The sequence below is a fragment of the Campylobacter sp. LMG 7929 genome (genome assembly GCF_024723595.1).
In the GTDB taxonomy this organism is placed as follows: Bacteria; Campylobacterota; Campylobacteria; order Campylobacterales; family Campylobacteraceae; genus Campylobacter_D.
On the sequence record NZ_JANQCY010000009.1, the window covers coordinates 1 to 57,671 of the forward strand.

Below are 57,671 nucleotides of genomic sequence, written 5' to 3' on the forward strand. Positions count from 1 at the left end.
GTACCTGATTTTTCAAAATTAAGTGTTAATTCTATATTAGATGCACTAGGGCTTGCATTTTTTAGTATGTCTTTGGGTGTTTGTGTGATTTTAACTTACGCAGCAAGCTTACCTGATAAAACAAATTTTATAAGCAGTGCTTTAAATATTATCATCATTAATACTATCATTGGTTTAATGATGGGGCTTATTGTATTTACTTTTATATTTGAATTTGGGGCTGATCCTACCCAACAAGGTCCAGGGCTTATATTTATATCATTAACAACACTTTTTGCAAAATTAGGATTTTTGGGAAATATTTTAGCTATAGCCTTTTTTATAGCTTTATTTTTTGCAGGAATTACTTCAGCTATTTCCATGATAGAACCTTTTACTTTTTATCTCATAAATCGTTATCAAATTTCAAGAAAAAAAGCTTTGGTTTTTGTAGGTGTGATTGTTTATTTTCTTGGAAGTTTATCTATACTTTCTTTTTATCATGTAAGTGCACCAAGTTTAAATTTCTTTGGAAAAAGTTTTTTTGATATTTTAGACTTTTTCATACAGAATTTATTAATGCCAATTTCTGCTTTAATTACAGCATTTTTTGTGGGTTTTGTGCTTAAAAAAGAAGCTTTGCAAATTTTATTTCATCCCTTTATGCGTGGGATATATTTTGAAATTTGGTATATCTTTTTAAGATATATTTCTCCATTAGCAGTGATTTTAATCATGGCTAGACAGCTTTTTTTCTAAGGCATTAAAATGAATGATAAATTTTCTAAAATAGGCTTTGTATTAGCCGTTGCAGGTGGGGCTATAGGACTTGGAAATGCTTGGAAATTTCCAACCTTAGTAGGACAAAATGGAGGCTTTGCCTTTGTGCTTTTGTATTTGCTTTTGACTATTAGCGTGGGATTTTGTGTATTTTTGGCTGAAATTGCTATGGGAAGATTAAGTCAAAGTGATCCTGTGAATGCTTATAAAAGCTTGGCGACTAAATATGCTCAAAAATGGAAATTTGCTGGATTTTTTATGCTTGGTGGAATTTTTGTATTATCTTTTTATCTTGTTATTATGGGTTGGGTTTTAAAATACATGATAACTTCGATTTATTATTTGCCTAGCAATACCCAAGAGGCAGGAGCTTTGTTTGGAAATTTAATACAAAATAGTATTTTAGAAAGTAGTTTGTATTTTTTAATTGCTTTTTTTCTTACCTTGTTTGTTGTCTCAAGAGGAGTTAAAAGTGGTATAGAAAAACTTAATGTTTGGATCATGCCAAGTTTATTTATCATGCTTGTTTTAATGCTAGCGTATTGTTTTTTTCAAGATGGTTTTAAAGAAGCTTTTGTTTATTTGTTTTATCCTGATTTTACTAAACTTAATCTAAATTCGGTTTTAACAGCTTTAGGCCTTGCTTTTTTTACCTTATGTTTAGGTATAGGTTGTATTACTACTTACGCAGCTTCATTAAAAGATGATACAAATTTAATCACAAGTTCAGCCATAATTGTGCTTTTAAATATCAGTATAGGCTTAATGATGGGGCTTATTGTATTTACTTTTATATTTAAATTTAATGCCAATCCCGCAGAAGGTGCTGGACTTGTATTTATATCTTTAACGACTTTATTTTCCAACTTAGGTGCTATCTTTGGGCATTTTTTAGCCTTTTATTTTTTCTTGGCTTTGTTTTTTGCAGGGATTACTTCAGCAGTTTCTATGATAGAACCTTTTACTTTTTATCTTGTGAATGAATATAAAATTTCAAGAAAAAAGGCTTTGGTTTTTATAGGTTTTGTGGTTTTTCTTTTAGGGATGAGTTGTATTTTATCTTTTAGTGTTAGTTATGGGGCTAGTTTTAGTTTTTTTGGTTTTAGTTTTTTTGATATTTTGGATAAATTAACTTCTAATTTTATGCTCCCACTTGGAGCTATTGCTAGTGCTATTTTTGTAGGATTTTTTGTAGATAAAATGAAAATGTATAATTTGTTTTCTAAATTTATGAGTAAAAGTATTTTTGAAATATGGTATTTTTTACTCAGATTTGTTGCGCCTGTTGCGATTATTATCATTATGTTAAACCAAATTTTATAAATTTATTTTTTAAGAAAGTAAGGTTATAATTGCAAAGATGCAAAAATAAGGAAAAATTATGGCTAAAAAATTAATTGATGTGATGGATACCACATTTAGAGATGGTTTTCAATCTGTTTATGGTGCTAGAGTTTTGATGAATGACTTTTTTCCTGCCTTAGAAGCAGCTAAAGAAGCAGATATTAAGCATTTTGAATTTGGCGGTGGAGCTAGGTTTCAAAGCTTATTTTTTTATTTAAATGAAAATGCCTTTGAAATGATGGATAAATTTAGAGCTATCGTTGGAAAAGAAGCAAATTTGCAAACCCTTGCAAGAGGGGTTAATACTGTAGCACTTGATACAGGTAGTAAAGAAATTATTGATTTACATGCAAAAATGTTTGCAAAACATGGCACAACCACCATAAGAAATTTTGATGCATTAAATGATGTAAATAATTTGAAATTTAGTGGAGAATGTATAGTTAAGCATGGTTTAAAACATGAAATTACTATTACTTTAATGGATTTGCCTCCAAAATGTAAAGGTGCGCATGATGTGCCTTTTTATGAAAGAATTTTAAAAGAAATCCTACAAGCGCAAATTCCTTTTGATAGCGTTTGCTTTAAAGATGCAAGCGGGACTTCTAACCCAAATAAAATTTATGAAGTTATTAAAATGGCTAGAAAAAACTTGCCTGAAAATATGCATATAAGGTTACATACGCATGAAACTGCAGGGGTGAGTATAGCATGCTATTTAGCGGCTTTAGAAGCAGGTGTTGATGGTATAGATTTGGCTGCTGCTCCTGTTAGTGGTGGTACAAGCCAACCTGATATTTTAACTATGCTTCATGCTTTAAAGGGAAGCAATTTTGATCTTGGTTTGGATGAAGAAAAAATTTTAAAATACGAAGAAGTATTAAAAGATTGTTTAAAAGATTATTTTCTACCACCTGAAGCAACAGCGGTAAATCCTTTAATACCTTTTTCACCTATGCCAGGTGGAGCATTAACTGCTAATACACAAATGATGAGAGATAATAATATTTTAGATAAATTTCCTCAAGTTATAAAAGCCATGCAAGAAGTGGTAGAAAAAGGTGGCTATGGTACTTCGGTTACTCCTGTATCGCAATTTTATTTTCAACAAGCTTTTAATAATGTAATGTTTGGACCTTGGAAAAAAATAGCAGATGGGTATGGTAAGATGGTTTTAGGATATTTTGGAAAAACTCCCGTTGTTCCAGATCCTGAAGTAATTAAACTTGCAAGCGAGCAATTAAAATTAGAACCAACTATAAAATTAGCTACAGATATCGCTGATGCAGATGAGAGTAAAAGTATAGCTTATATTAAAAACTTATTGGAAAAGGAAAATTTAGAAACAAGTGAAGAAAATATTTTTATCGTTGCAGCTTGTAAAGAAAAAGGTATAGTTTTCTTAAAAGGTGAAGCTAAGGTTAATGTTAGAAAAAATAGCAAATTAAAACCAAGTCTTATCAATGAAAATCAATTTACCGTTTCAGTTAATGGTAATAAATATCATGTGGAAGTAAGTGCAGGTTTTGATAGAGATGTTAATGTTAAAAGTGCTGTCAAAGTAAATTCAGACAAAACAGAAGTGAAAAAGACACAAGTAGATGATAGTGCTAATGCCATCGTTGCGAGTATGAATGCAAATGTATTTAAAATTTTAGTAAAAGAAAATGACAGTGTTAAAGCAGGTCAAGTTGTAGCTGTGCTTGAAGCTATGAAAATGGAGATTGAAGTTAGTGCAAGTAAAGATGGAAAAATTGCAGAACTTTTAGTAAATGCTGGTGAGAGTGTAAGTGAAGGCCAGGTTTTAATGACTTATAAATAAGGAGGCAAAAATGATAGGTTTAGAAAATTTAGGTTTAGAAAATATCGGGCAAGTTTTTCATAATCTTAGTTATGATGAGCTTTTAAAACATGAAAGAAATAACAATGAAGGTGTATGTACTAAAAATGGCACTTTTAGTGTGGATACGGGAATTTTTACCGGAAGAAGTCCTAAGGATAAATATTTTGTAAAACAAGATCCTTCACAAAAATATATTGCTTGGGGTAAGATTAACCAACCTATTAGCGAGGAATTATTTGAAAAACTTTTAGCAAAAGCTAAAAAGCAGCTTAGTAATAGTGATATTTATATCCAAGATGCATATTGTGGTGCTTCGTTAAAAAGTCGCAAAGCTGTGCGTTTTGTAACACAAATTGCTTGGCAAGCGCATTTTGTAAAAAATATGTTTATTCGTCCAAAAGAAGAAGAGCTTGGTGAGTTTAAACCCGATTTTGTGGTGTATAATGCTTGCAAATGTGTGAATGAAGACTATGAAAAAGATGGTTTAAATTCAGAAGTTTTTGTCATTTTTAACATAGAAAAAAATATAGCAGTAATTGGTGGGACTTGGTATGGCGGAGAGATGAAAAAAGGAATTTTTTCTATGATGAATTACTGGCTTCCGCTAGAAAATAAACTTCCTATGCATTGTAGTGCTAATGTTGGAGAAAAAGGTGATGTGGCGCTTTTCTTTGGACTTAGCGGTACAGGTAAAACTACTCTTTCAACCGATCCAAAAAGAAAATTAATAGGCGATGATGAGCATGGCTGGGATGATGAGGGTGTGTTTAATTTTGAAGGAGGTTGTTATGCAAAATGTATTAACCTTGACCCACAAAGTGAGCCAGAAATTTATGGAGCTATAAAGCAAAATGCACTTTTAGAAAATGTAGTTTTAAAAGATGATTTAAGCGTTGATTTTAATGATGGTTCTAAAACTGAAAATACTAGAGTTTCTTATCCGATAGAACATATTTTAAATCACGAGCCAAGTCTTAGTGCAGGTCATCCTAGTAATATTATTTTCCTTTCAGCAGATGCTTTTGGTGTTTTACCTCCGGTTAGTAAACTTAGTAAAGAACAAGCAATGTATTATTTTCTAAGTGGTTATACTGCAAAAGTAGCAGGAACTGAAAGAGGTATTACTGAGCCTGTTGCGACTTTTTCAGCTTGTTTTGGAGAAGTGTTTTTGCCATTACACCCAACTGTTTATGCAAAACTTTTGGGCGAAAAAATCAGCAAGCATAATGTGAATGTTTATCTAGTAAATACCGGTTGGAGCGGTGGAGCTTATGGTGTAGGCAAAAGAATGAGCATTAAAGCTACTAGAGCTTGCATTAATGCGATTTTAGATGGTAGTATACAAAATTGTGAGTTTGAAAATTATGATTTATTTAATCTTGCAGTTCCAAAAGAATTAGCAGGTGTAGAAAGCAAGCTATTAAATCCTATTAATACTTGGGAAGATAAAAAAGCTTATGAGGAAACCAAATTAAAGCTTGCAAAAATGTTTATAGAAAATTTTAAACGCTATGAAGATGTAAAAGAAGGAGCAGAATTTAAATTAGCTGGTCCTGCTATCTAAAAAGAGTTAAGCTCTTTTTAGAATAGTGATTCAGGATTGATTTGGGTTTCTTTATTTTTTGGAAGCTCAAATCCACCTAACATATGAAAATGTAAATGAAAGACTTCTTGCCCGCTATTTTTTCCACAATTTGTGATTAATCTATACCCACTTTTATCAAGCCCTAAAAGAATAGCTAGTTCTTGAATAAATTGTGTCATTTCACTCATTAATTCAGGTCTTAATTCTTGAAAGTTTTCAAAATGTTCTTTTGGAATGATTAAAATATGAATAGGTGCTTTAGGATTAATATCATGAAAGGCTAAAAATTTTTCACTTTCTAAAACTTTATTAGCAGGGATTTTTCCTTCTATGATTAGTTCAAATACGGTTTTTTCTCTCATTTAGTAGTCCTTTTTTTGTTATTTTTGCTAATTTTAAATAATTTTACATTAGAATGTTTAAAAAAAATTTAGTTGGAGCTAAAATTGCAAGATATGATAGAAAAAATTGCTTCTGCAAGTACTTTAGCAGAACTTGAAAATATAAAAGTAAGTGTTTTAGGAAAAAAAGGTATTTTGACTTTGGAATTTGCAAAGTTAAAAGATTTGCAAGGTGAAGAAAAAAAAGAATTTGCTAATGGTTTAAATAAAGCAAGAGATGAATTTAATGAAGCTTATCAAGTAAAATTAAAAGAATTGGAAGAAAAAGCTTTAAATGAAAAAATGAAACAAGATGTGCAAGATTTTAGTTTTTTTGATGAAACTTCAAATGCAGGTGCTTTGCACCCAATCATGCAAACTATGGATAAAATCATAGAATATTTTACAGCTTTAAATTTCAGCATAGAAAAAGGGCCTTTGATTGAGGATGATTTTCATAATTTTGAAGCATTAAATTTACCACAAAATCATCCTGCAAGAGATATGCAAGATACTTTTTATTTTGAAGATAAAACCTTGCTTAGATCTCAAACTTCTCCAGTTCAAATTAGAACTATGCTATCTCAAAAACCACCTATTAGAATGATAGCACCAGGTGCAGTTTTTAGAAGAGACTTTGATATTACCCATACACCTATGTTCCATCAAGTGGAAGGACTTGTGGTAGAAGAGGGTGATAAAGTCAATTTTGCAAATTTAAAAGATATGCTAGAACATTTTTTAAAACATATGTTTGGTGATGTAAAAGTGCGTTTTAGACCTAGCTTTTTTCCTTTTACAGAGCCATCTGCTGAAGTAGATATTTCTTGTGTATTTTGTAAAGGTTGTGGATGTAGGGTTTGTAAGCAAACAGGATGGCTTGAAGTTTTAGGATGCGGTGTTGTTGATCCTAATGTTTATAAATTTGTTGGTTATAAAAATGTAAGTGGCTATGCTTTTGGTTTGGGTGTGGAGCGTTTTGCTATGCTTTTACATAAAATTCCTGATTTGCGTTCTATGTTTGAAGGTGATTTAAGATTATTGGAGCAATTTAGATGATTATTAGTAGAAATTGGTTAAATGAATGGATTGATTTAAGTGAAATATCAACGCAAACTATAGTAAATACTTTAAATTCTATAGGATTAGAAGTTGATAGTTTCAAAAGTGTCAAAGCTCCCCAAAAAGTTGTAATAGGCAAGGTTTTAGAAAAAGTTAAACATGAAAATTCAGATAAATTGAATATTTGCAAAGTAGATGTTGGGAATGAAATTTTACAAATTGTTTGTGGGGCAAAAAATGTTGATAAAGATCAATTTGTAGCCGTATCTTTAGTGGGTGCAGTGCTTCCAAATGGACTTGAGATAAAACCTGCCAAACTTAGAGGGGTTGAATCTATGGGTATGATTTGCTCTTCTAGTGAGCTTGGTTTTGGAAAAAGCAATGAAGGCATTATGGTTTTAGATGAAAGCATGGGAGAATTAGTTCTAGGAAAAGCTTTAAATGATTATGAACTTTTTAATGATGAATTAATTGAAATTGAACTTACTCCAAATCGCGGAGATTGTTTGAGCTTATATGGTGTTGCTAGAGATTTAAGCGCAGCACTTGATTTAAATTTAAAAGAATTAAATCCTTTAAAAGAAAGTGAAAATAGCGTAGGTATAGGAAGAATATTAAGTGTTAAAAATCAAAGCGATGTTGAAGGCTTTTTTGCTTATAAAGCATTAGAGATTAAAGAAGAATTTAAGCTAAATATTACGATACAAATTCGCCTTGCTTTGATAGAAGCATATAAAAATAATAATATAGAAAATCTTTTAACATATGCAACTCATGCGAGTGGAGTGATTTTTTGTGCTTATGATTTTCATAAACTTTGTCAAGATTGTCAAATCGATGAAAAGATTGTTTTAGAAATTAAAACTCAAGAACATGGAGAATATGGAGTTTATTATAAAGATGAGTTGATTGCCTTAGCGGGTATAGAGCAAGAAGATAAATTTAAAATCAATGATGAGAGCAAAATCATCATTATAGAAGCAAGTTATACTCGTCCTCAAACTATAGCAAATGCAATAGCCTTTTATAAAAAGAAAAATGACACTATATATCGTTCTTTAAGAGGTAGTGAGCCTAAGCTTTCTTTGGGAATGGAGTATTTATTTAATGAGTGCTTGAAAATTAGCACGATGAGTGTTTTTTCTGGAAGTCAACAAGTTTTTAAAGAAAATGAAGCAAATATTATTGGTATTTTTGGTGCAGAGATTGATAAAATCATTGGTATGCCTATAGATAAAAATAATTTAGTAAAAATTCTTAAAAAACTAGGCTTTGAAATAAGTGTGGTAAATGATGAGCAATTTAATATCAAAATCCCACTTCATCGCAGTGATATAGCAAATATAGCTGATATTAGTGAAGAAATAGTAAGAATTATTGGCATTGATAATATCCCATCAAAAGCTTTAGAATTTAAAGAAAAAAATCGCCTAAATCAAGTATATTTTGATTATCAAGAGCTTAAAAATTTAAGATTAAAAGCAAGTAGTAATGGATATTTTGAAAGTGTGCATTATGTTTTAGATAATGAAGAAGAATTAAGTCAATTAGGATTTAAATGCATTAAAAATAAGCTTATTAATCCTATCACCAATGAACTTAATACCTTAAGAAGCACTTTGATAAATCACCTTTTAAATGCAGCAAGCTTTAATCTAAGAAATTCAAAAAAGAAAATCAAACTTTTTGAATGTGGTAGTGTTTTTGATGAGTTTTCAAATGAGCATGCTAAATTTGCGATGATCTTTAGTGGCTACAAAGAAGAAGCTAAAATCACAAATAAGGCCAAGCCTATTTTGGTAGATTTTTATACTTTTTTAGCAGAATTAAAGAGCATTATAGGTGAGTTTAGTTTGCAAAAATCAGAATATGCATTTTTAAGTCCATATGAGCAAGCAAATGTATATAAAAATGGCAAGCGTATAGGTTTTGTAGGTAGAGTGCATTTAAGTATAGAAAATAAAAGAGATCTGGTTAAAACTTATATTTGTGAGCTTGATTTAGAAGGCTTAAAACAAGACTTTAAAACCGCTAAAGCTTATTCTAAATTTCCATCTATGAGCAGGGACTTAAGTATAGTTATACCTAAGGGTTTTGAATATGAAAAAATCAAACACACTATTGCTAAATTAGATATTGAAAGATTAGAAAGTTTTAGAGTAGTAGATTTATATACAGATGAGAATTTAGGCGATTTTTATAGCTTGACTATTAATTTAGTATTTAGAGATTTTGAAAAAACCTTAGAAGATAATATTATTCTTGGATATATTGATAAAATCATCAAAGCTTTAGATGATGAACATGGTTTAAAACTTCGATGAAAATCAGTCCTATTGATTCTTTTACAGCAGAGCTTGAATATATAGCTTCTGATAAGTCTATATCTCATCGCTTTGCTATCTTTTCTTTGCTTACCCAAGGAACTTGTAAGATTAAAAATTATTTAAAAGCCCAAGATACTTTACATACTTTAGCAATCATTCAAGCTTTGGGAGCTGAGGTTGAAGAAAATGATGAATTAATTTGTATTAAAGCTCCAAAATATATAAAATCTCCAAATTGTGTTTTAGATTGTGGCAATTCAGGTACAGCTATGAGACTTTTAATAGGTCTTTTAAGCGCTATTGAAGATGAATTTTTTGTACTTAGCGGGGATTGTTATTTAAATGCTAGGCCGATGAGACGTGTAAGTGAGCCTTTGATGAGTTTAGGAGCTAAAATTTATGGAAGAGCTAATGCAAATTTAGCGCCTATTTGTATACAAGGGGCTAAGTTAGATGGTTTTGATTTTAGTAGTAATATTGCTTCAGCTCAGGTAAAATCAGCTTTAATCTTAGCAGCTTTATTTGCCAAAAAAGAAAGTTATTTTAAAGAAATTGAGCTTTCAAGAGATCATAGTGAGATTATACTTAATAAAATGGGGGCTTGCATTGAGTATTTAAATGAGGATAAAACTTTTATCAAAATCAATCCTTTAAAAGAAAAATTAAAAGCATTTGAAGTATGTGTACCAAATGATCCATCATCAGCCTTTTACTTTGCCTTAGCTGCTTGTATTTTACCTCATTCAAAAGTAGTTTTAAAAAATGTTTTGTTAAATAAAACACGTATTGAAGCCTTTAAAATTTTAGAAAAAATGGGTGCAAAGATCACCTATAATATTACCAATGAAGATTTTGAAAGTATTGGAGAAATTTGTGTTGAAAGTGCGCCTTTAAAGGCAGTAAGTGTGAGTGAAAATATCGCATGGCTGATTGATGAAATTCCAGCTTTGGCCATAGCTTTTGCTTGTGCAAAAGGAAAAAGCATTATAAAAAATGCTAAAGAATTACGCGTAAAAGAAAGTGATAGAATCAAATCAATTGTATTAAATTTGCAAAAATGTGGCATAAAAGTAAAAGAATTAGAAGATGGTTTTGAAGTAGAAGGTGGCGAAGTTAAAAGTGCTAAAATAGAAAGCTTTGGAGATCATAGAATTGCGATGAGTTTTTTAATTTTAGGTTTAAGATGTGGAATGGAAGTAGATGATAGTGAATGCATTAAAACTTCTTTCCCAAATTTTATTGAGATTTTAAAGCAAATAGGAGCTAAAATTGGAGATTGAACTAGCAAAAAGCTATGGATTTTGTTTTGGGGTAAAAAGAGCTATTAAAAAGGCTGAACAGATTAAAGATGCAGCTACCATAGGCTCTTTAATCCATAATAATGAAGAAATCACAAGACTTTGGAAAAATTATAATGTTAAAACATTAAATGATATTAATGAATTAAGCACAGAAAAAAAAGCCATCATCAGAACCCATGGTATTACAAAGCAAGATTTAGAAAAATTAAAGCAAAAAGATATAGAAATTTTTGATGCAACTTGTCCTTTTGTAACTAAACCTCAAAAAATTTGTGAGCAAATGAGCAATGAAGGTTATGAAGTTGTGATTTTTGGAGATGAAAATCATCCTGAAGTAAAAGGGGTTAGAAGTTATGTAAGCACTAAGGCATATGTAGTGCTTGATGAAAAAGAATTGTTTGATATTAAATTGCCTTCTAAAATTGCAGTGGTATCACAAACTACAAAAAAGATAGAAAAATTTATGGAAATTGTAAATTATTTAATGCTTAGGGTTAAGGAAGTGCGCGTTTTTAATACCATATGTGATGCAACTTTTAAAAACCAAGAAGCAATCAATGAGCTTGCAAAAAAAAGTGATGTAATGATAATAGTTGGAGGAAAAAATTCAGCTAATACTAAGCAACTTTTTTTAATAGCAAAAAATTACTGCGAGGATAGCTACTTAATCGAAAATGAAAAAGAAATTCAAAAAGAATGGTTTAGCGGAAAAGAAAAATGCGGTATTAGCGCAGGTGCTTCTACACCCGATTGGGTGATTGATTTGGTTTTGGAAAAAATCAAAGAATACACCAAAATTAACTAAGTTTAAAGAAAACAATACTATAATCAAGAATTAAAATTTAAAACAAAGGACCACGATGAGCGAGGTGAACAAAAAAGTTCAAAACAGACTAGAGGATATTATTATAGAAGAAGATTTTGAGCAAATGCTCGAGGAATCTTTCAAGTCTGATGAGGAGGCAACTACACAGGGTATAATTGTCGCGATTAAAGGCGATGAAGTATTTGTAAATGTAGGGCAAAAATCAGAAGGTATTTTGGCAATAGAAGAAATTCAAAACGACAAAGGCGAATTTATCTTCAAAGAAGGCGATACATTAGAAGTTGCTATAGTGGGTTCTCGCGGTGGCAGATCTTTACTTTCTCATAAAAAAGCTTTAAGAAAGCAAAAAGTTAAAGAATTTATTGATAATTATAAAGATGATGAAAGTATGTTTGATGTAAAAATCATTGGCAAAAATAGAGGTGGTTTTGTAGCTGTGGATGAAAATGGAGTAGAATTTTTCTTGCCAAAATCACAAAGTAGCTTTAAAGATTCAAATAACATCATCAATAAAACTTTCAAAGTTAAAATCATCAAAATTGATAAAGAAGCTCAAAGTATAGTAGTTTCTAGAAAAAAAATAGTAGATGAAGAAAGAAAAAAACGCAAAGAGATTATCTCAAATGTGTTAAATCAAGAAGAAATCATAGAAGGTATTGTTAAAAAAATCACTACCTATGGTATGTTTGTTGATGTAGGCGGTGTTGATGGTTTGGTTCACTATAGTGAAATTTCTTATAAAGGACCGGTAAATCCTAGTTCATTATATAATGAGGGTGATAAGGTTCCTGTAAAAGTGATTAAATATGATAAAGATAAAAAACATCTTTCTTTATCTATCAAACTTGCTATGCCTGATCCTTGGGATGAAATTAAAGATGGTTTAGAGGTTGGTGACACTATTAAGGTTACGGTTTCAAATATAGAGCCATATGGTGCTTTTGTTGATTTGGGAAATGATATAGAAGGATTTTTACATATAAGTGAAATTTCTTGGGATAAAAATGCTAAAAATCCAAAAGATTATATTAGCGAAGGCCAAGAGCTTGATGTGGAAGTAATTGAGATTAATACTAAAGAAAGAAGACTTAGAGTTTCTTTAAAAAATTTATTAGCAAAACCTTTTGATGAGTTTTTAAAATCACATAAGGTAGGTGATGTGGTAAAAGGTAGTGTTACTTCTGTAACTAATTTTGGTACCTTTGTAAAAATTGCAAACTTAGAAGGTTTGCTGCATAATGAAGATGCTTCATGGAATAGAAACGATAAATGCAAAGATATGTATAAAGTTGGTGATGTTGTAGAAGTTAAAATCATCAAGCTTGACAAAGAAAATCAAAAAATTTCTTTAAGTACTAAAGAATTGCAAAAAAGTCCTGTGCAGGTTTATGCACAAAAACACCAAGTAAATGATATTATCTCAGGAAAAATTAGAGATATTAAGGATTTTGGAGTTTTTGTAGAGCTTGAAGAGGGTGTTGATGCGCTAATTCACAAAGAAGATTTGGGTAATATTGATTTTTCAAGTTTAAAAGTAGGCGATACAATAGAAGCTTTAATTGTTTTCATTGATGAAAAGAAAAATAGAATTCGTTTAAGCGTAAAAAGTCTTGCAAGAATGAAAGAAAGAGAAGCGTTAAACGAAATCAATGATAATGATAAAGTAACTTTAGGTGATATTATCAAAGATCAACTTTCATAATAACAAATGAAAAAATATACCCTTTATGGTATTTTAGGCTTTTTAAGCCTAGTTTTGATTGTTGCTTTTGTTTTTATGGTGAGATATGTAAGTGTTGGAAATTTGCCTATCTCACAAAATGTTAAATATTCTTTTGATGAGATAAAAAAAGAATTACCACAAACTTGGCAAGATAAACTTTCAAATCTTAAAGTTAATGATTTTTCTCCAGCAGCGAATGAATTTTATATGAGTTTTAATATGGATGATTCTGTAGTAAAACCAAAACAAAAATTTTATATGCTCGATGTAAACAAAAACGATGTTTATTCTATGTTTTGTTTAAAGCAAACTTTGCATTCTTTTTTTATCAAATACACTTTAACACAAAGCAAAGATGAAGTGGCAATTTATTTAGATACAAATAATGAAAAAGTTTTAAACGCACTGATCGACAAATTAAAAATTTACAACATAAATGCAAAATTAAAGGAGGTTTGGTTATGAAAAAAATTATTGTATGTGATGCAATATTAGACAAAGGTGCGGAGCTTTTAAGAAAAGCTGATGATGTAGAACTTATTGAAGCAGCGCATTTACCTAAAGATGAGCTTTTAACAAAATTAAGTGATGTAGATGTGGCTATTACTAGAAGTTCAACAGATGTGGATTTGAAATTTATCAATGCATGTTCTAATTTAAAAGCCTTAGTTAGAGCAGGCGTTGGAGTTGATAATGTTGATATAGATGAATGCTCTAAAAAAGGCATTATAGTTATGAATGTGCCAACGGCTAATACCATAGCAGCAGTTGAACTTACTATGAATCATCTATTATGCTCTGCAAGATCTTTTGTAAATGCTCATAATTTTTTAAAAATACAAAGAAGATGGGAAAGAGAAAAATGGTATGGTATTGAACTTATGAACAAAACTTTAGGGGTTATAGGTTTTGGTAATATAGGTTCAAGAGTAGCTGTACGCGCAAAAGCTTTTGGTATGAAAGTTATAGCTTATGATCCTTATGTGGTAGCTTCTAAAATGACTGATTTGGGTATTGAGTGCGTGAATTCTTTAGATACAATTTTAACTCAAAGTGATTTTATTACTATGCATACACCAAAAACAAAAGAAACAACAGATATGATTTCTTTTGAAGAAATTTCTAAAATGAAAGATGGCGTAAGATTGATAAATTGTGCTAGAGGTGGTCTTTATAATGAAGATGCTTTGTGTGAAGGATTAAAAAGTGGTAAAATAGCTTGGCTTGGTATCGATGTGTTTAATAAAGAACCTGCAACTAATCATCCATTTTTAGATTTTGAAAATGTTTCTGTTACTTCTCATCTTGGTGCAAATACCTTAGAAAGTCAAGAAAATATAGCTATCCAAGCATGTGAGCAAGCTTTAAATGCCGCAAGAGGAATTTCTTATCCTAATGCTTTAAATTTACCAATTAAAACTGAAGATTTGCCAAGTTTTGTAGCACCTTATATTGAGCTTATTTCTAAAATGGGCTTTTTGGCTGCTCAGCTTGATAAAACTCCTATTAAAGCTATTAAACTTGAAAGTGAAGGACAAATTAGTGAGTATAATGAGTCTTTGCTAACTTTTGCAACAGTGAGTGTTTTAAGAGGAATTTTAGGTGAAAATATTAATTATATTAATGCACATTTTGTAGCTAAAGACAAGGGTGTGGAACTTTCTTCTTGTATTTTACCAAGTAGTGGTTATAGTAACAAAATCACCATAAAGGTAATTACAGATAATTCTAACCTTTCTATTTCAGGAACTATTTTTGGTGAAAACGAACAAAGGATAGTAGAGTTAAATGGTTTTGATGTAGATTTTAAACCAAAAGGGAAAATGATAATTTTAAATAACAATGATATACCAGGAGTTATTGCTAATGTTAGCGGAATTTTAGCTAAAAATAATGTCAATATAGCTGATTTTAGACTTGGTAGAAATGGTTTTGGAAAAGCTTTAGCTGTGATTTTGCTTGATGCAAAAATTTCAAAAGCTTTACTTGGGGAATTAAGGGCAGTTGATGCTTGTATTTTTGCAGAATATGCAGAAATTTAAGGCTTTTTATAAGCCTTAATTGTTACAATTATTTTTTAATTTTAAAATTAAGGAAAATATATGGCTTCTTATGGAATGGGAGATTTAAAAAAAGGTTTAAAAATAGAAATTGATGGTATTCCTTTTAAAATCGTAGAATATCAACATGTAAAACCAGGAAAAGGTCCTGCTTTTGTTCGTATTAAAATTAAATCTTTTATCGATGGTAAGGTTTTGGAAAAAACTTTCCATGCAGGAGATAAATGCGAATCTCCAAATTTAGAAGAAAAGCAAATGCAATATCTATATGATGATGGTGAAAATTGTCAATTTATGGATACTCAAACTTATGAGCAAGTTGCAATTAGCGATGAAGATGTGGGTGAAGCTAAAAAATGGATGCTTGATGGAACTATGGTGGATGTTTTATTCCATAATGGAAAAGCAATAGGTGTGGAGGTGCCTCAAGTAATGGAGCTTAAAATTATCGAAACAGCACCAAATTTTAAAGGTGATACTCAAGGTTCAAACAAAAAGCCAGCTACTTTAGAAACAGGTGCAGTAGTGCAAATTCCTTTCCATGTATTAGAAGGGGAAGTAATTCGCGTTGATACTGTGCGTGGAGAATATATAGAAAGAGCAAATAAATAATCCCTTTATTTAAGGGATTATAAAGTTCTTAATTTATTAATCTCATCTCTAAGCATTGCCGCTTTTTCAAATTCAAGATTTTTAGCTGCTTCTAACATTTGTTTTCTTAATTCTTTTACTATTTTAGCGCGTTCTTTTGCAGGCATTTTTTCAAGTTCTTTGCCTTTACGATAAATTTCTCCTTGCTCAAGTTCATGTTTTAAACTTTCTTCTATATTTCTTTTTACTGAGGTTGGTGTGATGTTGTGTTTTTTATTATAAGCTTCTTGTAAAGCCCTTCTTTCATTAGTAGTATCTATAGCTTCTTGCATAGATTTTGTGATTTTTTTGGCAAAAAGTAAAACTTTTCCATTGACATTTCTAGCAGCACGCCCCATCGTTTGAATGAGTGCAGTGGTACTTCTTAAAAAGCCTTCTTTATCTGCATCCATAATGGCTATAAGAGAAACTTCAGGCAAGTCAAGTCCTTCTCTTAAAAGATTAATTCCGATTAAAATATCAAAAGCACCACTTCTTAAACCACGGATGATTTCATTACGCTCTATTGCATCAATTTCTGAGTGCATGTATTTTACTTTTAAGCCAAGTTCTAAGTAGTATTTACTAAGCTCTTCAGCCATTTTTTTAGTTAAAACGGTTATTAAAACTCTTTCATTGCGTTCTATAACTTTTTTGGCTTCATCGTATAAAATTTCTACTTGATTTTCACTATCTTTGATTTCTATTTTAGGATCTAAAAGCCCTGTTGGACGCATGATTTGATAAAAAATATTTTCTTTGCTTAATTCTAACTCTAAAGGTGCAGGTGTAGCTGAAACAAATAAAAATTTACAATTTTTATTAATAAATTCATCAAACATCAAAGGTCTATTATCTAAGGCGCTTGGCAAACGAAAACCATAATCAACCAAAGTTTGTTTTCTACTTCTATCCCCTGCAAACATCCCGCGAAATTGTGGTAAAGATACATGAGATTCATCTACAATGACTAAAAAGTCTTGGTTTTTAATAGCAAAATAATCAAAAAGTGTATAAGGTGTATCACCACTTTTAAGCCCTGTTAAATGCAAAGCATAATTTTCAACTCCTTTACACATTCCAGTGCTTTGAAGCATTTCAAGGTCAAATTCTACTCTTTGTTTTAACCTTTGTGCTTCTACGAGTTTATTTTCATTTTCAAAATAAGCAAGGCGTTTATTTAATTCAGCTTTTATACCTTTTATAGCCTCTTTAAGCCTAACTTCACCTACGCTAAATTGACTGGTTGGGTAAAGTATGAATTTTTTTAAATCTTTACCTTTTTTATTTTCTAAGACATTATAATGATACATCACCTCAAGCTCATCGCCAAAAAACTCAAGCCTAATAGCTTCATCTTCATAATAAGCTGGATATATATCTACTATATCTCCATTTACTCTAAAATCAGCTCTATCAAAGAAATTATCATTGCGTTTATAACCCATGTCTACAAGTTTTTTTAAAAGTTCTTTTTGTGAAATTTGCATATTTAGTTCTAAAATTAAAACCATACCTACATACTCACTTGGATTTCCCAAACCATAATTTGCCGAAACACTAGCTATGCAAATAACATCATCATAACTTAAAAGCGAAGCGCTTGCGCTCAATCTTAATCTTTCTAAATCTTCATTAGTGGAACTATCTTTTTCTATAAAAACATCCGTTCTTGGTATATAAGCTTCTGGTTGATAATAATCATAATAGCTTATAAAATACTCCACATGATTATTTGCAAAAAAACCTTTAAATTCGCTATAAAGTTGCGCACATAAGCTTTTATTGTGACTCATGATAAGAGTAGGCATGTTTAAGTTTTTAATGATATTTGCCATAGTGAAAGTTTTTCCACTGCCTGTAACACCTAGCAAGGTTTGGTATTTATTGCCCGCTTTAATGCTTTTTACTATACCATCAATGGCTTGTTTTTGATCAGGACTTGGCTTAAAATCACTAGTAAGTTCAAACATAAATTTTCCTAACTTGTATTTTTGCTAATTTTACACAAAATTTTTTGTAAAAATTTAAATTTTAAAACAAAAAGCTATGCAAAATTAAATTTTTTTTTGTTACAATTATGTGTTTAAAATACTCTAAATATAAAATCAATAAAGGCAAGAAAATATGTATGATGAAAGAATAATCAACACAATGACAGATAAAGTAAATGAGCTTTTGGCTAAATATAATGAAGTATGTGAAATCAATGAAAATTTAAGAAATGAATTAGTAAGTGTAAAAGCACAAAATGAAGCTAAAAACAATCAAATCGCACGTTTAGAAGAAGAGCTTAAAAATAAAAATATTGAAAGCGAAGATGTGATCAAAAAAATAGAGGCAGTTCTTGGCAAACAATAACCAAAGAAAAGTTACAATTAATGTCTATGCAAAAGACTTTGTTGTAACATGCAGTAATGAATTTGCAAATCATCTTGAAGATGAAATTGCTTTAATTTCTGGAGGTACAGGCAAGATAGAGCTTGCAAATTTCATTAATGCTTTTGTAAAACTTAGCTACGAAAACTATATCTTAAAAAAAGAACTCAATAAACTTATCAATACTATCGATGAAGAAATAAAATAAATGCAAACAAAAAAAGCTTTTACATTGATAGAGCTTGTTTTTTGTATGATGATTATTGCTATTCTTAGCGTAATTGCTTATCCGTATTTTTCTTTTGGAAAAAACGATGCTAAACTCATTCAAGTAAAAAGTGAGGTAGAACTTATCAATGCTTCTTTGTCTTTACTTAGAAATCAGTTTTTATTTAAAGAAAGTAAGGATTTTCCAGCAATTTTAGATGAAGCTTTAATAAATAGTGAAAATCAAAAATTATTTGTATGTTCTAATTCTCAAAATTATAAAAATACGAAACAATGTACTTACAGCGTTTTAGATAAACCAATCATTTCATCTAAAAAATCGTGGATGAAAATAGCAAATACTCAATATAGATTTTTTATAAATACTAAAAATTACATAGATTTTTCTTATAATAGTGAAAAAGTTTTTTTAGAATGTGTGAGTTTAAATTGTAAGGATTATGGGTTTTGAATTTTTATCAACTTGCTATTAAAGGATATTATTTAGATACCTTAACTTATGAAAGTGAAGAAGAATTTGAAATTTTAGATGAGGTAATAGTCGATCTTGCAAGGAAAAAAAATCTCAAAGCTATAATTTTACAAAAATGTTCAAAGCCTGATTTTAAAACCCAAGCCATAAAGGAAAAAACAGGTTTTAAACTAACGCAATATCAATACGAACTTGCTCAATTTATTGCTTATTATTATGCTAGTAAAATAGCTTTTGTTTTAGGTATGTTTGAAAGCATTAAAGAGTATAAAAATGAAAAAATTCATATAGAAAAAGTACCTAGTTTAAGTAAAAACCAACAAGAGGCTTTGGAATTTATAAAAACTAAACAAACTAGTTTGCTATTTGGTGATACAGGAAGTGGTAAAACTGAAATTTATATTAGCTTGATAAAAGAATATCTAGAGCAAGGAAAGCAGGTTTTGCTTTTAATGCCAGAAATCGCTCTAACTCCACAAATGCAAAAAAGATTAAAAGTGTATTTTGGCGAGCATTTTTTCTTGTGGCATTCTAAAATTACTAAGAAAAAAAAGCAAGAATATTTGCAAAATTTAGCAAATTCAAAAGCTCTTTTAGTGGTGGGAGCTAGGTCGGCTTTGTTTTTACCTTTTAAGAATTTGGGTTTGATTATTATTGATGAAGAGCATGATAATTCTTATAAAGCTTCTAATAATCCAAAAATCAATGCAAGAGATTTGGCTTTATTTATAGCAAAAAAAATACATATAAAAGTTCTTTTGGGTTCTGCTACTCCAAGTGTTGTAAGTTTTTATAAACATCCTTGTTTTAGACTTAAAGGAACTTTCTTTGAAAGTAAAAAGCAGTTTTTATACGATCAGAGTGAGCTTAGTGTTTCATCAAAATTGCTTTTAGAATTAAAAATTAGCTTAAGAAATAAAAAGCAAGCCGTGGTATTTTTACCTACAAGGGCAAATTTTAGACAAATTTTATGCAAAGAATGTACTAATACCATTAAATGCCCTTTTTGTTCTATTGCTTTGAGTTTACATAAAAATAAAAATGCATTAAAATGTCATTATTGTAATTTCACTAAAGAAATCGATCAAACCTGCCCAACTTGCAATGGAGTTATGCTTGAAGCTAAAAAAATGGGCACAGCAGAGCTTTGTGAGCTTTTAGAAAAAGAATTAGCGGAGTTTAATCCTATCATAAAAAGATTTGATAGTGATGAGATTAGCAGTGTAAAAAAGCTTGATATGATTTTAAAAGATTTTAACCAAGAAAAAATTGATATTTTAGTAGGCACTTCCATGCTTGCTAAAGGACATGATTATCACAACGTTGATTTGAGTGTGATTTTGGGGCTTGATGAATATTTATTTAGGCCTAATTTTAAAGCCTTAGAAGAGACTTTGGCTCTTGCTATGCAAGTAGCAGGTCGTGCAGGTCGAAAGGGTGAGGGTAGGGTGCTTTTACAAACTAAAAATAGATCTTTTTTTGAAAAATATATACAAGATTACGATAGTTTTTTAAAAGATGAATTAAATGCTAGAAATGAACTTTATCCTCCATTTAAAAGACTTTTAAGGCTAATTATTGAAGATGAGGATAAAAATAAAGCTTTAAATTTGTGTGAATTTATAGCTAATAAAGTTCAAGAATTAAAACAAGTGCAATTAGTAGGCCATGGTGCTTGTGGTATTGAAATGCTAAATAAAAAATGGCGTTTTTATGTGTTATTGCGTGCTAATACCCATCAAGAACTTGTAAAATTTGAGCATTTTGCTTTAAATTTTAAAAATATTACTTGCGATATAGATCCAGTTGATTTTTCTTGAAAAATATATTTATTTATAAATAATTATTATTTTATAATAAAAACAATATTTTATTTTTAATTTTAAATTTATTTTGATAAGAATATACTTTTTTAATTTCTTAAATTTAAAGGAGAGAAAATGAAAAAGTTTAGTTTTCTTGCAGGTTGTGTACTTTTTGGTGCTTTGTTTAATAATACTTTAGCTTGCACTACTATTTTAGTACCAAATGAAGCAAGTAAAGATGGCTCTATGTTGGTTGCAAGAAGTGCTGATAGTAAGGCAGATAAAGCACAAGTTTTTCTAATCCACCCAAGAGTTGAAAATCAAAAAGGTATTTATAGCACTAAAGCACATCAAGGAATGAATGATTTTACTTACCCTTTGCCTACTAAATCTTTTCAATATAGTACCATAGCTAATTGGCAAAGTAAATTACACGGTGCTACTGGTTTTAATGAAATGGGTGTTGGGATAAGTGCTACTGAATCAATTTATGCAAAAGATGAACTTTTAAAATTTGATCCTTATAATGAGAAAAATGGCATTAGTGAAGATGATATTTTGGATGTTTTTCTTCCAAGAATTAAAAGTGCAAAAGAAGGTGTTTTATTATTGGGTGATATTATAGAAAAACAAGGAGCTGCTGAGGGTTTTGGGGTAGCTTTTGTGGATTCTAAAGAAATTTGGTATTTAGAAAGTGCCACAGCACATCAGTGGATGGCTGTAAAAATTCCTAATAATTCGTATTTTGTTAGTGCGAATCAAGGTAGGCTAAAACAACTAAAATTCAACGATGAAAATACCTTGCATTCTAAAAATTTAATAAATTTTGCCATAATACATAAAGCGTATAATCCTAAAGTGGATAAGGATTTTGATTTTTTTAAAGTTTATACAAGAAATGATGATAGAGATTTAACTTATAATTATCCTAGAGTTTGGTGGATACAAAAAATGTTTAATCCATCTTTAAATCAAGATGTAAAAAATGGCGCTAATTTTAATGTGTTTTTGCAACCTGAGCAAAAACTTAGTGTGGATGATTTAAAAAAAGCTTTAAGATCGCACTATGATGGAACAAAATATGATCCATATGCAAATTTCAATGAAAATGAAAACATTTACCGTGTTGTGAGTGTGTTTAGAACTTATGAATCTCACATTATGCAAGTTAGACCGTGGCTTCCTAAAGAAATAGGTAGGTTAAATTATGTCGCAATAGGAATGGCTGATTTGAGTGTGTATTTGCCTTATTATTTTGGTAATGATGAGTTTATTGCAGGATATCAACAAGGAACAAATGAAGCTGATGATAAATCAATTTATTGGATTTATCGCAAGTTGCAAACTCTTGTAATGAGTGATTATAATAAATATGCTCCTATCGTAAAAAATGCTTATGCTAAATTTGAAAAAGACACATCTTTAAAACAAGAAGCTATGGAAAAAGAATATTTAAGTCTTTATAAAAAAGATAAGAACAAAGCAAAGCAAATTTTAGTTGATTTTTCATTGCAAAATCAAATGGAAGCTAAAAAACTTACTCAAGATTTGACAAATCAAATTTTTACCCTTTTAACAAGAGATACAGATATAAAATATAAATCTCTTAATAAAAATAAAAAAGATTAATGATATAGCCCATTTTTGGGCTATAATACTCTAAAAATATTTTTAGAGTGATTTTAATGACAAGGTACAAAACAAGACAAATAAAAGTAGGTGATGTTTTAATAGGTGGAGATGCTCCTATTTCAGTGCAATCTATGCTTTTTACTAAAACAAGAGATATTGAAGGTTGTTTAGAGCAGCTTAACAGACTTTATTTTGCTGGTGCAAATATAGTGCGTTTAGCCTGTTTGGATATGGCAGATGCAAGAGCTTTAAAAGAAATCAAAGCAAAAAGTCCCTTACCTTTAATAGTGGATATACATTTTAATCATAAGCTAGCAGTCTTTTGTGCTGAATTTATCGATGGGGTGAGAATTAACCCAGGAAATATAGGCTCAAAAGAAAATATCAAAGAAGTGGTGCAAGCTTGTAAACAAAGGAAAATTCCTATTAGAATAGGGGTAAATCATGGCTCTATAGAAAAGCAATTTAGCGATAAATATGGTTATAATATAGAAGCTATGCTTGGGAGCGCTTTATATAATATAAAATTACTAGAAGATTTAGACTTTTTTGATATTAAAATTTCTATGAAAACTTCAGATGTGCAAAATACCATAAAAGCTTATGAAGCTCTAAGACCACTTTGTGATTATCCATTTCATTTAGGAGTTACTGAGGCAGGGACTAAATTTCATAGCACGGTTAAAAGCTCGATTGCTTTAGGAAATTTGCTTTTAAAAGGTATAGGCGATACAATGAGAGTTTCTATGACAGGGGAGCTTGAAGAAGAGATTAAAGTAGCAAGGGCTATTTTGCAAGATAGTGGAGTGCAAAAAAGTGGAGTAAATATCATCTCATGTCCAACTTGTGGAAGAATTCAAAGTGATTTGATCAAAGCGATTAAAATAGTAGAAGAAAAAACTAAGCATATAAAAGAACCATTAAATATAAGTGTTATGGGTTGTGTTGTAAATGCCTTGGGCGAGGCTAAGGGTGCTGATGTGGCTATTGCTTTTGGAAAAAATCAAGGTTTAGTTATAAGACATGGCGAAGTAGTGGCAAAATTAAAAGAAGATGAGCTTGTAGATAGATTTTTACTTGAAGTAGAAGATGAGGTAAAACTTAGAAAAAAAGATTAATTTTTTTCTAAGTAAGTTTTTTGCATATTTTGTAATTTTTTAGAAATTTTTACTTTATAAATACTTGGATTTTGAAGTTTTTTTAGTTTAAAATCCAAACTATCAATACTTTTTTTATGATACTCTTGAATATTTTTCAAGTTAGGAAGCTCATAGATTAATTTTCCATCTTTAAAAATAAGCTCATGTAAATTTTTATATGTATAACCTTGATAATTTTTAATACTTTCATCATGTGCATATAAGATATCAAAACTTGCTTTATTTTCTTTATAATACCTTATGAGTTTTTTAAAATGTGGCAAGGTTGTTTTGCTTGAGCTTGCGCTGATTTTTATTTTAGGGATGATTTGATTGTTTTTTTCTAATGCAACAAGCTTATAAACAGCTCCAAAAATAGGCGAACTTGCCGAAGTAATAAGCTTTTCTCCAATGCCAAAAGCATCGATTGGAGCTTTGTCTTTTAGTAATTTTTCTATGATGAACTCATCTAAGGCATTACTAGCTATGATTTTGCATTTTGTTAAGCCAGCAAGATCTAGTTTTTTTCTAATATATTTAGAGATTTTAAGCAAATTTCCTGAGTCAATACGGATAGAATAATTTTGCATGGAATCTTGTGCATTTAACTCATTAAAAACTAAAATAGCATTTTCAATACCTTTTTTATAATCATAAGTATCAATCAAAAGACTTATATTATCTTTATAAATTTGACAATATACCCTAAAAGCGCTTAGCTCATCATCAAACATTTGCACCCAAGCATGAGACATGGTTCCATTAATAGGAATGTTAAATTTTTTCCCAGCTAAAGTACAAGCACTTGCATGAAAACCACCTATAAAAGCAGCTCTAGCGCCATTTAAAGCCGCACTTTCTCCATGAGCTCTACGAGAGCCAAATTCTAAAAGCAATTTTTCTTTTGCAATTTGAGCAATTCTACTAGCTTTAGTGGCAATTAGACATTGATGATTTAGGGTTAAAAGTATGAAAGTTTCTAACAATAAAGCTTCTATTATAGGTGCTTTGATAATCATTAAAGGTGTATTAGCAAAAATACATTTACCTTCTTTAACACTTAGTATATCTCCACTAAATTTTAAAGTTGAAAGGTAGTTTAAAAATTCATCATCAAATTTTTTAGTATTTTTTAAAAAAATTATGTCATCTTTAGAGAAAGAAAAATGATTAATATGATTTATGATTTGTTCTAATCCACAAAAAACAGCATAAGAAGCATTATCAGGAGCTTTTCTAAAAAAAACTTCAAAATAAACAATCTGCTTATGCATATTTTGTTTAAAATAAGCATAAGCCATACTTAGTTCGTAAAAATCACATAATAATGAAGAATTCATATAAGGATTTTTACTAAAAAATTAATCCATTTGGCGACGCAAGAAAGCAGGAACATCAAGCTGAGAAATCACTTCTTCATCAAATCCACCGCTAGCTTTACGTAAATTCATATAGCTATTTTTTTTACTTTCTTCTTGTTCTTTAGCACTTTCTATTTCAGCTTTATCTTCAAAACCTGTAGCAATGATAGTAACTTCAACGCGATCACCCATACTCTCATCAGTTGTTGCACCAAAGATTACTTTTGCGTTTTCATCTGCTATATCGCTAATGCTTTGAGTAGCTTGTGAAATTTCTATCAATGAGCATTCAGGACCAATTTTATAATGGATGATTACGCCTTTAACGCCTTTCATAGTCATGCCGTCTAATAATGGAGATTCTATAGCACTTGATAATGCATCCATGATAGCATTTTCACCTTCTCCATGACCTACGCCCATTAGTGCTAAACCTCTGTGGCTCATAACAGTTCTAACATCAGCAAAGTCAACATTAATATCGCCATCTTCTAAAAGGATAGACACCATACCCCTAACAGCTCTAGCTAAAATATCATCAACTAGTTTAAATGCTTCTTTTATACCTGCTTTTTTTGGGAGTATGCTAAGAAGTTTTTCGTTTTGGATTACAATGATAGAATCACTTTCTTTTTTTAATTCAGCTAAACCAGCTTCTGCTAATTTTTTTCTTTGTTTTCCTTCAAATGCAAAAGGCATAGTTACAACTGAAACAGTTAGCGCACCTACTTCTTTAGCAGCTTGTGCTACAACAGGAGCTGCACCTGTACCAGTTCCACCACCAAGTCCTGCTGAAATAAATACTATGTCGCTTTGACTTAAAGCAGCTTTTACTTCTTCAAAACTTTCTCTTGCGCTTTCTGCTCCAATTTCTGGTTGCATTCCAGCACCCAAACCCTTGGTTTTTTTCTCACCTAGTTGAATTCTAGTTTTTGCTAAAGATTTAGCTATAGCTTGTGCATCAGTATTAGCTGAAATAAGATCAAGATCATGTAAACCCATATTTACCATATGATCTATCATGTTACCGCCACCGCCACCGCAGCCTATGACTTTTATTTTTGCACCTTTTGCGTGTTGCATTTCTTCCACTAGATATTCGCTCATTGTGTCTCCTATTAGAACTGGTTTATTAATTTATTCCAAAATTTATGCATTAAATTCGTTTTTTTATCTTTCTTTGTTTCTATTTTTGCTAATTCTGTTTTTTTATCTTCAAATTCTTTTTGATCTTGAAAAATTTCTTCAAAATCTTTATTTTCTTCTTCGTTTTCATCTATGGTAAGATTTTGTTTGATCTGCTTATTGATAAATTCAGGTTCCCCTTTGTATCTTAGTTTCTCATTAGAATCTAATTCATAAGGAGTAAAATGCCCACCACCATATAAACAAAGACCTATAGCACAGCTATTTTCTGCATCTTCAAAAATTTCTTTAAAACCATCCATAGTATCTTTTTTTGCAGTCGCTATTCTAACAGCTTTATTATCAAAATAAGCTGAAGCAAGCTTATCAAGTCCTGCAAATTTTGTCATTCCACCTGTTAATACTATACCTGCTCCTGCTTGATTTGCACAAGCATTATCGCTTAGCATTTTAGCTAAAATAATAATAGTTTCTTCAATTCTTGCATAAATTACATTGGATATGACTTCTACCGAAACTTCATTTTTTCTTTTTTCATCACCCATGTATGGAATTTGTATAATTGAGTTTTCATTTTGCGCTAAAGATGCATAATTTAATTTTAGTTTTTCTGCTTCTTTTGGTGGGGTATGTAAAGCTATGGATAAATCATTGGTGATATTTACTGAGCCAATTTGCAAGCATTCATTGTAGCGTATAGAATTACCCGCATGAATGACCATATCGCAAACTGCTCCACCCATATCGATTAAAATAGCACCTAATTCTTTTTCACTATCATCAAAGCAAGCAATAGAAGAAGCATAGCCTGAAAGAACGATGTTATCTACTCTAAGATCAGCAAGCTCCACAGCTTTTTTTAGATTTTTAATATGCACTTCTTGCGAGATTACAATATGCGTAGAAACTTCAAGGCGATTTCCACTCATTCCCAAAGGATCTTCTACATGTTCAAGATCATTTACTTTAAAATTATAAGGTAATACATGAATGATTTCATATCCACTAGGTATATTTGCAGTATGCTTTGCTGTGCTTACTGCTCTGTGAATTTCTTTAATACCTATTTCATGATTTGGTATATTAACTACACCTATACTATCTACGCTTTTTGCATAAGCACCTGAAATAGATACAATTACTTTATCATAATGCACGCCTGACATCATTTGTGCATCAGCTACTGCTTCTTCTATGGATTTTGAAGCAAGTTCTATATTAGTAATTGCTCCTTTTTTTATACCATTTGATTTTGATTTTCCAAAACCAATGACTTTTAGTCCTTCTTCGCTTTTTTGTGCTAATATGGCGCAAGTTTGTATTGAGCCTAAGTCAATTCCTAAAATATTCAATTTGTATTTCCTTTATAATAGCGTTGAATTGGATATAATTCTATAAGTTTTTTTAATAATTCTTCCTTAAGTAAAGCTTGTTTAGTTTGTTTAGCGCTTTGCTCTATGATAAATTTGTAAATTTCTTCTTTGTTTTTATTTTCTAAAGTTTGCTTTGTGATCTCATAAACTATTGCTTTATCATCAAATAATACATAAGATTTAGCTTTATTTGAGTCAAATACATGCATTAAAAACTCGCTAAATTCAGTATCATTCATCATATTACCCACTTTTGCATTTTTGCTTGAGTCACGGCTATAAGTACCTATGTCTATACCTTGGAAATTATCTAGGGCGAGTTTTGCTTTTTCTTCTAATAAGACTTTAGTTTTTTCTTTAATGTAAAGTTTACTTACTTCGTTTTTAGCTTGCTCAAAAGTCATAGTTTGTATAGGATTTATTTTTATAATTTTTGCAATCATATAGCCGTTTTCAAATTTAAAAGGCTTAATAAAATCATTTTCTTTAGCTTTTTGTATATTTTCTAAAGGATAATAAATATCAGCATCGCTGATTGTGATATTTTTATCAAAATTAAGCTCGTTTTTTCTCAAAGCCACATAGCTTTCATTGGCTTTAAGTTTAAGTTTAGAAAGTTTTAAATCTTTTATAACTTTATCTTTGCTTTGTTCTAGACTTAGAATTTTCCCCGCAAAATCTTTATAATCATTTTTATTTTCTTCATAGTAAGCTTGGATTTCTTTGTCATCAATTTTGATTATATCAGGGTTTAAAAAATAAGTTGCAAGCTCGTAACTTTTTTGCGTCTTATAGAGTTCTTTATTTTTCTCCCAAGTTTGTTTTAACTCTTTTTCATCCATTGTTATGTTTTTATTATCAAGTTTTATAGCTTGAACTTTTAAACTATCTTGCATTAAAAAACTTGCGCCAAACATATCAAGTTCATTTAGTTTGATTTGTAAATTTAAAATAGCATTGATTTTTTTAAGTAATAACTCATCGTGAATGATTTTTTCATAAGTTTTTGGTGTATAGTTGTTTCTTGCAAGCAGATTATAGTATAAATTTTTGTCAAAAACACCTGAAGCATTATGAAAGATTTTTTGATGTGCTAAATCATAAGCAATTTCTTCCTCGCTCACATTTAAACCCAAGGTTTTAGCATAAGAAAGTAGTAGTTTTTCTTGTATAAGTTCATTAATAGCTTGGGTATCTAAGCCATCTTTTTGTGCTTGTTCTTGTGTGTAATTGCCATTGTTTAGCTGAGAATAATAGCCAAATAATTGAGAATATTTAAGATTAAACTCATCATAACTTATTTTTTCATCGCCTACTTTTGCAACAGAATTTGACCTGTCGGTGTTAAAATCATAACTCCCCCAACCAACAAAACCTGCTCCAACAAAAGCAATAACGCTAATCCAAATAGTTACAACTAAGTATTTTTTATGATGCTGCATCCAAGTGAGCATTTTTACCCCAATCTGATTAAATAAATTAAACTATAAATTATAAATAATTTGTGATTAATAAAAGATTAATTTTAAATTATTATGATAAATTTGTTTCCGCTAAATGGATAATTTTGCAAGAATTTTCAATTAAATCTATAATTTTACCTAATTCATAACTTGTTCTACCATAGGCAAATATACCATAGCCCTTTACAACAACAAAATTTTGTTTTTGTTCTAACATATAACGATAAATTTCAGTTTGTGATCTATCCTCCCAATCTTCATAATTTTTAGGATTATAAACTCGAATTTCTTCTAGAAAAATTTCACCAAAATAATCTTGAGGTGTTATAAAATCATGATTTAAACTCATAGATAAGGTATAGGTTGGACAGGCAAAACATATAAATTTAGCTTCAGGTATATTCTCATATATACTTTTATGGATTTCACTATCGCTGCTTGCCTCATCCCAGCTATAATCTTTTGCAAATTTTAAAATACTTAAACTTTTTTCATCTAGTTGATTTAAAAAAGTGTCATTTTTATTTATAATAAAAGAACTTTGAGATAGTTTTGCTGAAACTGATCCGTGGCAAATTCCAAAAAAATTTTTTTTAAACATTGAAGTAGAAAGTATTTTGATTTGAGAAATGATATTTTCTTTATTCATTAAAAACCTTGTTTTAAACTTTGCTAAGATATTATACTAAAAAATATTTTAAAGGTTTATTTTGCAAAGTCCACATATTCCTGTTTTATTACAAGAAGTTTTAAATGCTTTTGATGATTTTGATAGTGGAGATTTTTTAGATTGTACCTTGGGTTATGGAGGGCATTCTAAGGCATTATTACAAGCTCATGAGAAACTAAGATTAATTGCTTGTGATAAAGATTTAGAAGCTTTAAATTTTTCTAAAGAGTTTTTAAAAAATTTTCAAGATAGGATAAGTTTTAACCATATAGGTTTTAAAGATATTTTAACTCAAATTCCAACGCAAAACTTAAGAGGAATTTTAGCTGATATAGGTGTATCTTCTTTGCAGCTTGACAAAAATGATAGAGGTTTTTCACTAAATTCTGATTTTTTAGATATGAGAATGGATCAAAATAATCCTTTAAGCGCTAAAGAAGTGGTAAATTCTTACAGCAAGGAAGCCTTGGAGCAAATTTTTAAAGACTATGGAGATTTAACACCGGTTGCTTCAATGCTTGCTCAAAAAATCATCAATGCAAGAAGTCAAAAAGAGATTGCAAGCGCAAAAGAATTAAGTCAAATTATAGGAAATGCTAAGCTAAAAGGACGCAATGTGTCTTTAGCTTTGCTTGTATTTCAAGCTTTGCGTATAGAAGTAAATAATGAGCTTGGCGAATTAAAATCCTTGCTTGAAAACATAGAAAAAGCAAAATTAAAAGATTGTAAATTAGCCATTATTAGTTTTCATTCTTTGGAAGATAGGATAGTAAAAAATACTTTTAAAAGATGGGAAAAAGACTGCATTTGTGATGAAAGAGCCATAAAATGCGAATGTGGCAAAGGACATAGTCTTGGGAAAATTTTAAGTAAAAAAGCTATAAGTGCCTCCAAAGAAGAAATAAGCTATAATAGCAGATCAAGTTGTGCAAAAATGAGAATTTTTTATTTTAGGTAAATAATGGTTGAAGATGATTTTTTAAAAGAAAAGCAAAATATACGTGAAAAAATGTTGAAATATTCCAGGGCTATTAAAGAAGGTAGGCCTTATGAAGAATATGAGCAAAATTTTAATGAGAGCGATCGTATATTAAAAAATAGAATACAACGTAAAAAAAGACCTAAATTTACAGATTTTGATGAAGAGTATGAAGAAAAACCTAGGAAGCAATCTGCTATTTATTTAAAAGAAGATTTGATTAATGTTAAATTAGAAGAAAAAAAGCCTTTTAAATTACAACTTAATTTTTTCAAAAAGCAAAAAGAAAAATTCGATAAAAAAAATATTGCAAATTCTAAAACGCTTAAAAGTAACAAATCAACTCAAGAAGTAAGAAAAATAGAAAAAAAACAAGAAAATAAAGATTCTATTCAAATATCTAAAATTCTTACTCAAAGCAATGTTTTTGTCACTTCAAAATTTCAAGATTTAAAAGAAAAAAGAAAAGAAAAAGCTAAACTCAAACAAGAACTAAAAGAGCAAAAAAAAATCGAACAAGAAAAACTAAGAAAAGCCCAAGGGGAATTAAAAGAAAAAGAAAAACTAGCCAAACAAGAACAAAAAATTTTAGAAGAAAAAGTAAGACTTGAAGAAAACCAAGAGTATAATCAGGAAGATAAATATGAACTTTTAGATAGTATAGTAAGTGAGGAGAATAAAAATTTAAGTCCTAAAAATTTAATATATGCAGGTTTGATGATAGCATTTGCTTTATTGATATTTTTCCCACAAATTTATATTAGAAATCAAATTTATTATGTAAGTAGAGATATAGCGGATTTAAGATCGCAAGAACTTGTTTTAGATGAAGAAAACAAAGAGCTTCAAAGACAACTTGAGGCGCTATATTTTCAAAATCAAGTTTTAGACTTTTTAGATTAATCTTGTGTTTGAATGATTTTTTCTAAAACATATTGCTCGAGTTGGTTTTTTGGGATTTCTTCTTTAATGGCTTGGTTATAAATATTTTCTGCTATTTTTGAATATTTTTCATAAGCAAAATATGGAAAATGCAAAGCCCAAGCTTTTTTTAATAATCTTTTGCTTATTACTTTTCTAGTGTAAATTTTAAAAATATCATAGCCAATAAAAACACAAGCGGTTACAAAAACAGCGCTTAAAATACTAATATGAAAATCAATAATTGTTAAAAAATAATGACTAATGATAAGCATAGGAACTAAAATAGCTATGCAAAAAAATGCATAAATAAGATAAGAATTAAACACCTTAAATTTAAAATTTAATTTTGCAGGATCTACCATCATGCCTTCATTAAGTAAGGCGTTCGCTTCTAATAAATCTTTTAAATTAACAGGTTGGTTTGAAACTTTAAAAATAAAGTTTAAAATAAATTCTTGTATTTTCATTTTTTACCCAATTAGTATGTGATTTTTGTGATTTTAACATTTTTGTTTTTAATTAAACTAAATTTTAAGTCTTGTAAATGAATTCTTGTGTTAAAATTTATATTATTTTAATATCAAAATGGAAGAAAAATGGCAGATTCTAGATTTATGATGAATGTAAAAGGCATAGCTAAGAGTTTTATACCTAGAAAAATTTATCAAAATCAATTGCAAAATATTTTAAAAGAAATTTTAAAATTAAAAAATATAGATAACATTATTACTCGCTTGAATTATTATAATCTGCAAAATGATTTTTTTGATATAAAAAAATTTGAAAATTATGAAAAAATAGGAAAATTTCCTTTTAAAAAAACTTCTTATGCTTATGATGCTTATGCAATCAGTAAGTATTTTGATGATGATTTTTTATGGGTTAAAGGTTTTGGGGATATTAGTTATAATCTTAAATATCCAAGTATAGCTAAATCAAGACCGGTTGAAAATGGTTTTAATAACATCATTTTAAAATTAGATAAAAACAGACATTTTGATTTTATACAGGATAAAAATCAATTTGAAGATAAAAAAGACTTGCTTTTTTTTAGAGGTGCGATTTATCAGCCTCATCGTATTAAATTTTTTGAAAAGTATTTTGATAATCCTCGTTGCGATATTGCTCATGTTGGTGGTAGAAAAATTCAAGCTGAAAAATGGATTAAAAATTTAAATTTTAAAATCAGTAGAGCTTATCAAACGCAGTTTAAATTTTTACTTTCTTTAGAAGGCAATGACGTAGCAAGCAACTTAAAGTGGGCGATGAAAACAAATTCTTTAGTTTTGGCACCAAAAATGCGCTATGAAACTTGGTTTATGGAAGGAAAGCTAGTTCCAAATGAGCACTTTGCTTTGATTGATGATGATTATGAAAATGTAGAAGCTTTGCTTGATTATTATTTAACTAATCCGCATAGAGCAAAAGAAATCATTCAAAATGCCCATGCTTACATAGAGCAATTTTTGGATGAAAAGATAGAATTTTATATAGGAATTTTAGTTTTAGCTAAGTATTTTTATTATTCTAATCAGCTTGATTTGCCAAAAGATATTGTTGATTTATTTGATTAAAAGGAGGACTTATGCAAGAAATGGAAGTGGTGTTTTTAAATGATGAGTTTGTAAAAGCTGGTGAAGCTAAAGTGAGTGTTTTTGATAGAGGTTTTATCTTTGGAGATGGAATTTATGAAGTAGTTCCTGTGGTAAATGCAAAAATAGCTGACAAAGAAGAATTTTGGGAGCGTTTTGAGCGTAGTTTGGCTCAAATTGAACTACAAATTCCTTATACAAAAGAAGAATTTGAAAATATTTTAGAGCAATTAATCATTAAAAACTCTCTCAAAGAAGGTGGGCTTTATATGCAAGTTACTAGAGGGGTTGCTAGTAGAAATTTTGCTCTTTTAAAGGGATTAAAACCTACTATTATGGCTTTTGCTTTTGAATGTAAGGTGATTGAGCATGAGCATGCTAAAAATGGGGTAAGTGTTATTTCAACATCTGATTTAAGGTGGAAAAGAAGGGATATAAAATCAATTTCTTTATTAGCTCAATGTCTTGCAAAAGAAGAAGCTATAAAAGCTAAGGTTTTTGAAGCTTTTATGGTAGAAAATGCTTTAGTAACGGAAGCTTCTAGTAGTTCAGCTTTTATTATAAAAGATAAAACTTTAATTACTAAGCCATTTTCTAATGAAATCTTACCAGGAATTCGCCGTAAAAATATCTTGAAATTTGCCAAAGAACTTGATCTTAAAGTAGATCAAAGAGCTTTTAGTATGAAAGAAGTATATGAGGCTGATGAGGTGTTTATTTCTGCGGCTACTTTTTTGATTTTAGGTGTTATAAAAGCAGATAGCAAGGTGATTAATGATGGTAAAGTAGGCTTTTATACCCAAAAACTAAGAGAAAAATATGTGGAAAAAATACAAAAAGAGGTTTTTTAATCAAAACCTGCGTTTGTAAATTCTTTAGGATTATCAAGAGCGTAGCGGAATTTTTCCCAGTCTATTTGTTTGTCCCAAATAGCTACGATTAAAGCTGCTACGCTATTACCGCATAAATTTCCTACTGCACGAATTTCAGACATAAATTTATCCACACCCAAGAGTATAGAAATAGCAGCTACTGGTAAAACCTCGCCTAAACTTGCTCCTAAGCCATTATTAGCCTCTGCTATATGCATATTAGATAAAGCTGCCAGCGTACTTCCTAGTATAATAAAACCTGAACCAGTTACACCAACAGCACCTTTTGAAGCTATCATTAGTACGATTAAAATGCTAATTTCATGCGTTAAAGAAAGCTCTACATTAAAAGCTTGTGCAAGGAAAATCAAACTCATAGCCAAATAAATATTAGTACAATCAAGATTAAAACTATATCCAGTTGGCAATACTAAACCCACGGTGGCTTTTGAAATTCCTGCTTTTTCAAGCTTTCTCATGAGTGGAGCTAATGCTGATTCGCTAGAGCTTGTAGCAAAAACTATCAAAACTTCTCTTGAAATAAAACGCATAAATTTAAAAATATTAACTTTAGCAATAAAACAAATAATTCCTAAAACTCCAAAGATAAAGAGCAAAGAAGCAAGTAGCATAACAATAAGCAAATATCCTAAATTTAATAAAGAATCAAGCCCATATTTTGCCACTAAAAAAGCCATCGCAGAAAAAGCAGCAATAGGAGAAAAATACATAATGATTTCTAGAATTTTAAAAACAAAACTTTGCATTATTTCTAAGGTTTTTTGTATAGCTTTTCTTTCATCAATTCTCATAAGCGAAATAATAAGAGCACAAGCTAGGGCTATAACTAAGATTTGCAAAGTTTTTCCTTCGCTAAAAGCAGCGATGATATCAGTAGGTATGGCGTCTTTTAAAATATGTAAAATTTCATTTTGCGCACTTATTTCTATATTTTTATTAACAAATTGAGCTACACTCTCTTGATCTAAGGTGTTTGGATCAAGGTTCATTCCTTTTCCAGGTCCCATAATATTTGCCATAAAAATACCAATAGCTAAAGCAAAAGTACTCACTACTTCAAAGTATAATAAAGCTTTAGCACCTATACTTCCAACTTGCTTTAGACTTTCAAGGCTAACAACTCCTAAAACAATAGTTAAAAATATAATAGGCCCTATTAAAAATTTTAAAGCTTGTATAAAATAATCCACTCCGATTTTACTAGCTAGTGCAAGTTCTTTATCTAATAAACCAAGGCTAATACCAGCTATTATTCCTATAATCACCCAAAAACCTAAATTTTTTAACATTTTTTTGAGCTTGCTTGGTTTTTCATGGGTAATTACTAGCACAAAAACTCCTTGAATTTTTAAAACCACCACATATTAGCAAAGAAAAACTTATTTTTATGATTAAAACAAATAAAAAATAAACAATACTCTTAAAAATAATAATTTTTTAGCTTATTTTGTAGCTAAAAGTAGCATTTTGTAGTATTTTTATCTGATTTATTATGAAATAAATAATGATAATGTTTATCTAAATTTAAGAAAGCTAGTACTATACTTGCGACTATGATTTTAAAAATGAATATCATTTCGGAGTAAAATAGTGTTTAAAAAAATAAGCTTATTGATAATTTTTTTATTTTGTACTATTGTTTATGCTAGAGAGATTGATTATCAAAAAGAAGCCCAAGCAATCAAACAAATTTTAAATGAAAGTATGCTCTTATATAAAGAAAATAAAAATTTAGAAGCAAAGAAAAAAGCAGAAGATGCATATTTTCAGCATTTTGAAACCATGGAAGGCTCTATTGGGCGTAATGTTGGTAGAAAAGCCATTGTTATGGAGCGTAAATTTGTTAATTTAAGAAAGTTATATAAAGATAAAGAAGATTTTTCTAAAATAGAAGCTTTGATTAGTAGTTTGTATTTTGATTTAGATGAAATAGTTCCTATTTTAGAAAAAGGCTTCCAGCTTAAAGCTGAAGCTAGTGATGTAAATTATGATAAAAAAGCAGCTGAAAACTCATCTTTAAAAGCAGAAAAAGAACGCCAAGTACAAGCTGAAGCGATGTTTGCGGCTTTGCTTGGAGAGAATGTTAAAGAACAAACTTCACAAAACTCAACTCAAAGTTTGATTGCTCAAGAGCAAGACACTCAAAAAGATGAAGCATTGTTAGCTTTGCAAGAAGCTTCAGCTTTGGATGCAAGGTTGCAATTTTTAATGGATTCGATGATTTCAAAGCTTGATCAAGCTGCATTAGCTTTTGTAAATAAAGACTATCAAAAAGCTAAAGATTTGATTCAATCAGCATTGTTTGAAGACTATAGAAACTCAAAAGTAGAAGTTTTAGTGGCAAGATATACTAAGGCAGGAGTGGATAAAAAAATTCAAACTAAACTTAGAACTATTATAAGAAAAATCAATGCTAATACTTTAGATGAAAAAACTATTAGAGATGAAATTTCAAGCATATCAGATTTATTATATGAAGCGTTTTTGGCTTTACCTAAAGAAGAATTAGCTTTGCTTCAAGTTAAAGGCTTTGATGAAAGTACTATGAGCACTAAAAACTATACTAAAGTGTATGATGATATGAAAATTGCTCTTAATGATATTTTGCAAAATTATGAGGGATTTAGTTTAAATAGTATAGATGCTTTGCAAAATGTGTATTTAGATATTTTTGAAGCAAGTGGTATGGAAAGTAAAATTGGTGCTATTGATAGTGCTTTAAAATTAAAAATAGAAAGTTATTTTTCAAAAGGCGTTGCACTTATTAAAGCAAGTGCTTCTAAAGAAGAATTAAAACAGAATTTTGATGAGCTTAGTGCTTTAGTGGAAGGCTCTTTAGATAAAATTCAAGAATCCTCACCTATGTCTTTATTTATATGGGCTTTAGGTATTATTTTAAGAGAGGGTTTGGAAGCTTTAATTATCATTGTAGCTATAGTTTCATACCTAGTTCAAAGTGGTAATAAAAAGCGTTTAAATATAGTATATTCAGCACTTTGGAGTGGAGTGTTTTTAAGCTTTGTAACGGCATTTTTTATATCATGGATTTTTAAAGAACAAGCAGGGCAAAGCAGAGAACTTTTAGAGGGCATTACTATGCTTGTGGCTGTTGCATTATTGTTTTATGTGGGTTTTTGGCTTTTATCAAATGCGCAAAATAAAAAATGGGCAAATCACATAAAAACTCAAGCAGTTGAAGCTATATCAAATAATTCAGCAAAAACCTTATGGTTTAGTGTGTTTTTAGCTGTATATAGAGAAGGTGCTGAAACTATTCTTTTTTATCAGGCTTTATTGTTTGATGCAAAAACAAGTACAGATTATAGTTTTATATTTATAGGATTAGCTAGTGGATTAATCATACTTATCATACTTTATTATTTATTAAAAGCTGGTGCTTTAAAAATACCAGTAAAACAATTTTTTTATATAACTTCATACATTATTTTTTATATGGTCTTTGTCTTTACAGGCAAAGGCGTTGGTGAGCTCATAGAAGCTAAGGTTATCACCCCAAGCTTGCTTCCTTTTGATTTTGAAGGAATTTTGTGGCTTGGAATTTATCCTTACTATGAGAGCATCATACCTCAGTTTATGGTTTTAATCTTACTCATTATGGGTATTTTTATAACAAAGCAAATTTCAAATAAAAGGGAAAAAATATGAAAAAAACTTTATTAAGTTTAGGCGCAGCAGCTAGTATTTTAGCTAGTTCAGTTTTTGCAGCAGAGGTGCCAATTGGCGATCCTTATGAGTTAAATGGTATGGAAATAGCAGCAGTTTATTTACAGCCAATCGAAATGGAGCCAAGAGGGATTGACCTTGCAGCTAGTTTAGCAGATATTCACCTTGAAGCAGATATTCATGCATTAAAAGGCAATAAAAACGGCTTTCCAGAAGGCTTTTGGATCCCTTATTTAACTATAGCTTATAAGCTAACTAATCTTGACAATGGTAAAGTAAAAACAGGAACTCTTATGCCTATGGTAGCAGATGATGGCCCTCACTATGGTGCGAATTTAAAAATGGATACAGGCATTGGAAATTACGAGTTAGTATTTTTAATAGAAAGTCCAGAAAAACAAGGTTTTGGACGCCATGTTGATAAAGAAACAGGTGTTGGTAAATGGTTTGAGCCATTTTCGGTTAAATATAACTTCAAATATACAGGAAAACCTAAGTGATTTTTCCCTAGCTTTTGCTAGGGTTTATTTATGAAATTATTGATTTTATAAATAAATTCTATCAAAGAAGAGCCCATGTCGATTTATTTTGTACATTTTTTTGGAGTATTTTTTTCTTATGCGCTTTTGAGTGCTTTATTTTTTTATAATCTAAAAAATTCTTTAGTGTTTAAACTTGCTTTTGTGGGTTTTGTTTTTTCTTATTTTGCTTTTTTTATTAGCGCTAAAACACTAAGTTATGGTTTGTTGTATTTTTCTAATGATGTTTTATTTGTTTTATTGTTTTTAAGTGTTATCATTTTTTCTTTTATAAAAAATAATTTTTTAAAAGAAAAAATTCAAGCAATATTGCTTTTTTTATTATCTTTTGCTTTTGGTATAAAATACTTACATATTTCTATAGACTTTCCTATATTAAGCACTAATTTTTTAGATTCTTTAGCGATTAGCTCTTTTGGGCTTATTTTGCTTGCTTTTGTTATGTGTTTTGGGGTTTATCTTTTTACAAGATGGCTAAGGGAATTTAAATTTAAGTTTTTAAATTTATTTTTACTCATTATCGTGATTTTTTATCTAAATGAAGCTTTAGCGCAAATTTTATTACACCTTATGAGAGAAGGCGTGGTAGAAACAGAAAGCTTGTATTTAAGCTATGTGGCAAAAAGTGTGTATTATGCTAAATTTTATACTTATGTATGGTTTTTATTGCTAGGAATTTGTATAGTTTTAGCTTTAAAGCAAAGAGTGAGTGAAAACAGCAAGAAAAAAGATTTTGATATAGAATTTAGAAAAAATCAAGCAAAAAATTCAACTATAACTAGTTTTAGTGCAAGTATTTTTAGTGCTATGATTTTAAGTCTTTGTATTTTTCTTTTTTATGACTTGCATGCTTCAAGACCGGTAACCATAGACGAGCCAACTTATGTAGAGCCAAATGAAAATGATGAATTTGTCTTTGATGTAGCGATTTTAAGAGATAATAACTTACATCGCTTTGCTTATATTAGTGATGAGGGTAAAGTGGTGAGATTTTTTTTAATTAACAAAAGAGAAGATAAAGACTCGCCAGTAGCTGTTTTTGATGCTTGTAGTATATGTGGGGATATGGGGTATGTTAAAAAAGGTGGAGAATTAATTTGTATCTCATGTAATGTTAGAATTTTCTTACCAAGTGTAGGTAAGGCAGGTGGGTGTAATCCTATCCCTATGAAGTATAAATTTGAAAATGGTAAGGTTATTATACCTTTTTCAGAAATTTTAGATGGGGTGAATTTTTTCACTCAAGTAGTAGAAAAGAAAGTTTATGATCCTATTGATAATACTGAGCTTATTAATTTAAAAGCGCCAAGGTCTTATGTTTATAAAGGTAGAACATATTTTTTTGCGAATGAAAAAAACTATGAAGAGTTTAAAAATGATCCTTTAAAATATATCGATATGAATAAGACTTCAAAATATAGAATTCATAATTTACTAGGAAATGACTATGCAAGTTAAGATTGTAAAAAATTCCATTTTTCAAAATAAAATTCAAAAATCCCTAGCTTTGCTGACGATTTTTTTAGCTACTTTGCTTATGGCTACTATGTTAAATCTTACTTTGGGTATAGGTAATGAAATCACAAAAGAATTAAGAAGTTATGGGTCAAACATTTTAGTTTTACCTAAAGGTGCAAGTTTAAGTGTAGAAGTGGGTAATAAAATCTATGAGCCTTTGAAAAATCAAAATTTTTTAGAAGAAAACAAGCTTCATACTATAAAAGAAATTTTTTGGAGAAATAATATCAATGCCTTTGCGCCATTTTTAGATACCCAAGTAAAAATTCAAACTCCAAATGCAAATTATGAAAATATCTCTTTAGTGGGAACTTATTTTGATAAGGCTATAAAGGTTCAAGATGATGATGATTTTTATGCGGGTATTAAAGAATTATACAAATATAGTCAAATCAAAGGAAATTATCCAAAAGATGATAGTTTAGATGAAATAATGCTAGGAAAAGATTTAGCACAAAAATATGATTTAAAAATAGATGATGAAATCATCCTTGTGCAAAATGATCAAATTTTTAAAGTAAAAATTGTTGGTATTATGGATTTAACTCAAGCCTTTTCAAATAAAATCATTGCTTCTTTACTTTTGGCACAAAAACTTTCTAAAAAAGAAGGTTTATTTGCTAAAGCAGAAGTTTCAGCTTTGACTATACCTGAAAATGATTTAGCACAAAAAGCAAGACGCGATGTAGATAGCCTTGATCAGCTTGAGTATGATCAGTGGTATTGCACTGCTTATGTAAGTTCCATTGCTTATCAAATCGCAGAAGATTTTAAGGGTGCTAGCACAAAAGTAGTGAGTGCGATTTCAGATGCAGAAAGTTTAATAGTGTCTAAAATTCAATCTTTAATGGCAGTAGTTAGTATTATATGTTTAATCGTAGCTTCCATAGCCATATCATCTTTAATGAGTGCGGATATTTTTAGAAGAAAAAGCGAAATAGGACTTTTAAAAGCTTTGGGTGCTAGCACTTTGCAAATTTATATGATTTTTGCACTAGAAGGGGTTGTGGTAGCTTTAATTGGAGCAGTTTTTGGTTTTGCTTTTGGCGTGGGAGTTTCAGAAGTTATTGCTCTTAGTATATTTGATCATGCTATTGCTATATCTTGGATTATTTTACCAATTTGCTTATTTTTTGCGGTGCTTATAGTATTTTTAGGATGTTTGTTTTCTATCAAAGGAATTTCTAAACTTTCTACTTCAGAGGTTTTATATGGCAAATAATTTTTTTATACAAGAGGTTTTTAAATCTCTTATTTTTTCTTATAAAAGAGTTTGTATTATCTTTATAGCTGTGTTTATGGGTGCTATGGTTAGTGCTTCATTTTTTAATATTTATTTTGATATTGACACAAAATTATCTAAAGAATTAAAAGCTTATGGAGCTAATTTTATCATCACGCCAAAAGATGATGAGTTTTTAAGTATGGATGAATTTAATCAAGCCAAAGAAAGCTTGAAAGCAAAAGCTTTAACCCCATTTTTATATGGTTTTTATAATCTTGAAAGTTCAAGTGCGGTAGTTGTTGGGGTTGATTTTGCAAATTTAAAGCTTACCAAGCCTTTTATGGAAGTTTTAAAAGGAAGTTTTTCTTTGAGTGATTTTAGTGAAGATAGTGCCTTTGTAGGGGCTGATTTGGCAAAACAACTTGAACTTAAAATAGGACAAGAATTACAAATTTATAATCCAAGCATTTCCAAAATAGTCAAAGTAAAAATCAAAGCTATTTTAAGAAGTAACGATGAGCAAGATGGGGTTTTAATCATCTCTTTAAAAAAAGCGCAAGAGTTAGCAGCTAAAGAAGTGATAAATTATGCTCAAGCTATTTTGCTAGGTGATTATGAAAATTTAGATCAAAAAGCAAAAGAGCTTAGCAAGGGCAATGTAGAAGCCAAAGTCATAGCTTCAGTGTCCATTAGCGAAGGTGTGATTTTAGAAAAGATCAAAGCTTTAATGGCTTTGATTAGCTTAACGATTTTACTCATTAGTTCTTTGAGTGTAAATACCACTCTTAGTGCGGTGATTTTTTCAAGAAAAAAAGAAATAGCCTTGCACCTTGCACTAGGAGCTAAGCATAAAGAAATCATCAAGCTCTTTGGAGCTGAAGTATTTATTTTAAGTTTAAGTGCGAGTTTGCTTGGTGCTTTTTGTGGATATTTTTTGGCAAATATTTTTGGGTATTTGATTTTTAATGCAAGTATAGACTTTAGATTGCTTTCAGTATTTTTTGCGGTGCTTGTTTCTTTGGTATTTGCATTTTTTGCAAGTATTTTACCGCTAAAAAAAGCTTTAAAAATCAATGTTTGTGAAAATTTAAAGGGTGAGTGATGAAAAATATTATAAAAATTTCAAATTTAAATCGTAATTTTAATGAAGTTAAAGCTTTACAAAATATCAATCTAGAAGTAAAACAAGGCGAATGGCTAGCCATTATGGGTCCATCAGGTTCAGGTAAATCAACACTTTTAAATATACTTTCTTTAATGGATACTCAAAGTAGTGGGGAGTATTTTTTAGATGATAAAGAAGTTGGAAATTTAAGTGAAGAAGAAAAAAGCGTAATTAGAAGAGAAAAAATAGGTTTGATTTTTCAACAATTTCATTTAATACCTTATTTAAATGCTTTAGAAAATGTTATGCTAGCGCAGTTTTATCACTCAAGTATAGAGCAAAAAGACGCTATAATGGCGCTAGAAAAAGTAGGGCTTTCACACAGACTTACGCATTTACCAAGCCAACTAAGTGGCGGGGAACAACAAAGACTATGCATAGCAAGAGCTTTAGTAAATGATCCTGAAATTTTATTAGCAGATGAGCCAACTGGAAATTTAGATGAGGCAAATGAAAAAAATATTCTAGAGCTTTTTTGTAAATTAAAACAAGATGGTAAAACCATAGTTTTAATCACTCACAATCCAGACTTAGCAACCTTTGCTGATAGAACTATCATTTTAAGCCATGGAGTGATGAAAAGTGAAAATTAAAAGTATAATTTTAGCTTGTTTATGTTTAGTTTTTTTAAGTGCTTGTTTTGAAAACAACAATAAAAATGGCGGTAAAATAGGCCTAAAAACACCAGAAATCGCAGCAAAAAATTTAGAAGGTGAGAAAATCAAACTAGCTGACTTTGATAATCTTATCGTTTTAACTTTTGTGGAGCAAGGTTGTGCATCTTGTTTAAAAGATTTACCACTTTTGGAAAAACTAGCTAACGAATACCCTAAAAAAATAACTATTTTAGCGCTTGATTCTATAGATAAGGGTAAGGATTTTGAAGAATTTGCTACAAAATATGATTATAAAAATATCACATTTTTACAAGATGATTTAGATATCTCATGGCAAAGATTTAGTGTTTTTGCAGTACCAACTACTTTTGTCATTAAAGATGGAGTTGTGCAAGATAAAATTATAGGAGAAAAACCATGGTCGCAACTAAAAGCTTCTATTGCTTCTTGGCTTTAATAAGCATTTTTTTCTTTAGTGCATGCTCAAATAATGAATTTCAAACCTTAAATTCAAATCAAAATTATACTTTTAAATATGATGGTTTTGAAAAAACCTTAAAAACACAAAATACAAATCAAGCTTACGCTTTATTTTTTTTCACGCAAGATTGTGGTGCATGTAATGCACAAATTCCTATGCTAAACGAGCTTTATAAAGAAAGAAACTTTCCTATTTTAGCGGTGTTAAATGGAGCTAATTCAAAAGAAGAAGCTCAAAAAATTCTTTTAGAAAAAAAGCTAGATTTGCCACTTTTATATGAAGCCAAAGCAAGTTCATTTTTGTCTAAAGCTGTGGGTGGAATTTATGGCGTGCCTGTGATAGTTTTTTATGATGAAAAAGGAAAAATAAATGAAAAATTCATCGGGCTTACCCCAAAAAGTGTTTTAGAAAACAAAATTAAATTTCTGCAATAATGTTTAAATTTTTAAAAATGTACGAATTTTAGTGCACAAGGTTTGTTAAACACCAAAGAAAATTTCAGGTTTTAATCTAAGCATTAAACAATATGCAGCCAAACTAGCTTGTTCTCTTGTGTAATTTCTATTGCCTTGTATGTGAATGCATTCTTGTAAAAAGGTTCCATCTTTATACATAGCTCCTATGTAGATGGTGCCTGCTTTGGTATTTTTATCATTTTCTTCTCCAGCTACCCCACTAAGCGCTAAAGCAAAATCACAATTTGTAGTTTTAAAAACCCCTTTTAGCATAAAATAAATACAACGATCAGAGTATTCTCCAACACTTTCTAAGGTATCATTGCTCACCCCAAGCCAAGAATTTTTCAAACGGTTAGAATAAGTCACCAAAGAACCTTCAAATACACTAGAAATTCCTGAATTTTCAGCAAATTTTGAAGCACAAAGTCCTGCGGTGCAACTTTCTGCAAAGGAAATTTTTAAGTTTTTTTCTAAAAGTTTTTTAGCTATAAATTTAATAGGATCATTCCCTAAAAATACTTTGCCCGTAAAAAGTTTAAAAACTCCCTTTAAAAAGCCTTCTAGTTTTCCATACTGACTAGTGCTTGCTCTAATACAAATGAGATTATCTAACAATGCACTTGAGCTAGTTTGAATTTCAAAAGAAGTAGTAAGTGTGTTAAGTAAGATATTTGCACTCATTTCATCTATATCTAAAAGACAAAAATAGGCATAATCAAGTTCAGGATTTTGTAAAATCATAGGCAATTTTTGCTCTATATTTATGTTTAATAAATTAATATGACATTGCTCAAAAGAGCTTAAAAAGGAATTTTTTTCACGCAAAGCTTTTGAAGGCACTAAAGTATCAGTTTCTAAGATTAAAACATCATCATTTAAGGTTGCTATGATTTTAGCTATGGTTGCATAGTATTCGCTAATGCTAAAAATGGTTATATAATTATATTCTTTAGAAAGTTTTTCAAGTAAAAAAGGAAGTTCTTTGTCAGGTTTGTTTATAAATTTTAGCTCATGAAGTTCTAAAAATTGTTTTTTGTATTCTTCTTGTATATAATGCATATAATTTTCATTGATAATAATTTCACTACCTATAATGATGATAAGATGTTTCATGATTTTCCTTTTTTTCTTGCGATTATAACAAAAAAATAAGTGCAAATTAAAAGTATTTTAAGTAGAATTTACTATTTTTAAATTTTTCAAGGTGGATTATATGGATTATAAAGATACGCTATTGCTTCCAAACACGACTTTTGCAATGCGTGCAAATTTAGCAGAGCTTGAGCCTAAGCGTTTTAGCAAGTGGTTTGAAAACAACTATGCTTATGAAAAAATGAAACAAAAAAGACAAGGGGTAAGTGAGAGTTTTACTCTGCATGATGGACCTCCTTATGCTAATGGACATTTGCATATTGGCCATGCTTTAAATAAAATTTTAAAAGATATCATCATCAAAATGCATTATTTTCAAGGTAAAAAAGTGCGTTTTACTCCGGGTTGGGATTGCCATGGTTTGCCGATAGAACAGCAAGTTGAAGTTAAACTTAAAGATAAAAAGCAAAGTTTAAGTAAAAAAGAAATTCGTGAGTTTTGTAGAGAGCATGCGAGAGAATTTGTAAATATCCAAAGAGATGAATTTAAGTCTTTGGGTGTGATTGCTGATTGGGATGAGCCATACTTGACTATGAAAAATGCTTTTGAAGCTGACATTTACAAAGCTTTATGTAAAATCGCTAAAAAAGGACTTTTGTTGGAAAGAAGCAAGCCTGTTTTTTGGAGCTGGGCTGCTAAGAGTGCGCTAGCAGAAGCTGAAGTAGAGTATGAAGATAAAGAAGATTATTCTATTTTTGTAGCTTTTGAGCTTGATAAGACTTCTCTTGAAAAGCTAGGTGTAAAAAAAGCTAAAGCAGTCATTTGGACTACCACACCTTGGACTTTACCGGCAAATCAAGCTATATCTTTAAATCCAAATGAAAAATACGTTATCACTGAAGAAGGTTATATTTTTGCTAAAGCCTTGCTTGAAAATATGATCAATAAAAATTTCACTCAAGGAAAAATTCAAAAAGAACTTTTGGGTTCTGAATTTGAAAATTTAAGTGCTATTAATCCACTCAATCAAAGAAAATCCACTCTTATTTTAGGCGATCATGTTTTAATGGAAGGCGGGACAGGGCTTGTACATACTGCACCAGGACATGGTGAGGATGATTATTATGTGTGCTTAAAATATGGCATTGAAGTGATTATGCCAGTAGATGATGGTGGGTGTTATGATGAAACACTAAGAGCTAAAGGGCTTTTGCCAGAGCATTTATTAAATGAGTTTATAGGACTTCATATTTTTAAAGCAAATGAGCGTATTTTAGAATTGCTTGGCGGAGCTTTGCTTGAAAGTTCTAAATTTATACATTCTTATCCATTTTGTTGGAGAACACATAAACCGGTTATTTATAGAGCTACAAAACAATGGTTTATCTTAATGGATGAGAAAAAATTAGATGGAAAATCTTTAAGAGAGCTAGCGCTAGAGCAGTTAAATAATGTGAAATTTTACCCAGAAAGTGGGGTAAAAAGACTTAGTTCCATGATAGAAAATCGCCCTGATTGGTGTATATCAAGACAAAGAGATTGGGGTGTGCCTATCGCATTTTTTAGAGATAAAAGCACCAAAGAAGTGATTTTTGATGATGATGTTTTAGATCATTTGGTGGGAATTTTTGAAGCAAATGGAGCTGATGCGTGGTGGGATTTAGAAATAAAAGATTTATTACCGCCAAATAGCAAATATGATCCAAATAATTTAGAAAAAGTTTATGATATTTTAGATGTTTGGTTTGATAGTGGTAGCACTTGGGAAGCAGTATTAAACTCGGCTAGATACGACGCAGGAGAATATCAAGCTTCAATGTATCTTGAAGGAAGCGACCAGCACCGTGGATGGTTTCAAAGCTCACTTTTAATTTCCACTGCGATTAATCACAAAACCCCATATAAAAACATACTTACTCATGGCTTTACCGTTGATGAGAAAGGTCAAAAAATGAGTAAATCAAAAGGCAATGTGATCTTACCTCAAAATGTAGCTAAAAATTACGGGGTAGAAATTTTAAGACTTTGGATAATGCTTAGTGATTATTCAACGGACTTAAAAATTTCAGAGAATATCTTAAAACAAGTAAGTGAGCAATATAGAAAGATAAGAAATACTATAAGATTTTTACTTGCAAATACTAATGATATGGAATTTTTAGAAACAAAAAATTTCACACTTTTAGATAAGTGGATTTTAATGCGTGCAAAAGTTGCTTTTGAAGCATGTGAAGCTGCTTTTGAAAAATATGAATTTGCAAAAGGCTTTAGTGTGCTTTTAAATTTCTTAAGTGCGGATTTAAGTGGAATTTATTTAGATGTGTGCAAAGATAGATTATATTGCAATGCAAAAGATGACACAAAGAGAGTAAGTGCGCAAAGTGCCATGGTGCTAATAGCTAGAAAACTTTTTGCGCTTTTAGCTCCAAGTCTAACTTATACCATAGATGAAGCTTTAGAGCATGCAAATGTGGCTATTAAAGAAAATGCTAAAGATGTGTTTGATTTGGTGTTAAAAAATGGCTTTGATTATGAGTATAAAATCGAAGATGATTTATTTATAAAATCAAGAGAAAAATTCTTTGAGCTTGTTGATGTATTAAAAAAAGACAAAATCATCAAATCAACTCTAGAGTTAAGCTTGCAAACAAGCGCAAATGAGTTTTTGAGTGAAGATATTGAAGAAGTAGCTGATTGGTTTATGGTAAGCTTGGTAGAAAGCTTAGATGAAAAAGAAGCTTTGAATGAGTTTAAAATAGATGATCATAGTTTTAAAATCGTACGTTCTTCGTTACACAAGTGTCCAAGATGTTGGAAGTTTTTAGCAAAAGAAGAAGAATGTTTATGTCCAAGATGTAATAGCGTGGAAAAAGCAAAAAATGTTTGAGCAAGCTTTACCTTTTAGCGTGGTAGTGATTACTTTATTAGGCTTTTTATTTATCACGCTTTTTTTGTTTTATTTGGTTAAAAAATTTAAGGATAAATAATGGTAACTTTAAAAGAAGCTTTGAAATTTTCAAATGAAGAATTAGAAAATCTAAAAAAAGAATTAAATGAAAAAGCACGCCAGCAAAAGCATTTAGGTGCTTATATAGAGCAGTTTTTAAATAAAGATTTAAGCACTTCAGGTGCTGGTGTGCCAGTAGCTATAAAAGATAATATTAGCGTAAAGGATTGGGAATTAACTTGTAGTTCTAAAATTTTACAAGGCTATGTAGCTCCTTATGATGCGAGTGCTATTGTGAATTTACGTAAAAATAATTTTGCTCCATTTGGAAGATGCAATATGGATGAGTTTGCTATGGGAAGTACGAGTGCGACTTCTTTTTATGGTAAGACTTTAAACCCACTTGATAATACCAAAGTCCCAGGTGGAAGTAGTGGAGGGAGTGCTGCTGCAGTTGCTGCGGGGATAGCTTTGGCAAGTTTGGGCTCAGATACGGGTGGTTCGGTAAGACAACCTGCTGCTTTTTGTGGTTGTATTGGGTTTAAACCAAGTTATGGAAGAGTTAGTAGATATGGTTTAGCAGCGTATTCTTCAAGTCTTGATCAAATCGGAGTTTTAACGCAAAATGTTGAAGATACTGCGATTTTGTATGATGCTATTGCAGGTTATGATGAAAAAGATAGCACAAGCGCAAACATAGCTTTTGAACCAACTGCGCCAAAACTAAATGCAAATAAAAAGCTAAAAATAGCTGTGATTAAAAACTATATAGAACAAACTAATGATGATGTAAAACAAGCCTTATTAAAAACCATAGATATGTTAAAAGCAAGTGGCCATGAGATTGTATATAAAGACTTAATGGATTCTACATTTGATGTTGCAGCTTATTATATCATAGCAGCAGCTGAAGCAAGTGCAAATTTGAGTCGTTATGATGGTGTAAGATATGGTAGAAGAAGCGAAAAATGTGATAATCTTAGCCAAATGTATGTAAATAGCAGAAGTGAGGGCTTTGGCGAGGAAGTAAAAAGAAGAATTTTACTAGGAACCTTTGTTTTAAGTAGTGGGTATTATGATGCATACTATATCAAAGCACAAAAGGCTAGAAGATTTATCAAGCAAAAATATGAAGAAATTTTAAATGATTGTGATTTGATTTTTATGCCAGTTGCTCCAAGCGTTGCTTTTGGCTTTAATGATGTTAAAACCCCTATTCAAATGTATTTAGAAGATGTATTTACTATTTCAGTGAATTTAGCAGGACTTGGTGGCATTAGCGTGCCAGTAGGAAAAAATGAAAATGGACTTAATATCTCTGCGCAGCTTATCTGTAAAGCTTACGATGAACAAACTTTGCTAGATGGCGCTTTAAGCTTAGAAGAAATTATTAAAAATAAATAAAGGAAAAATTATGAAAATCATCAAACGCGCTTTGACTTTTGAAGATGTTTTACTAGTTCCTCAATATTCTGAGGTTTTGCCTAAAGAAGTAGATATCAAAACAAAACTTACAAAAAATATTACCTTAAATATGCCTTTAATTTCAGCTGCTATGGATACGGTTACTGAGCATAGAGCAGCTATTATGATGGCAAGACTTGGTGGTATAGGGGTGATCCATAAAAATATGGATATAGCTTCACAAGTTAGAGAGATAAAAAGAGTTAAAAAAAGCGAAAGTGGCGTGATTATGGATCCTATTTACATAGGGGCTAAAGCAAGCGTTAAAGAAGCACTAGAACTCATGGCTGAATATAGAATTTCAGGAGTTCCTGTGGTAGATGAAAATAAAACCCTAATAGGAATTTTAACTAATCGTGATTTGAGATTTGAAACTAATTTTGATAATTTAGTAGAAAATGTAATGACAAAAATGCCTTTAATCACTGCTAAAAAAGGCTCTACTTTAGATGATGCAGAAAGGATTTTCTCTACTAATAAAGTAGAAAAACTTCCTATTGTAGATGAAAATAACCACTTAGAAGGCTTAATCACCATAAAAGATTTAAAAAAGCGTAAAGAATATCCAAATTCAAATAAAGATGCCTATGGAAGATTAAGAGTGGCTGCAGCTGTGGGTGTGGGTCAGCTTGATCGTGTAAAGGCTTTAGTAGAAGCTGAAGTTGATGTTATAGTAATGGATAGCGCGCATGGGCATTCTAAAGGTATTATTGATACATTAAAAGCAATTAAGGCTGAGTTTAATGTAGATGTGATAGTAGGAAATGTTGCAAGTGCAAAAGCGGTTAAAGATCTATGTGAAGCAGGTGCAGACGCTATTAAGATAGGTATAGGGCCTGGTAGTATTTGTACTACACGTATTGTTTCTGGTGTGGGTGTGCCTCAAATTTCAGCTATAGATGAATGTGCGATAGAAGCAAGTAAATACGGCGTGCCAGTAATTGCTGATGGGGGTATAAAATACTCAGGTGATATTGCAAAAGCTATTGCAGCAGGTGCAAGTAGTGTGATGATAGGTTCACTTTTAGCAGGAACTGATGAGAGTCCAGGTGAGTTATTTACTTACCAAGGAAGACAATATAAGAGCTATCGTGGTATGGGAAGCTTAGGTGCTATGCAAAAAGGAAGTTCAGATAGATATTTCCAAGAAGGTACGGCTCAAGATAAACTTGTGCCTGAAGGAATTGAAGGTAGGGTGCCTTATGTAGGAAGTATAAAAAGTGTAGTTCATCAACTTTTAGGTGGACTTAGATCTTCTATGGGTTATGTGGGTGCAGTAGATATCAAAGCTTTCCAAGAAAGAGCTGAATTTGTAGAAATCACCGCAGCAGGATTAAAAGAAAGCCATGTGCATGATGTAACTATCACAGCTGAAGCACCAAATTACAAGGTAAGTAATTAATGGAATTTGAAGATTATATCAAACAAGCTGAGCTTTCTTTGGAAAAACTTAATGATAAAGATTTAGACCTTAAAACTTGCGTAGAAATTTATAAAGAAGGTTTAAAAAGTATCAAGCAAGCAAGAACTATGCTTGAAAACGCTAAATTAGAAATCGAGCAAGTAGATGAGTAGTGTTGTAGCTTTGCAATTTCCGACTTTGGCTTTGAGCGAATCAAGGCTTGATTATTATCTAAAAGCTGCTAAGGAAAGTGGTGCGAATTTGGTGGTTTTAGGTGAGTATGTTTTAAATAGCTTTTTTAGTGAGCTTAAGAGCATGCCAAAAAGTATGATCAAAGAACAAAGTCAAAGTAAAAAAGCAAGCTTGATAAAACTTTCTAAAAAGTATGAATTAAATATCATTGCACCGTTTATAAGTGTAGAAAATGATGGCTTAAAAAAACTATGCTTAAAAGTAAGCCCACAAAATGTAAAAGCGTATGAGCAACAAATTTTAATGCCTTATGCACACTGGAATGAAGAAAAATTTTTTAATAATAAAAAAACTGATAAACTTAAACTTTTTACTTTTACACATGAGGGCTTAAAATGTGCTTTACTTTTTGGCTTTGAAGCACATTTTGATATCTTTTGGCAAATGATAATGAAAAAAAAGATAGACTTAGTCATCATTCCTACAGCTAGTACTTTTGAAAGCAATCAAAGATGGCTAGAACTTTTAAAAACAAGAGCTTTTTTAAACTCAACAAGTATTTTAAGGGTTAATCGCATAGGTAATTTAAAGCAAGAAAATGAGTGGAAATTTTATGGAGATAGCTTTTTTATCAATGCTTTTGGGGAAGTGCAAGAACAACTTGGTGATCAAGAAGAAATGCTTGTGATAGAAGTTAGCAAAGCAAATGAAGCTAGAAATTTATGGGGTTTTGATAAGCTTATAAAAAATTATGAGGAATAATCTTTTTTAACAAGAAAATATTATTAAAGGTGTATAATGAGAAAAATTTTATTACAAATTCTTTCTTTTAGTTTTATTTTTATGGGAATTTTTGCTTTAGTTAGGTTTTTGATGATAAAAAATTTAACCAATGAAAGTGAAAATACCTTAATGGTATATGTATATGGACTAGGTCATGATATGAGAACCTTTAGTGCTATTTTTTTACCTCTATTTTTGTGTGGTTTATTTTCTTATATAAGTTTGGTTTTTAAAGATAGAAAATATCATGCTACGGGGGGGGGTAATCGCTAAATTTTATATTTATCTTTCTAGTTTTTATGTAGCTTTTATAGCTTTTGTTGTTTTAATTTCTGCGTTTATGTATTATTATTACTTTCAACTTTATGCAAGCAAAATTGATATTTTTATTTTTGGTTTAAAAGATGATAATACTAAGGCGATATTATCTATAGTTTTTTCTGATTATCCCATTATAAAAGGATTGTTATTAGCTGTAACTTTTAGCATATTTTGTTTTTATCTTAATATTAAAATTCTTAGCTTAAAACTAGAGACTATTAAAATAAAACTAGTATTTTTTGTTTTATTAAACATTTTGCTAATTTATGCTTATGTTGTAGCGCTAAGAGGACATTTTACTTATAATGCATTGAGAGCTTCAAATTATGAATTTAGCACCATAAAAGCTTTTAATGAAATTTCTACAAATCCTTTAATGGCTTTTTCATGGGCATATAAAGAGTATAAAAATCAACAAGAATTTAAAAGCGTAGATATAAAACAGCTTAATCAACTAGAAGAAAAACTTTTTCCTATGTTTGATACTACTTTGACACATCAAAATCATGCTAAAAATCATATTTATATTAACATCATGGAAAGTTTTGGTTTAAATTTAGCTGAGTTTGGCACTGAAAATACTAATCTTTTGGGAAATTTAGAAAAACATTTTGAGCAAGATATTATTTTTACTAGATTTTTATCCAGTGCAAACAATACCATAGAAAGTTTTAATCGTTTAGTTTTTTTAAGTCCAAATATTATTTCAAATGGATTGTATCAAAAAGAAAAATTAGTCTTTACACCTTTGCAAATTTATAAAAATGCAGGATATAAAATAGTTTTTGTTTATAGTGGTAATGCTTCTTGGTATAATCTTGGCAATTATTTTAAAAATCAAGGTGTAGATGAAGTTATAGATGAAAATACACTGATGCAAGATTTTCCACAAGCTAAAAAAACAAAACACAAATACGGTATAGCTGATGAGTTTATGTATAAAAAAATATATTCTATATTTGAAAATGCTAAAAATCCTACGCTAGTTATTTCTCTTAGTATTTCCACTCATAGACCTTATATACACAAAAGCAAAACACGACTTATCGATGAGAATGCTTTAGATGAAAAAATATTAAGTCAATTTATTATCAGTGATTTTATAGGTGCTTTAAATGCTTATGCGTATGCAAATGATGAATTTGGAAAATTTTTAGATCGCATAAAAGAAAGTAGTTTTGGGGAAAATATTATTATTGCTGCTACAGGTGATCATAGATTTAGAGATATTAAAATGGATATAAAATCCCAAAAAGCTTTTGCTTATAGTGTACCTTTTTATTTATATCTTCCAAAGTATTTAAAAAATGATATTTATTATGATAAAAATCGTGTGGGTTCGCATAAGGATATTTTTCCAACGCTTTATAATCTTACTCTTAGTGATACAAAATATTTAAGTTTAGGAGGAAGAGATATATTAGCACCTATAAAAAACGAAAAGCTAGAATTTGGTTTTAATGAGCTTGTTTGGATTGATCAAAATGGAGTGTATGATGGAAATAATGGTTATTATTTTGAAAATAATACTAGTATAAAAGATACAAATAAGGCTTTTGAGTTAGATTTATATCATAAAAATTTTTCAAAAAATTATAAAGACTTGTTTCAAAAGCAATTAAATTATAGACTAATTAATCTTAAAACATCAAACAATGGTGATTAGATTTTATTTATAAAGATTTTTTATATTTTATTTTTAGTAAATAAATGATAAAATTTTGCCTTAAATTTTCAAAAAATTTGAGGCAAGAATGCAAAAAATTCATTTTATAGGTATAGGTGGTATTGGAATTTCAGCTTTGGCGAGATTTTTAAAAGAACAAGGCTTTAAGATTAGTGGTTCTGATATCAAAGAAAGTAAAATCACAAAAGAATTAGAAAAAGAAGGCATAGATATAAAAATTCCTCATCATAAAGACAATGTTAAAGATGTGGATTTAGTGGTGTATTCAGCTGCTATTAAAGAAGATAATGAAGAATTAACTAGCGCAAAAAAGCAAAACATCACAACACTTTCAAGAAAAGAAGCCTTGCCTATGATTTTAAAAGACAAAAGAGTTTTTGCAGTTGCGGGAGCTCATGGCAAAAGTACAACTTCAAGCATTTTAGCAAGCTTGATAGAAGCTTCTGTGATTATTGGCGCAGTGTTAAAAGAAAGTGGCACTAATATGCTTTATAAAGAAAGTGAAAATCTCATCTTTGAAGCTGATGAGAGTGATAGTTCTTTTTTAAACTCAAATCCTTATTTAGCTATAGTGACTAATGTTGAAGCAGAACATTTAGATCATTATGGAAATGATCTTGCAAGATTGCATAAAGCTTATGAAGAATTTTTGCATTTGTCTAAAATTCAAGTGATTAATGCTGAAGATGAGTTTTTATCAAGTTTAAATTTAAATAACGCTAAAAAACTTTACCCAAACAAAGATATCACAAATATTTATATGAAAGTAGAAAATTTTAAGCCAAAAACTTATTTTACACTTAAAGATTTAGGTGAATTTAGTGTTTTTGGTATGGGTGAGCATGTAGCGATGGACGCTGCTTTAGCTATTTTGGCTGCGAGTGAATTTATAAATATAGAAGAGCTAAAAACTAAGCTTTTAAAATACCAAGGCATTAAAAAAAGATTTGATATTTTATTTGCAAATGAAAACATGGCTTTGATTGATGATTATGGACATCATCCAACAGAAATCAAAACCACACTTAAAGCAGCAAATGAGTATGCAAGGCTAGCTGGATATGAAAAAATCATAGCTATTTTTGAGCCTCATCGTTATACGCGTTTAAGTGCAAATATAGAGTATTTTAGTGAAGTTTTAGCAAATGTTGATGAGCTTTATATTTTACCTGTGTATGCAGCAGGGGAAACTAAAATAGAGATTAATATGCAAAAATACTTTCCAAAGGCTAAATTTATAAAAGAAATCAAAAGAGAAGAAAATGCTATTTATCTTGATGATGAGTTGATTGAAAATGGTTTGGTAATAGGCTTTGGTGCGGGAGATATTAGCACAAAGCTCAGGGGAAAGTATGTTTAAGATTTTTTTATATATCTTAGCTTTTTTTGCGATTTTACTTTTTTTCATTTTTTTGCGTAAAAAAATAGGTAAGATTAGTAATTATCTTTTGATTTTAGTGTTGATTTTAATGATTGCTTTTGCGATTAAATTTGAGTTAAGTGCCACAAGAAGTGGGGTTTTAAAAAAAGAAACACTCAATGCGTTTTTACAAGGACAAAGTCTAATTTGTAAAGATATTAATGTCACCAAAGAGTATTTTAACTTCGAGCATGGAACACAAAGTTTTATTTCAAATGGCAAAAATAAACAATTTAAAGCCTATGTTTTTGATATAAAAGATTGCAAGGTAGATAAATAATGCAAGGGCAATTTTTTAAAAAGCTAGATTTAGATGGCTATATAGAAGACTTTAGAGGACTTTTTGCAAGAGATAAAGAAATTTTTTTACAAGGTGATAGCAAGCTTCATTATAAAAGGATTAATGAGCTTTCGCTGATAGATTTTAATCCCCCGCCTATGATAGATGAGCTAAATAGTGCTTTAACTCATCTTAGCAAGCAAGGAATTTTACATTTAAGCCAAAGCTTTGAATTTATTAAAATCTGTATGTATTTTAGATACTTAAAGGGCTTAAAATTTGAAGAAAGCTTAAAAGAATGGCTTTTAAAAATAGAAATTCCACAAGCTATTTTAGAGCTTTTTGAGTATTTTGATGAAAAGGGTGAGATTAAAGAAAGTGTTGATGAAAGACTTGTTAATCTAAATTTAGCTTTAAAGATGAAAAAAGAAAGCTTGGTAGCTGAGTTTAAAAAACTTACCTATACTAAAAATCTTAGTGCGTATTTGATCGATACACAAATCCATCTTATCAATGGTATGGAAGCCTTGCTTTTACGCGGTGGATTTAATCATGTCTTAAAAGCAAAAATCATAGGTAGAAGTAGTGGTGGTGGATTTTATGTGGTGCCTTTGAGTGTAGAAAAAATCCAAAGTCAAATAGACGAAATCAAAGATGCCAAAGAAGAAATTTTTTATGAGTATGCTAAAAAAATCAGCTTAGTTTTTTATAAAAATTTGATGTTTTTGAAATTTATTAATAATGCTTTTGATTTATTTGATCATTATAGCGCTAGAGTTTTGATGGCTAAAAAACATGATTATGAGTTTGTTTTAGCTGATAGTTCTAATAATTTAAGCTTATACAACTTCGCACATCCAGCTTTAAAAAATGCAAAAAGTGTTAATATAGAGTTTAATAAAAAAGTTTTAATCATCACGGGTGTAAATGCAGGTGGTAAGTCTATGCTTTTAAAAGGAATTTTAAGTGCAGCTTTACTTGCAAAGCATTTACTTCCTATGGGAATTAATGCACAAAAAAGCCAAATAGGCAATTTCAAAGAATTTGATGCGATTTTAGAAGATCCACAAAATGTAAAAAATGATATTTCTACTTTTGCAGGAAGAATGTTGCATTTTTCTAAGCTTTTGGGTAAGAAAAATGTTTTATTAGGGGTTGATGAGATAGAGCTTGGAACAGATTTTGAAGAAGCAGCGTGTTTATATACTGAGCTTATTTCTAAGCTTTTAGAACAAGATAATAAAATCATCATCACAACCCATCATAAACGCCTTGCTATGCTTTTAGCCAAAAATTCACAAGTAGAACTCATCGCTGCTTTGTATGATGAGGAATTATCGCGCCCAAAATATGAGTTTTTAAAAGGTACTATAGGCAAATCTTATGCATTTGAAACGGCTTTAAGATATGGCATAAGTGCAAATTTGGTACAAAATGCTAAAAAGCTTTATGGAGAAGATAAAGAAAATTTAGAAGAAATGGTAAGTAAAAATATCAATCTTGAACTTTCTTTACGCAAAAAAAATGAAGAGTTTGAGAAAAAAGAAGCTAAGGTAGATGAAATTTTACTTTCACTAAAAGATCAAAAAGAAAAAAATGAGCAAGAATTTAAAAAGCTTGTTTCTAATTTAGAGCTTAAATATCACAAAGCCATAGAAGAAGCTAAAAAAACGATAAATCTAAAAGATATCAAAGAAAAACAAAGAAGTTTAAACAAAGCCAATGAGCTTAAAAAAAGCATTGTTTTACCAAGTATGGAACAAAATGAAGAACTTAGAGTTGGGGATTTTGTAAAATATGAAAAAATCAAAGGTAAAATCACAGCTATTTCAAAAAATGATGCGATGATTCAAAGCGATGGTTTAAGTTTGCGTGTGCCTTTAAAGCTTCTTAAAAAAAGCAATCAAACCCCTACACAAAAGGTAAAATCAAGTGTTAATGTAACCCGCCCAAGTGCTTTAAATATGACTTTAGATTTACACGGCTTAAGAAGTGATGAGGCGCTTGAAAGATTAGATAAATTTATTTCTGATGCTTTGATGGTGGGTTTTGATGAGGTGATAGTTTATCATGGTATAGGCACAGGAAAATTAGCTTTTGCGGTAAAAGAGTTTTTAAAAGCTCACAAAAGTGTAAAAAGCTTTAATGACGCGCCAATTAATCAAGGTGGTTTTGGTGCTAAGGTGGTTAAGCTTTAAGTAAAATTATAGTAAAACCTTTAAAACAATAATGAGGTTTATTAAATGAAACAAGTGATGATTTTAAGTGGAGCAGGTTTATCCGCTCCAAGTGGTATAAAAACTTTTAGAGCTAATGGTGGGCTTTGGGAAGAGCATGATGTAATGGAAGTTTGCTCAGCAACTGGCTTTAGAAAAAATCCTAAAAAAGTTTTGGAATTTTATAATAAAAGAAGAAAAGAACTAGCTGGTGTTAAGCCAAATCACGCACATAAATTCATCGCTTTATTAAAACAAAAATTTCCAAAACAAATTAGTATTTT

Annotated in this window: 51 protein-coding genes (1 of these 51 running past the window's edge); 41 read left to right on the plus strand and 10 right to left on the minus strand. The window is 30.0% G+C overall.

What is annotated here, in order from left to right; translation table 11 throughout:
- The 4 genes from CAMP5118_RS05415 to pckA all read left to right on the plus strand — a co-directional run.
- The coding region (locus CAMP5118_RS05415; protein WP_337216800.1) for a sodium-dependent transporter at window positions 1–738 on the plus strand (738 nt) is incomplete at its 5' end.
- A 9-nt stretch (window positions 739–747) separates the two neighbouring features.
- Window positions 748–2,082: a sodium-dependent transporter gene (locus tag CAMP5118_RS05420; RefSeq protein WP_337216801.1), complete on the plus strand. Its 1,335-nt coding sequence runs from the start codon at window positions 748–750 to the stop codon at window positions 2,080–2,082.
- A gap of 58 nt (window positions 2,083–2,140) precedes the next feature.
- Window positions 2,141–3,925: a biotin/lipoyl-containing protein gene (locus tag CAMP5118_RS05425; RefSeq protein WP_337216802.1), complete on the plus strand. Its 1,785-nt coding sequence runs from the start codon at window positions 2,141–2,143 to the stop codon at window positions 3,923–3,925.
- A gap of 10 nt (window positions 3,926–3,935) precedes the next feature.
- Window positions 3,936–5,510: a phosphoenolpyruvate carboxykinase (ATP) gene (pckA, locus tag CAMP5118_RS05430; protein ID WP_263679159.1), complete on the plus strand. Its 1,575-nt coding sequence runs from the start codon at window positions 3,936–3,938 to the stop codon at window positions 5,508–5,510.
- A 17-nt stretch (window positions 5,511–5,527) separates the two neighbouring features.
- Here pckA and CAMP5118_RS05435 read toward each other — a convergent pair whose 3' ends face one another.
- Window positions 5,528–5,893 (minus strand): histidine triad nucleotide-binding protein, encoded by a 366-nt coding sequence (locus CAMP5118_RS05435; protein ID WP_240379776.1) that lies wholly within the window; start codon window positions 5,891–5,893, stop codon window positions 5,528–5,530.
- An 84-nt stretch (window positions 5,894–5,977) separates the two neighbouring features.
- On the opposite strand from CAMP5118_RS05435, the gene pheS reads away from it, so the two are divergent.
- From pheS to efp, 8 genes are read left to right on the plus strand one after another with little or no spacing between them, the layout of a single operon-like run.
- The gene (gene pheS, locus CAMP5118_RS05440) at window positions 5,978–6,970 is read left to right on the plus strand and encodes a phenylalanine--tRNA ligase subunit alpha (protein WP_220555325.1); all 993 of its coding nucleotides are present in this window, start codon (window positions 5,978–5,980) and stop codon (window positions 6,968–6,970) included.
- Window positions 6,967–9,297 carry a phenylalanine--tRNA ligase subunit beta gene (pheT, locus tag CAMP5118_RS05445; protein ID WP_337216803.1) on the plus strand — a complete coding sequence of 777 codons (2,331 nt, stop codon included), beginning with the start codon at window positions 6,967–6,969 and terminating at the stop codon, window positions 9,295–9,297. The genes pheS and pheT overlap by 4 nt, the downstream gene beginning before the upstream one ends.
- A complete protein-coding gene (aroA, locus tag CAMP5118_RS05450; protein WP_337216804.1) occupies window positions 9,294–10,580 on the plus strand; it encodes a 3-phosphoshikimate 1-carboxyvinyltransferase in 1,287 nt (428 codons plus the stop codon). The genes pheT and aroA overlap by 4 nt, the downstream gene beginning before the upstream one ends.
- Window positions 10,570–11,406: a 4-hydroxy-3-methylbut-2-enyl diphosphate reductase gene (locus CAMP5118_RS05455; protein WP_337216805.1), complete on the plus strand. Its 837-nt coding sequence runs from the start codon at window positions 10,570–10,572 to the stop codon at window positions 11,404–11,406. The genes aroA and CAMP5118_RS05455 overlap by 11 nt, the downstream gene beginning before the upstream one ends.
- Window positions 11,407–11,461: 55 nt before the next feature.
- Window positions 11,462–13,129 (plus strand): 30S ribosomal protein S1, encoded by a 1,668-nt coding sequence (locus CAMP5118_RS05460; protein ID WP_337216806.1) that lies wholly within the window; start codon window positions 11,462–11,464, stop codon window positions 13,127–13,129.
- Window positions 13,130–13,135: 6 nt separating this feature from the next.
- Complete coding sequence (locus tag CAMP5118_RS05465; RefSeq protein WP_220555329.1) at window positions 13,136–13,615, plus strand: hypothetical protein; 480 nt, start codon at window positions 13,136–13,138, stop codon at window positions 13,613–13,615.
- Complete coding sequence (gene serA / locus CAMP5118_RS05470) at window positions 13,612–15,192, plus strand: phosphoglycerate dehydrogenase (RefSeq protein WP_337216807.1); 1,581 nt, start codon at window positions 13,612–13,614, stop codon at window positions 15,190–15,192. Before CAMP5118_RS05465 ends, serA begins: the two co-directional genes overlap by 4 nt.
- Before the next feature lie 60 nt (window positions 15,193–15,252).
- Entirely contained in the window at window positions 15,253–15,822 is a 570-nt protein-coding gene (gene efp / locus CAMP5118_RS05475; RefSeq protein ID WP_039618934.1) for an elongation factor P, read from the plus strand.
- Window positions 15,823–15,839: 17 nt separating this feature from the next.
- Here the strand turns inward: efp and uvrB are convergent, their stop codons facing one another.
- Window positions 15,840–17,813: an excinuclease ABC subunit UvrB gene (gene uvrB, locus CAMP5118_RS05480; protein WP_263679170.1), complete on the minus strand. Its 1,974-nt coding sequence runs from the start codon at window positions 17,811–17,813 to the stop codon at window positions 15,840–15,842.
- Window positions 17,814–17,967: 154 nt separating this feature from the next.
- Here uvrB and CAMP5118_RS05485 point away from each other — a divergent pair, with 154 nt between their 5' ends.
- The 6 genes from CAMP5118_RS05485 to ispG all read left to right on the plus strand — a co-directional run bounded on the left by CAMP5118_RS05485 (window position 17,968) and on the right by ispG (window position 23,474).
- On the plus strand, window positions 17,968–18,201 hold the full coding sequence (locus tag CAMP5118_RS05485) for a hypothetical protein (protein ID WP_012661890.1): 234 nt from the start codon (window positions 17,968–17,970) through the stop codon (window positions 18,199–18,201).
- Entirely contained in the window at window positions 18,188–18,427 is a 240-nt protein-coding gene (locus CAMP5118_RS05490; RefSeq protein WP_012661889.1) for a hypothetical protein, read from the plus strand. Before CAMP5118_RS05485 ends, CAMP5118_RS05490 begins: the two co-directional genes overlap by 14 nt.
- Window positions 18,428–18,898: a type II secretion system protein gene (locus tag CAMP5118_RS05495; RefSeq protein ID WP_337216808.1), complete on the plus strand. Its 471-nt coding sequence runs from the start codon at window positions 18,428–18,430 to the stop codon at window positions 18,896–18,898. It abuts the gene before it with no gap.
- Complete coding sequence (locus tag CAMP5118_RS05500) at window positions 18,895–20,739, plus strand: primosomal protein N' (RefSeq protein WP_263679173.1); 1,845 nt, start codon at window positions 18,895–18,897, stop codon at window positions 20,737–20,739. Before CAMP5118_RS05495 ends, CAMP5118_RS05500 begins: the two co-directional genes overlap by 4 nt.
- A gap of 120 nt (window positions 20,740–20,859) precedes the next feature.
- Entirely contained in the window at window positions 20,860–22,353 is a 1,494-nt protein-coding gene (locus CAMP5118_RS05505; protein WP_337216809.1) for a C69 family dipeptidase, read from the plus strand.
- A gap of 56 nt (window positions 22,354–22,409) precedes the next feature.
- Window positions 22,410–23,474 carry a flavodoxin-dependent (E)-4-hydroxy-3-methylbut-2-enyl-diphosphate synthase gene (ispG, locus tag CAMP5118_RS05510; protein WP_412175499.1) on the plus strand — a complete coding sequence of 355 codons (1,065 nt, stop codon included), beginning with the start codon at window positions 22,410–22,412 and terminating at the stop codon, window positions 23,472–23,474.
- On the opposite strand, the gene CAMP5118_RS05515 is transcribed toward ispG, so the two are convergent.
- The 5 genes from CAMP5118_RS05515 to CAMP5118_RS05535 form a co-directional block, all read right to left on the minus strand.
- Window positions 23,471–24,835, minus strand: a complete 1,365-nt coding sequence (locus tag CAMP5118_RS05515; protein ID WP_263679175.1) for a nicotinate phosphoribosyltransferase — start codon at window positions 24,833–24,835, stop codon at window positions 23,471–23,473. The two genes, ispG and CAMP5118_RS05515, sit on opposite strands and share 4 nt — an antisense overlap.
- Window positions 24,836–24,856: 21 nt before the next feature.
- On the minus strand, window positions 24,857–25,963 hold the full coding sequence (ftsZ, locus tag CAMP5118_RS05520) for a cell division protein FtsZ (RefSeq protein WP_039626779.1): 1,107 nt from the start codon (window positions 25,961–25,963) through the stop codon (window positions 24,857–24,859).
- Window positions 25,964–25,974: 11 nt separating this feature from the next.
- Window positions 25,975–27,354, minus strand: coding sequence for a cell division protein FtsA (gene ftsA, locus CAMP5118_RS05525; protein ID WP_263679177.1), 1,380 nt, complete (start codon window positions 27,352–27,354; stop codon window positions 25,975–25,977).
- Window positions 27,351–28,829 (minus strand): peptidylprolyl isomerase, encoded by a 1,479-nt coding sequence (locus tag CAMP5118_RS05530; protein WP_263679178.1) that lies wholly within the window; start codon window positions 28,827–28,829, stop codon window positions 27,351–27,353. Before CAMP5118_RS05530 ends, ftsA begins: the two co-directional genes overlap by 4 nt.
- A 79-nt stretch (window positions 28,830–28,908) precedes the next feature.
- Window positions 28,909–29,487: a class II aldolase and adducin N-terminal domain-containing protein gene (locus tag CAMP5118_RS05535; RefSeq protein ID WP_257397147.1), complete on the minus strand. Its 579-nt coding sequence runs from the start codon at window positions 29,485–29,487 to the stop codon at window positions 28,909–28,911.
- Between the two features lie 61 nt (window positions 29,488–29,548).
- On the opposite strand from CAMP5118_RS05535, the gene rsmH reads away from it, so the two are divergent.
- Both rsmH and CAMP5118_RS05545 read left to right on the plus strand, forming a co-directional pair.
- Entirely contained in the window at window positions 29,549–30,466 is a 918-nt protein-coding gene (rsmH, locus tag CAMP5118_RS05540; RefSeq protein WP_337216810.1) for a 16S rRNA (cytosine(1402)-N(4))-methyltransferase RsmH, read from the plus strand.
- Window positions 30,467–30,469: 3 nt separating this feature from the next.
- Window positions 30,470–31,390, plus strand: a complete 921-nt coding sequence (locus CAMP5118_RS05545) for a hypothetical protein (RefSeq protein WP_337216811.1) — start codon at window positions 30,470–30,472, stop codon at window positions 31,388–31,390.
- Here CAMP5118_RS05545 and CAMP5118_RS05550 read toward each other — a convergent pair.
- Window positions 31,387–31,878, minus strand: a complete 492-nt coding sequence (locus tag CAMP5118_RS05550; protein WP_220517091.1) for a hypothetical protein — start codon at window positions 31,876–31,878, stop codon at window positions 31,387–31,389. The genes CAMP5118_RS05545 and CAMP5118_RS05550 overlap by 4 nt on opposite strands.
- 129 nt (window positions 31,879–32,007) lie before the next feature.
- Here CAMP5118_RS05550 and CAMP5118_RS05555 point away from each other — a divergent pair, with 129 nt between their 5' ends.
- Together CAMP5118_RS05555 and CAMP5118_RS05560 are read left to right on the plus strand one after the other, a co-directional pair.
- Window positions 32,008–32,985, plus strand: coding sequence for a glycosyl transferase family 90 (locus tag CAMP5118_RS05555; RefSeq protein WP_337216812.1), 978 nt, complete (start codon window positions 32,008–32,010; stop codon window positions 32,983–32,985).
- 11 nt (window positions 32,986–32,996) lie between these two features.
- On the plus strand, window positions 32,997–33,854 hold the full coding sequence (locus CAMP5118_RS05560; RefSeq protein WP_263679185.1) for a D-amino acid aminotransferase: 858 nt from the start codon (window positions 32,997–32,999) through the stop codon (window positions 33,852–33,854).
- On the opposite strand, the gene CAMP5118_RS05565 is transcribed toward CAMP5118_RS05560, so the two are convergent.
- Window positions 33,851–35,185 carry a cation:dicarboxylate symporter family transporter gene (locus CAMP5118_RS05565; RefSeq protein WP_263679195.1) on the minus strand — a complete coding sequence of 445 codons (1,335 nt, stop codon included), beginning with the start codon at window positions 35,183–35,185 and terminating at the stop codon, window positions 33,851–33,853. The two genes, CAMP5118_RS05560 and CAMP5118_RS05565, sit on opposite strands and share 4 nt — an antisense overlap.
- 301 nt (window positions 35,186–35,486) lie before the next feature.
- On the opposite strand from CAMP5118_RS05565, the gene CAMP5118_RS05570 reads away from it, so the two are divergent.
- The 8 genes from CAMP5118_RS05570 to CAMP5118_RS05605 all read left to right on the plus strand — a co-directional run bounded on the left by CAMP5118_RS05570 (window position 35,487) and on the right by CAMP5118_RS05605 (window position 43,559).
- On the plus strand, window positions 35,487–37,562 hold the full coding sequence (locus tag CAMP5118_RS05570; protein ID WP_442863230.1) for an FTR1 family iron permease: 2,076 nt from the start codon (window positions 35,487–35,489) through the stop codon (window positions 37,560–37,562).
- Window positions 37,559–38,080 (plus strand): ferrirhodotorulic acid transporter, periplasmic binding protein, encoded by a 522-nt coding sequence (locus CAMP5118_RS05575; protein WP_012661874.1) that lies wholly within the window; start codon window positions 37,559–37,561, stop codon window positions 38,078–38,080. The genes CAMP5118_RS05570 and CAMP5118_RS05575 overlap by 4 nt, the downstream gene beginning before the upstream one ends.
- Window positions 38,081–38,155: 75 nt before the next feature.
- Window positions 38,156–39,577: a Fe-S-containing protein gene (locus tag CAMP5118_RS05580; protein WP_337216813.1), complete on the plus strand. Its 1,422-nt coding sequence runs from the start codon at window positions 38,156–38,158 to the stop codon at window positions 39,575–39,577.
- Complete coding sequence (locus CAMP5118_RS05585; protein ID WP_337216814.1) at window positions 39,567–40,859, plus strand: ABC transporter permease; 1,293 nt, start codon at window positions 39,567–39,569, stop codon at window positions 40,857–40,859. Before CAMP5118_RS05580 ends, CAMP5118_RS05585 begins: the two co-directional genes overlap by 11 nt.
- Window positions 40,849–41,964, plus strand: coding sequence for an ABC transporter permease (locus CAMP5118_RS05590; protein ID WP_337216815.1), 1,116 nt, complete (start codon window positions 40,849–40,851; stop codon window positions 41,962–41,964). Before CAMP5118_RS05585 ends, CAMP5118_RS05590 begins: the two co-directional genes overlap by 11 nt.
- Window positions 41,964–42,620 carry an ABC transporter ATP-binding protein gene (locus tag CAMP5118_RS05595; protein ID WP_012661870.1) on the plus strand — a complete coding sequence of 219 codons (657 nt, stop codon included), beginning with the start codon at window positions 41,964–41,966 and terminating at the stop codon, window positions 42,618–42,620. The genes CAMP5118_RS05590 and CAMP5118_RS05595 overlap by 1 nt, the downstream gene beginning before the upstream one ends.
- Window positions 42,610–43,101: a TlpA family protein disulfide reductase gene (locus CAMP5118_RS05600; protein WP_337216816.1), complete on the plus strand. Its 492-nt coding sequence runs from the start codon at window positions 42,610–42,612 to the stop codon at window positions 43,099–43,101. Before CAMP5118_RS05595 ends, CAMP5118_RS05600 begins: the two co-directional genes overlap by 11 nt.
- Window positions 43,062–43,559, plus strand: coding sequence for a TlpA family protein disulfide reductase (locus tag CAMP5118_RS05605; protein WP_337216817.1), 498 nt, complete (start codon window positions 43,062–43,064; stop codon window positions 43,557–43,559). The genes CAMP5118_RS05600 and CAMP5118_RS05605 overlap by 40 nt, the downstream gene beginning before the upstream one ends.
- Window positions 43,560–43,604: 45 nt before the next feature.
- Here the strand turns inward: CAMP5118_RS05605 and CAMP5118_RS05610 are convergent, their stop codons facing one another.
- Window positions 43,605–44,696, minus strand: a complete 1,092-nt coding sequence (locus tag CAMP5118_RS05610; protein WP_337216818.1) for a CinA family protein — start codon at window positions 44,694–44,696, stop codon at window positions 43,605–43,607.
- 100 nt (window positions 44,697–44,796) lie between these two features.
- On the opposite strand from CAMP5118_RS05610, the gene ileS reads away from it, so the two are divergent.
- The 11 genes from ileS to CAMP5118_RS05665 form a co-directional block, all read left to right on the plus strand.
- Window positions 44,797–47,562: an isoleucine--tRNA ligase gene (gene ileS / locus CAMP5118_RS05615; RefSeq protein ID WP_337216819.1), complete on the plus strand. Its 2,766-nt coding sequence runs from the start codon at window positions 44,797–44,799 to the stop codon at window positions 47,560–47,562.
- Window positions 47,563–47,661: 99 nt separating this feature from the next.
- Window positions 47,662–49,026: an Asp-tRNA(Asn)/Glu-tRNA(Gln) amidotransferase subunit GatA gene (gatA, locus tag CAMP5118_RS05620; RefSeq protein ID WP_337216820.1), complete on the plus strand. Its 1,365-nt coding sequence runs from the start codon at window positions 47,662–47,664 to the stop codon at window positions 49,024–49,026.
- Between the two features lie 10 nt (window positions 49,027–49,036).
- Window positions 49,037–50,488, plus strand: coding sequence for an IMP dehydrogenase (gene guaB / locus CAMP5118_RS05625; protein WP_263709013.1), 1,452 nt, complete (start codon window positions 49,037–49,039; stop codon window positions 50,486–50,488).
- Window positions 50,488–50,661 (plus strand): exodeoxyribonuclease VII small subunit, encoded by a 174-nt coding sequence (xseB, locus tag CAMP5118_RS05630; RefSeq protein WP_263664220.1) that lies wholly within the window; start codon window positions 50,488–50,490, stop codon window positions 50,659–50,661. Before guaB ends, xseB begins: the two co-directional genes overlap by 1 nt.
- Window positions 50,654–51,442, plus strand: a complete 789-nt coding sequence (locus CAMP5118_RS05635) for a carbon-nitrogen hydrolase family protein (protein ID WP_337216821.1) — start codon at window positions 50,654–50,656, stop codon at window positions 51,440–51,442. Before xseB ends, CAMP5118_RS05635 begins: the two co-directional genes overlap by 8 nt.
- 36 nt (window positions 51,443–51,478) lie before the next feature.
- Window positions 51,479–51,736 carry a hypothetical protein gene (locus CAMP5118_RS05640; RefSeq protein ID WP_263679625.1) on the plus strand — a complete coding sequence of 86 codons (258 nt, stop codon included), beginning with the start codon at window positions 51,479–51,481 and terminating at the stop codon, window positions 51,734–51,736.
- Complete coding sequence (locus CAMP5118_RS05645) at window positions 51,711–53,450, plus strand: LTA synthase family protein (RefSeq protein ID WP_337216822.1); 1,740 nt, start codon at window positions 51,711–51,713, stop codon at window positions 53,448–53,450. Before CAMP5118_RS05640 ends, CAMP5118_RS05645 begins: the two co-directional genes overlap by 26 nt.
- A gap of 88 nt (window positions 53,451–53,538) precedes the next feature.
- On the plus strand, window positions 53,539–54,831 hold the full coding sequence (gene murC, locus CAMP5118_RS05650; RefSeq protein ID WP_263679627.1) for a UDP-N-acetylmuramate--L-alanine ligase: 1,293 nt from the start codon (window positions 53,539–53,541) through the stop codon (window positions 54,829–54,831).
- On the plus strand, window positions 54,824–55,171 hold the full coding sequence (locus tag CAMP5118_RS05655; RefSeq protein WP_214100544.1) for a hypothetical protein: 348 nt from the start codon (window positions 54,824–54,826) through the stop codon (window positions 55,169–55,171). The genes murC and CAMP5118_RS05655 overlap by 8 nt, the downstream gene beginning before the upstream one ends.
- Window positions 55,171–57,369, plus strand: coding sequence for an endonuclease MutS2 (locus CAMP5118_RS05660; RefSeq protein ID WP_337216823.1), 2,199 nt, complete (start codon window positions 55,171–55,173; stop codon window positions 57,367–57,369). Before CAMP5118_RS05655 ends, CAMP5118_RS05660 begins: the two co-directional genes overlap by 1 nt.
- A gap of 45 nt (window positions 57,370–57,414) precedes the next feature.
- Window positions 57,415–57,671: the beginning of an SIR2 family NAD-dependent protein deacylase gene (locus CAMP5118_RS05665; protein ID WP_337216824.1), read on the plus strand. It continues 442 nt past the right edge of the window; the window shows 257 of its 699 coding nt (coding positions 1–257); the start codon lies at window positions 57,415–57,417; its stop codon lies off the right edge, out of view.

Bases quoted from the DNA above. Each gene is read 5' to 3' on its own strand.
- CAMP5118_RS05420 (WP_337216801.1), top strand. From the start codon at position 748: ATGAATGATAAATTTTCTAAAATAGGCTTTGTATTAGCCGTTGCAGGT.
- CAMP5118_RS05425 (WP_337216802.1), top strand. From the start codon at position 2,141: ATGGCTAAAAAATTAATTGATGTGATGGATACCACATTTAGAGATGGT.
- pckA (WP_263679159.1), top strand. From the start codon at position 3,936: ATGATAGGTTTAGAAAATTTAGGTTTAGAAAATATCGGGCAAGTTTTT.
- CAMP5118_RS05435 (WP_240379776.1), bottom strand. From the start codon at position 5,893: ATGAGAGAAAAAACCGTATTTGAACTAATCATAGAAGGAAAAATCCCT.
- pheT (WP_337216803.1), top strand. From the start codon at position 6,967: ATGATTATTAGTAGAAATTGGTTAAATGAATGGATTGATTTAAGTGAA.
- aroA (WP_337216804.1), top strand. From the start codon at position 9,294: ATGAAAATCAGTCCTATTGATTCTTTTACAGCAGAGCTTGAATATATA.
- CAMP5118_RS05460 (WP_337216806.1), top strand. From the start codon at position 11,462: ATGAGCGAGGTGAACAAAAAAGTTCAAAACAGACTAGAGGATATTATT.
- CAMP5118_RS05465 (WP_220555329.1), top strand. From the start codon at position 13,136: ATGAAAAAATATACCCTTTATGGTATTTTAGGCTTTTTAAGCCTAGTT.
- serA (WP_337216807.1), top strand. From the start codon at position 13,612: ATGAAAAAAATTATTGTATGTGATGCAATATTAGACAAAGGTGCGGAG.
- efp (WP_039618934.1), top strand. From the start codon at position 15,253: ATGGCTTCTTATGGAATGGGAGATTTAAAAAAAGGTTTAAAAATAGAA.
- uvrB (WP_263679170.1), bottom strand. From the start codon at position 17,813: ATGTTTGAACTTACTAGTGATTTTAAGCCAAGTCCTGATCAAAAACAA.
- CAMP5118_RS05485 (WP_012661890.1), top strand. From the start codon at position 17,968: ATGTATGATGAAAGAATAATCAACACAATGACAGATAAAGTAAATGAG.
- CAMP5118_RS05495 (WP_337216808.1), top strand. From the start codon at position 18,428: ATGCAAACAAAAAAAGCTTTTACATTGATAGAGCTTGTTTTTTGTATG.
- CAMP5118_RS05505 (WP_337216809.1), top strand. From the start codon at position 20,860: ATGAAAAAGTTTAGTTTTCTTGCAGGTTGTGTACTTTTTGGTGCTTTG.
- ispG (WP_412175499.1), top strand. From the start codon at position 22,410: ATGACAAGGTACAAAACAAGACAAATAAAAGTAGGTGATGTTTTAATA.
- CAMP5118_RS05515 (WP_263679175.1), bottom strand. From the start codon at position 24,835: ATGAATTCTTCATTATTATGTGATTTTTACGAACTAAGTATGGCTTAT.
- ftsZ (WP_039626779.1), bottom strand. From the start codon at position 25,963: ATGAGCGAATATCTAGTGGAAGAAATGCAACACGCAAAAGGTGCAAAA.
- CAMP5118_RS05530 (WP_263679178.1), bottom strand. From the start codon at position 28,829: ATGCTCACTTGGATGCAGCATCATAAAAAATACTTAGTTGTAACTATT.
- CAMP5118_RS05535 (WP_257397147.1), bottom strand. From the start codon at position 29,487: ATGAATAAAGAAAATATCATTTCTCAAATCAAAATACTTTCTACTTCA.
- CAMP5118_RS05545 (WP_337216811.1), top strand. From the start codon at position 30,470: ATGGTTGAAGATGATTTTTTAAAAGAAAAGCAAAATATACGTGAAAAA.
- CAMP5118_RS05550 (WP_220517091.1), bottom strand. From the start codon at position 31,878: ATGAAAATACAAGAATTTATTTTAAACTTTATTTTTAAAGTTTCAAAC.
- CAMP5118_RS05555 (WP_337216812.1), top strand. From the start codon at position 32,008: ATGGCAGATTCTAGATTTATGATGAATGTAAAAGGCATAGCTAAGAGT.
- CAMP5118_RS05560 (WP_263679185.1), top strand. From the start codon at position 32,997: ATGCAAGAAATGGAAGTGGTGTTTTTAAATGATGAGTTTGTAAAAGCT.
- CAMP5118_RS05565 (WP_263679195.1), bottom strand. From the start codon at position 35,185: ATGTTAAAAAATTTAGGTTTTTGGGTGATTATAGGAATAATAGCTGGT.
- CAMP5118_RS05575 (WP_012661874.1), top strand. From the start codon at position 37,559: ATGAAAAAAACTTTATTAAGTTTAGGCGCAGCAGCTAGTATTTTAGCT.
- CAMP5118_RS05580 (WP_337216813.1), top strand. From the start codon at position 38,156: ATGTCGATTTATTTTGTACATTTTTTTGGAGTATTTTTTTCTTATGCG.
- CAMP5118_RS05585 (WP_337216814.1), top strand. From the start codon at position 39,567: ATGCAAGTTAAGATTGTAAAAAATTCCATTTTTCAAAATAAAATTCAA.
- CAMP5118_RS05590 (WP_337216815.1), top strand. From the start codon at position 40,849: ATGGCAAATAATTTTTTTATACAAGAGGTTTTTAAATCTCTTATTTTT.
- CAMP5118_RS05595 (WP_012661870.1), top strand. From the start codon at position 41,964: ATGAAAAATATTATAAAAATTTCAAATTTAAATCGTAATTTTAATGAA.
- CAMP5118_RS05605 (WP_337216817.1), top strand. From the start codon at position 43,062: ATGGTCGCAACTAAAAGCTTCTATTGCTTCTTGGCTTTAATAAGCATT.
- CAMP5118_RS05610 (WP_337216818.1), bottom strand. From the start codon at position 44,696: ATGAAACATCTTATCATCATTATAGGTAGTGAAATTATTATCAATGAA.
- ileS (WP_337216819.1), top strand. From the start codon at position 44,797: ATGGATTATAAAGATACGCTATTGCTTCCAAACACGACTTTTGCAATG.
- gatA (WP_337216820.1), top strand. From the start codon at position 47,662: ATGGTAACTTTAAAAGAAGCTTTGAAATTTTCAAATGAAGAATTAGAA.
- guaB (WP_263709013.1), top strand. From the start codon at position 49,037: ATGAAAATCATCAAACGCGCTTTGACTTTTGAAGATGTTTTACTAGTT.
- xseB (WP_263664220.1), top strand. From the start codon at position 50,488: ATGGAATTTGAAGATTATATCAAACAAGCTGAGCTTTCTTTGGAAAAA.
- CAMP5118_RS05635 (WP_337216821.1), top strand. From the start codon at position 50,654: ATGAGTAGTGTTGTAGCTTTGCAATTTCCGACTTTGGCTTTGAGCGAA.
- CAMP5118_RS05640 (WP_263679625.1), top strand. From the start codon at position 51,479: ATGAGAAAAATTTTATTACAAATTCTTTCTTTTAGTTTTATTTTTATG.
- CAMP5118_RS05645 (WP_337216822.1), top strand. From the start codon at position 51,711: ATGCTACGGGGGGGGGTAATCGCTAAATTTTATATTTATCTTTCTAGT.
- murC (WP_263679627.1), top strand. From the start codon at position 53,539: ATGCAAAAAATTCATTTTATAGGTATAGGTGGTATTGGAATTTCAGCT.
- CAMP5118_RS05655 (WP_214100544.1), top strand. From the start codon at position 54,824: ATGTTTAAGATTTTTTTATATATCTTAGCTTTTTTTGCGATTTTACTT.
- CAMP5118_RS05660 (WP_337216823.1), top strand. From the start codon at position 55,171: ATGCAAGGGCAATTTTTTAAAAAGCTAGATTTAGATGGCTATATAGAA.